We start from the raw sequence: 53,483 nt of genomic DNA, 5'->3' as shown, positions 1-53,483 counted from the left end.
CGCATCCGTCGGACAGTGCCTGAGCGGTGCCAGCTAGGCACGAGAAAGGAAACGGCAAATGACAAAGCAACCTAGCAATTCGTCTGCCGCCAGGAAGAGTGCCGTGGTGGTGCTTCTGTTCCTTGCGGTAGCCGCGATCAATCTGCCTCGGGTCCCTCAACTTACTGACTACGCCGTGGTTGGGTGGGCTGTCGGTGGAGTGCTGCTGCTCGCAGCGCTGATCCTGGCGTTCACCAACTATCGGCACCATCCGAAGGCCAGCACTTCACGACAGTAGGCAATGCCTGCTCTTTCACCGAATGAGCGGAGACGAGCGCGTCCAGATCCGCTGAGCCTAACCCGAAGAGCTCCCCTTGCCGCATCCAGCAGCAGGCGGATCTTTCTCTGTGCCCGGCTTCCTGAAGGCAAGCGCGCGTAGCGCGTGTGGCAGCCGGCCGGGAGGCTAGCGATCTATTTCGTCCTGCTTGCGCGACACCTAGTAGGGGCATTCTTCGTTGTGTTTCCCCAGTTGTAGGCGTGCGGGCCTGCATGGTAGTGGAAGCCGTGTTCGCAACGTATGACGGGCATGCCCCGACGTCCCTCCACTGAAATGTGCACCATAAGTGCACCGCGTCAGTTCTTTAAAAGAAGAAAACCCCTGGTTGACCAGGGGTTTTCATTGGCGGTGACGGTGGGATTTGAACCCACGGTACGGGGTTACCGTACACAACATTTCGAGTGTTGCACCTTCGGCCGCTCGGACACGTCACCAGACCTGATAACTCTATACCGAACCCTGGGGGATTACCAAAACGAAGGGGTCTAAAACCGCCCTCAAGTGGCCCGAAACACAGTGGGGCTATCGTTTGGACCGGAAGAACTCGCGCAGCAGGTCGGCGCATTCGTGCTCTTTGACCCGCGGGTAGACCTCGACCCAATGGTTCAGGCGAGGTTCACGCACAATGTCGAAGACCGAGCCGCACGCGCCTGCCTTCTCATCCCACGCGCCAAAAACCACCCGGGGGATCCGTGAAAGCACAATGGCCCCGGCGCACATGGCGCAGGGTTCTAAGGTGACCACCAGGGTGCAGTCCTCCAGGCGCCATCCGTCGTCTTCACCACGAGCGGCGAGGGTGGTCACCGCATTGCGGATGGCCACCACCTCGGCATGGGCGGTGGGATCCTTAAACGCTTCGCGCTCGTTGCGACCGGTGGAAAGCAGCTCGCCGTCGGGGGAGATGATCACGGCGCCAATGGGAACGTCATCGGTCGCCAGTGCGGCCCTGGCCTCCTGCAGGGCGAGGTCCATCCAGGCTTCGTGTTCACGGTTCATAGTGTTCCAACCATACGTGTTTCGGGGTTTGCAGATGGATTTACTGTTTGCTTGGGCACATAATCTGGATTTCGGGTGGGGAAAAATCCGGTTTTTCTCGATCAGGCAAAGCGCGGGCTGATAGATTTTGATGCATGCGCGTACAGGTAGTCGACCACCCGCTGGTGGCACACAAGGTCTCAGTTCTTCGTGACAAGAACACCCCATCCTCAATTTTCCGTCAGCTGACCGACGAATTGGTCACCCTGCTGGCCTACGAGGCTACGCGTGAGGTGAAAACCGAGCAGGTTGAGGTCGTGACCCCTGTGGCTGTCACTACCGGCACCAGCATTGCCAAGCCGACCCCGCTGGTGGTTCCGATCCTGCGTGCAGGCCTTGGCATGCTCGAGGGCATGACTCGTCTGGTGCCGACCGCTGAGGTGGGCTTCCTGGGGATGGCCCGCAATGAGGAAACCCTGGACATCATTACCTACGCGGACCGTGTGCCCAACGACCTGACCGGTCGCCAGGTTTTTGTTTTGGATCCGATGCTGGCTACCGGCGGCACCTTGGCTGAGGCTATCAAGTTCATTTTCGACCGCGGCGCCGAATCGGTGACCTGCATTTGCCTGATCGCCGCACCGGAAGGTGTTGAACGGTTGAAGTCGATCCATGGAGAGAATGACCGCGTGCACGTGGTGCTTGCCTCGCTGGACGAAAAGCTGAACGAAAAGTCCTACATCATCCCAGGTCTAGGAGACGCTGGTGACCGCCTGTATGGTGTCACCCCGCCGATTGCCTAGGGGTTAATAGCATTCAGGGGTTGCCTGCACCGATGGTGCAGACAACCCCTGAATGCGTTAACTCTCCCGGACTAGCTGTGAGTTATCCGGGCCTTACACCTTTGCCTTTGGCGAGCGGCCGGTGGATCCTGCCGGCTCGCTATCCTGGTCGAGCAGCGGCAATCTGACCTCGAAAACGGTATTGCCGGGGACCGAAGTCACCGAGATGCTGCCGCCATGGGCCTCCACGATGCTCTTGGCGATGGGCAGCCCCAGTCCGGTGGTGCCGTCGGATCCGGAGCGGGCCTTGTCCGCGCGGGTGAATCGTTCGAAGACCTTTGGCAGGAAATCCGCGTCAATGCCCTCGCCGGTGTCATGCACCAGCAGCACCGCTTCATTGGTTTCGGGGTCTTGACGGACCGTTGTGGTCACGGTGTTTCCCGGGCTGGTGTGCTTGCGGGCATTGGCCAGCAGGTTGGTGATCACTCGACGCAACGAGGCCGAATCGGCATTGACGAAGGTTTGCGGGTCTTCGCACTCAAAATCCCAATTGTGGTCATCTGCCGTGACCTTGAAGTCTTCGGTGATATCCGCGGTGAGCAGCGCCAAATCAAGTTTGCTGCGGTTGAACGAATGTGCTTCGTCCAGGCGTGCCAGCAGCAACAGATTCTCCACCAGTGTGCCCATCCGGTTGCTTTGCTGCAGCACGCGTTCAACCGAGCGCTGCCCGTCGGGGGAGAAATGCTCGGTGGCGGCAAGCAGTTCGGTGTATCCGCGGATGGAGGAGAGCGGGGTACGCAGCTCGTGGGACGCATCGGCGACAAACTGGCGCATCTGGGCCTGTGATTTCTCGCGGGCCGTCAGCGCGGTGGAGACATTGTTGATCATGGCGTTCAGGGCGTAACCCACGTTGCCGACTTCAGTGCCCGGGGTGGCATCCTTCTGCGCTACCCGTTGGGTGAGCTCAACCTTTCCGGAGTCCAGATCGGTGTCCGCCACCGAAGCGGCGACCCCCGCCACACGTTTAAGCGGCGCCAACGATCGGCTGATCAACCAGGAGCCGGCCAGACCGGCGCCAACGATGAGGATCATGGCGATGAACAGCGTCAGCCACGCCATTTCGCGCAGGGCCATGTCTACATCGGACAGCGGCAGTCCAACCACCAGCACGGTGTTGGTTCCGGAATCCTTGACGGCTACCAGATAGTAGTCGCCGACGGTCAGGCTGGCGCGGCGCGGATGGAAATCGCCGGGGGTGTGCACATCGCTGACCGGAAGCTGCACCATGGGGATGGCGTCCTGCTGACCGAGCTGCTTGAACTCGCCGGTCTTTTTATCCAGCACCCCGCCTGCGAAGACCAGGCGGTCGAAGCGCGCGGTGAGTGTACCCGCCGACTGTCCGGGAGCCTCGATGCGGCCGTTGCCGGTCTCCTGCGAGTAGTTCAGCGCACGTTCGGTGGTCAGCTTCAGCTGATCACCCAATTGGTCCATGAGCGTCTGGCGCATGCCTGCGTTGTAGAGCAGCCCCAGCAGGACTGAAACTGCGGTGACCGAGGTCAGCAGGATGATCATCAGCTTGCGTTGAAGCGCATGCGGTGAACTCACCTTGGGGGTGGTGGTAAACATGCTCATGCAGCGGGCTTCAAAACGTATCCCACGCCGCGCACGGTGTGAATCATCGGTTCTGCATCGACGTCGATCTTTTTGCGCAGGTAGGAGATGTACAGTTCGACGATATTCGCTTGGCCGTCGAAATCGTAGTGCCAGACGTTGTCCAGGATCTGCGACTTGGACACCACCCGGCGCGCGTTGTTCATCAGGTAGGACAGCAAATCGAATTCGGTGGCGGTCAGCTGAATCTCGCGTCCGGCACGAGAAACATCGTGCGAATCAAGGTTCAGCACCAGGTCCCCGACGACCAGTTCGGAGGTGTCCGCGGTGGTGGCGCCGGAGCGCTCAACCAGGCGGTGCAAGCGGATCAGGACTTCTTCCAGGCTGAAGGGTTTGGCGACGTAGTCATCCGCGCCGGCACCCAGGCCTTCGATGCGGTCTTCAACGGCATCCTTGGCGGTCAGGAAGAGGACCGGGACATCGGGAAGGTGGGTGCGGACCTTGCGCAGCACCTCGGGGCCGTCGAAACCTGGCAGCATCCAGTCCAAAACCAGGACGTCGGGGGTGAAGGAACGGGCGGCGGCAACGGCCTCGGGGCCGTCATGGGCCATGGTTGCCTCCCATCCGAGCATGCGGGTTCCCATCGACACCAGTTCGGCAAGCGATGGCTCGTCGTCAACCACCAAGACCTTGATGGGGGTGCCGTCTGGGTGGGTGAGACGTGGAAGCTGTGCGGGAGAGAATCGGGAATCGTTCATGTTTAAGAGCATCCCCTATTGCCTTGGGCTGACTTTATGTTTTACCTGTGAGGACCCTATGTCCGTATGACGATTTTATGCGAGATTTCCACAATCAGATAGTGGTTAATTTGGTCAAGGGCGCGGAACGGCGAATGTTTGAAGTGTGATCATCGAAAGTCAATGAATGAATATTCAGCCCCCTGCATGGCATGGGCATACTGCGCATTGAATCGAAAATGCCTGAGCATATTGAGTAGTTAAGCGCTTAGATCACCGTAATTTGACTAAAGTGGCACGCGTCACTTTCGGACGCATTTGTCTCACATGTTGGACAGGGGTGCTCATTGTTACTTGCAAGTTGCCAATGTTACGAGGAAACTAGAGGTGTGAGTAAGGCGCAGAGCAGTAAGCGAAGCCCCGGTGAGAGACCGCCGATGGTTAGTAATTGCTGTTGTCGAATGCTCGGCGTCAGCGGTACCGCATCGAATTTCTAGGTCACTAAAGGTTCGATTCACGGGCAGCCGTTGACGGGAAACCCAACTGCTGCTGGTGGACGAAGGCCGCTGGCAGCGCAAGCAAAACCCGAAGCATCAGCGCCAAACCACTTGGCCTTCGCACACATAGAGGAATGCAATATGTCGGCAGGATCCGGATACGTTCACGTTTCAATTCGTAATGCTCAGAACCGAGCAGCGGCCGCGCAACGCGCAGCCACGGGAAGTTATGCCCCGGCAGGTTATCGCCCGCTGCGTGCAGTTTCCAACGTGCATGAAACCCGCGAACCCATGCAGCAGCCGACCGACACTCCGGTTCAGTCGACCGGCACGGCGAGCACCGATACCTCAGCTCGCGGATTCGTCCTGTATGTAGGGCTGGACGAGGCCGCAGCGCAGGCTCAGGGCACATCCTTGGGCAAGCTGGCCACCCAGGTCCGTGCCTTCCTTGCGACTCTCTCCCCGCAGGCGCAGACCCACGCCGCGGTGGCGCTGGCGCCAACCAACGCCCAGGGTGAACCAATTGACGTCGTGCGCCAGGCACTGGGTGATCCAACCCTTTCCCGCCGGCCACGCGCCGAGGCCCGCCCCAGCGCACCGCGTCCGTCCGGCGTGCTGATCGATCTTTCCCGTCGCGAGGTTTACCTGGACGGCGAGACCTTGAACCTGACCTTCAAGGAATTCGAGCTGCTGAACTTCCTGGTGGAGAACGGGACCCGCACCGTGGGCCGTGAAGAGTTGCTGGAAAACCTGTGGCGCAATGCCGACGAGGTGCCTAACGAGCGCACCATCGACGTGCACATCCGCCGCCTGCGCTCAAAGCTTGGCCGTTTGGCCAACACCGTGCGCACCGTCCGCGGCCAGGGGTACCGCTTCTACGAGCACCCAGAGGTTGTTGTGTGGGCAGCTCCGGAGTACTCCATCTAGTTTTATCCCTGGCGACGCCTTCGAGACGCGCCAGTACCACGGCGGGCAAACCATTGGGTTTGCCCGCCGTGTGTGTCTTAAGCTTGGGACTATGAATGCAGCCCAGACCCGCCGCCTGATCCTGATGCGCCATGCCAAGGCGGATTATCCGCTGGGGGTGCCGGACCACGACCGGCCGCTGGCCTCGCGCGGCAACCGCGAAGCCCCCGCCGCCGGCGCCTGGCTGGTAGACAACGATCTGATCCCGGACTACATCATCTGTTCGGATGCGCTGCGCACCCGGTCGACGTGCGCCTGGGTGCTCTCCGAGCTGGGCGAGAAGGGTCCGACCCCCTACATCGATTCGCGGGTCTACAGCGCGTCGGTCGCCGAGCTGTGCTCGATCATCAATGAAGTCCCGCCAACGGTGAGCACGCTGCTGGTCATCGGCCATCAGCCGGTGCTGCAAGACCTGGCGTTGCGACTTGCCTCGGCCGAATCCGACGAAGAATCGGTGTATGAGCTGGCCATGAACTACCCAACCCTGGGCACCACCGTGCTGGAAACCGCGCATCCCTATTCGCACCTGGATGCGCGGGACGCCAAGGTCACCCATTTTGTGGTGCCGCGCCCTTAAAAAATCCAGAGAATTCTGCGCAAAGATACTCATCGGGGCAAGATGAGAAAACCCTCATGGGTTTCTCCTGACCATCTCATCGGATATCCACGTTCGGTTAATCCAGGACGACTTTACTGTAACTAGTCGAGCCGAACGGCCGGCCGCAGGTTGCCAAAACCTGCGGAATCCGAACTGAGGAGAGCCCGCCATGGGTATTGCACCACTGATCGAAGAGCACCTGAGCCTATCCGCCGCCCTGCAGTGTGAAGACCAGCGACTTGATGCCCGCACCGTGGCAGCGCTTAAGGTCGCCTACACCACCCGTTTTGTGGGTGCCGAACTGCAGCGCAACCCCGAGGACTTCCACCTGGTCGGCGGCCCGGCGCTCGTTCCGGCGGCCGGCGACGTGGTGGTGGCGCGGGTGAGGGAGATCGGCAAACACACCGCCGTGCAATCCGCGCAGGGTCGACGCCAAAAACTCTTCGTCGGACAACTGGTGCTGATAGCCTATGGCGACCGCTACGCCCCGGACCAGTTCCTGGCCCACGTGCCGGCGGACCTGGGCCCATGCCAGCTGGTGGCCGGCGGCGGGGTGGCCAGCGCCGTGGAATCGATGCATGCATCCATCGACGCCGCCACCGAACTTGAACCGGTGGGTTTGCTGGCCCGCGGCTCGCAGGTGGTCAACCTCCAGGACTTCGCGCCGCTGCAGGTCCATATTCCATCCCCCGCTGCCAGCGTTCCGCGCGAACGGCACGCGGTGCCGGTGCTCGCGGTGCTGGGCACCTCCATGAATTCCGGCAAATCCACCACCTTGGGATGCCTGGTCAACGGGCTGACCAACGCCGGGCTGCAGGTAGCGGCCGGCAAAGCCACCGGCACCGGGGCGGGCAACGACCCGAACCTCTTCCGCGACGCCGGTGCCTCCGCGGTGGCCGACTTCACCGACTTCGGCTACCCGACCACCTACCGGGTCAGCTACGAGAAGGTCCGCGACCTGCTGGTGGCGATGATTCGCGAGCAGGCGGCCAGCGGCGCCGACGTGGTGATCATCGAGATCGCCGACGGCCTGTTCCAGGGGGAAACCTCCCGGCTGTTGAACGATCCGGTGTTTTCCGAGCACGTGGACAAGGTGCTGTTCAGCGCCCAGGATGCGCTCGGCGCACTGGCCGGAGAACAGATCCTGCGCGCCGCCGGGCTGGATCTCGCGGCGGTTTCCGGGTGCCTGACCTCCTCCCCGCTGGCGACCGCCGAGGCCCGGGCGCACCTGAGTACCCCGGTGATCGATACCTATCAGCTGTGCGACCCGCAGGTTGCCACGGCGCTGCTGCCACGGCGATGAGCCTGGCGCAGCACGGTGAGAGAATGAAGAACCCGGTAGCCAGCGAGCTCGAAGACGAGGGGCAGGGAAGCCTGCCGGCCCTGTGGGGCGCCGGACGCAAGGCACAGCTGCTGTGCCTGCTGGGCCTGGGGCTGTCCATGGGCGCGCTCACCGTCTTGCTGGCCTGGCTCACCGGGCAGCTGACCAGCAGTTTCAGCGTGGCCGGGCTCTGGCTGGTGTTGGGGCTGGCACTGGTGTTTGGGGCGGGGAAGTTCGCCGAACGGGTGGTGGCCGAAAAACTTGGCCAGCACTACGTGGCGCAGCTGCGCGGCGGGCTGCTGCGGCAATCGTTGACCGCCGAACGCGCCCCGGGACTGGGGATTACCGTGGCACGCTCAACCAATGACCTCTCCTCGGTGCGCAACTGGGTGATCCAAGGTTTTGTGCCGCTGCTTTCCGGCATCCCGCTGCTGCTTTTTGCGCTGCTGGGGCTGTACCTCAATTCCCCGCCGTTGGTGCTGGCGCTGCTGATCCCGCTGTCCGTGGAATTGCTGCTGCTTGGATTTTTGGCCCCGGGGGCCTACGGAGCGGCCCGGGTTCTACGCCGGCGCCGCGGGGCGCTGGCCTCCAGGATCGCTGAGACGGTAGGGGCCGCGAGCACGGTGCGCGCCGCCGGAGGGGTGCAACGCGAGGTGGACCGGCTGCAGGACACCGCGTCGCGGATGGCGACTGCGGCGGTGCATCGGGCCCGGTTTGCCGGGGCGCTACGCGCCAGCGCCCTGGCCATCCCGTTGATGGGAAGTGTGCTGCTGGTCGCGGTGGCGTCCAGCACCGGATTGCCGGCCGCCTCGGTGGCCAGCGGCCTGCTGTTGCTGGGAATCAGCAGCGCGGTGCTGGGCGAATTCGGGCGCATGGTTGAATACCGGCAGAACTACAAGGCCGCGGTGCGGATCCTGGCCCCGCTGCTGGCGCAGAACTCCGGCGCCGGCGGGAGCCAAGCGAGCGATTTCGGCTCCAGGCTCCCGGTGGGCGCGGTAGGCAACGCGCCGAATCTGGTGCGCCTGCAGCCGGCCCCGGAATCAAACGGTCAGCACTGGTCCACGCTGCTGGCTCGCCCCGGGGAACGGATCGAGGTTGCCGCTACAGTGGCCGGGCAAAATATGTTGCACCGCCTGGCCACCACCGGCTTGGCCTCCGAACGCCTTCCCTGCGGGGCGTGGGTCGGCGGGCGGAACCTCGGGGCATTGCCCGAGCGGACCCGTCGCAAGCTGATCGGGGCAGTGCTGCCCTCCATGGTGCTCGAGCGCGGAACGCTGGCCCGGGCGCTGCGCTACCGGCGCCCGCAGGCGGACTTGCCCGCGGCGCTGGAACTGGCCAGGGTGTGCGGCCTGGACGTCGAGGACCTGCCAGATGCCCAGGACACCATGCTGCGCCGGGGCGGTGAACCCCTGGATGAGGGGCAACGCGCGGGATTGCTGCTGGCGCGCGCACTGCTGGAAGAGCCGGCGCTGCTGGTCCTCGACGGGCTGCCCGGGGCATTGGACCCGCAGGTTGCCGAGGAGCTTGGACGGCTGCTGCAGAATTATCCCGGGGTGCTGCTCTACCGCGGTGAATTACCCGGCCTGGACCCCACCGGCCGGTGGGAACCGTCCTGAGCCGCGCACGATGCACCTGCGCGGCACGCTAGCTGGACGCGCGGGACATGGCCCGCAATCCGTGCACCGTGGCCAACACCGCCTGCACCGTGGTTTCCAGATCCGGTGCCGGCCCGTTGCCGGCCCGCCCGCGGGCGGTGATCAAGGTGGCGCCGAACATCGCCTGGGCGGAGGAGGCCAGCAGCGGTTCGGGAACCTGCACCGCGCGGCGCAGGGCCGCGGTGATCTTCTCGGTGATCTGCTGCCTGAAGTCGTCTACCTGCGCACCCCACGGGCTTTGCCCGCGCTGCTGCTCGCTGACCCACAGCTGGGCGTAGGAGGGGTAGGCCCGCACAAATTCGAAGGCCGAACGCACCATCGCTTCCAGGGCCGCCATCCCGTCGGCGAGCGCCGCATCCTTGGCCAGCTGCTCGAGCAGTTTCTGCGCGCCGAATTCAAGCAGCGCCCCGATCATCTTCTCCTTGGACCCGAAGTTGTAGTACACGGTGCCCTTGGAGACCCCGGCGGCCTGGGCGATCTGGTCTACCGATACCGCGTTGACCCCGCGCAGCCCCAGCAGCGTCATCGAGGCGGCGAACAGCCGTTCTTGCGAATCTGTGGCGCGCACCCGGTCCCGGGTGCCGAATTCCTGGCTCATTCTCCCAGCTCCGGTTGCAGCGTTTTCAGGTTCCAGGTTTTATGCAGGCGCACCGCCAGCAGGCTCAACCCCAGCCCCAGCAGGGTGTAGGCGATCAGCACCCCGCCGATTGCACTGAGCACTCCCAAGTCCGCCCCGTACATCAGGTGGCGCATGCCCAGCACCACCGAACTCATCGGCAGGATCTGGTGCAGCACGTGCAACGGCGCGGGCAGGGTCTCCCAGGGGAAGGTGCCGCCGGCGGTGACCAGCTGCAAGACCATCAGCACCAGCACCACGAACTTTCCCGCGGTGCCGGCCAGGGCGTAGATCCCCTGGATCAGGGCGCTGAAGCACAAGGCCGCGAGCAGGAACAATCCCCAGGTCAACCACGGGTGGGCGGTGTTCAGGCCCAGCCCGAAGTGCACCACAGCGAACAGCAGGCTGGTTTGCACCAGTGCCAGCCCGGCGAAGGGCAGCCAGCCGCCGATGGCGATTTTCCAGTTCACCCCGTTGGAGGCCAGCGCGCGGGTGGTGATCGGGCGGACCACCTGAGTCAGGATCAGCACCCCGATGAAGGTTGCCAGGGTCATGAAGAACGGGGCCAGCCCCTCGCCGTAGGCGTGCGCCTCGGCCTGCTTGTGCTGGGTGACGGCCACCGGGTCGCCGATCACGGTGGCCAGCTGCTCGCTGGTTTGTTTATCCGGGTCGGGGACCTGCCCCACGCCGTCTTCCAGTCCGCTGGCCAGCTCGCCGGAGCCGTCTTGCAGTTTGCTGGTGCCCTCGGACAGTTCGCCGACGCCGTCGGAGAGCTGCACCAGGCCGGAATTCAGCTGGTCAGAGCCGTCCACCAGGGAGCTCGCCCCGGCATCCAGTTTTTGCGCGCCGGTGGCGGCGCTGCTGGCCCCGTTCAGCGCGTCGTGTGTTCCGCTGGCCAAGGTGCCCGCGCCGGTGGCCAGGGATTTTGCCCCCGCAGCGAGGGTGGCCGACCCGTCGGCAGCCGAAGAAATCCCGTCGGTCAGCGCGGGGACGGCGTTATTGAGCTTGCCGGTGCCCGCAGCCAGGGTTCCCAGACCCTTGGCCAATTCCGCGTTGCCCTGGGCAACCTGAGCCGACCCGTCGGCTAGTTTGTCCAGGCTTGAGTGCAGGGTGCCGAGTTCGGTGTGGATGGCGGCGGCCTGCTCCTTGAGGCCCTGGCTGATCGCGGAGTCATCCACCGCGTGGCTCAGCTCCGTGCGGATCGTTGCGGCCTGCTCTTCGCTCAGCGTCCCGCTGCCCACCAGGGTGTCCAGACGTTGGGACAGGGTGTCTTCCACCTGGGCCGCACGGTCCTGGGCTTCGGTTTCCAGCTGGGTGATGACCTTGCTGGCCTCATCCGCGGTGCTGGAGAGTTTGCTGTTTCCCTCGGCGACCTGCGCCGAGCCGGAGGCTAGTTGATCTGCGGCGTTTTTGGCGCTCACCGCCCCGTCGTTCAGCGCCTTCACCGAATCCGGCAGCGTGGCGGTTTTGGATTCCAGGGTGTCCAGTCCGGCGGCGAGTTTCCCGGCGCCGGTGGAAAGCTGCGTGGCGCCGTCGGCCAGGGTATCGGCGCCGTCGGCCAGCTTGTGCTGCCCGGCCACCAGGGAGTTCAGCCCGGTGCTCAGCGAACTGGTGCCGTTTTTGAGGTTGGCGCTTCCCTCGGCCAACGCCGAGCTGCCGTCCACCAGTTTGGTGGTTCCGTCGGCCAGGGTGATCACGCCGTCGCCCAGGGACAAGGTTCCGTCGTACACCTGTTTGGCCCCGTCGGCCGCCTCTCCCATGGAGCTGTGGATGTCCACAAAGCCGGCGATCATCGCCGAGGCGGTTTCGGTGCCGACCTCGGAGGCCACCGACGAGCGGACCTCGGTGGCGAGGGTTTTGGCAAAGTTGCTGACCATGAAGTTGTTCGCGTCGTTGGTGAGCAGCTCGATGTTCGCCTGCGAGGCGTCCTTGAAGTCGCCCGGGGAGGTGAGGGCCGCGGAGAAGTTCTCGGGCAGGATCAGCGCGAAGGCGTAGGTTCCGTCGGCGACCGCCGCCTCGGCTTCGGCCCGGGTATCGAGGTGGGCCCAGCTGAAGGTGCCGTCCTCATCCAGGCTTTCGAGCACCGTGTCGCCCACCTGCTTGTTTTCGCCCTCGATCGAGGCTCCCTCGTCGAGGTTGACCACCACCGCGGTGACGTTGTCCAGGTTGGACTGGGGGTCCCAGTTGGCGTAGAGGTACAGCGCGCCGTACAGCAGCGGTACACAGGTGATGGCGATCAGGGCGAGCTTGGGCAGGGTGCCGCGGCTCATCCGTTTGAGTTCGGAAAGCGCCAGACGCAGTGTCGTCATGGGTTAGTCCTTTGGTTGGCTGGGGTCGCTGGTTGGCGGGGCGGGCCGCGCTGGCAGGTGCGCGGGATCCTCGGCGTCCGGGATTTCAGCGGTAATGATTGTGTGGGGCTCGGGGGAATCGGGGTCCGGCCCAACGTCGGCAAATGGCGTTTTGCCGGTTGGCTCGGTGGCATCGGCTGGCTCGGTGGGGTCCTGGACTTCGGAGTCGGGCACGGAAAGCTCCGTTGCTGGCGCCGGCTGCTCAGCCTGCTCCGCCTGCTCCTCTTGCTCAACCAGTTCGGCCGGCTCATCCAGCTCATCCGGATCACGCTGCGTTTGCTCGGCAAGGCCCGCCACCGCGATGTCCGGCAGCGGGTTAATGGGTGCTGGCTGTTCGGCGAACCCAAGATAGGCCACCGGTCCATCCCAGCATTCGGGAACCCGCGCCACCGTGGCGATCACCGCAAAGTTGCCGCTGGAGTGGGCGAAACGTTCAAGGCTTTCCAGCCACAGCTCATCCTCGCCCCCATGCCGGTCCGGTGAATCCGCGACCAGCACCCTGGTCTGCGGATTCTCTACGGCCAGCAGGGTGAGCATCTCGGTCAGCCGTTGCGGGTCAACCGCATCAACCCAGTGCCCGGCAATATCCGCGTACCCATGCTGCCTCATCCACTTTTTGGGGTTCGGGGTGCGCCAGGGCGGCGCCGGAATCAGTGAGAGGTCCTCGCTGACGACGTCGCGGATCTTGAGGTGAGCCTCGGGTTCATTAATTTTTGGCGCGTTGATCAGGGCGCTGTGTTTGCGCAGATATACCAACCGGGGGTTGCTGCCCCAGTTCACGGTACCGCCGGTGGGTTTCATCCGGCCCGAAAGCAGCAGGGCCGCGGCGGTCCGCGCCTCCTGGGTCTCGCCGACCATCAGGAGCAGTTCTCCGGGCGCGACGGACAGCGAGGTGGGCGGCACCAGTTCGTGGTGGCGCCCCTGGAATGATATCGAGTCTGCAACAAGCACGTTAACGAGACTAATTGAACTGACCGGTCAGTTCAATTAGTGCGGATATCTTTTCCGTCACCCTAGACGCGGCCCACCCGATGCGTTTGGATGAGTCATAACCTCTCACCGAGTGTGCCCAGGGCGTTCATGGGGAGTTTAGCTTCGTCTGGTTTATTCGATGCAGAGTTCACCGGTGCGCTCACCTGTCCGCGCCGGTCACACCTATGTTGGGAAAAACATGTATCAACACACAAGAAGAGTCATGCTGGCGCTGTCCATGAGCGCCGGCCTCGCGCTTGGCGGGATCGTACCGGCCGTGGCCGAAGAACCTGCGGTTCGCTCGATCGAAGAGGTGCAGGGGTCCACCGACACCTCGCCCTACGCGGGGCAGCAGGTCGCCGTGCGCGGTGTGGTCACCGGGGCCTATGCGGAAGGCGGAATCAGGGGATTTTATCTGCAGAGCGCCGGCAGCGGCGCCCGGTTGTCGCCCGTGGGCAGCTCGGGCATCTTCGTTTATGCCCCGCAACAGGTTTCCCAGGTTGCGGTGGGCGATCACCTGCAGGTCTCCGGTACCGTCTCCGAGTACTACGGGCTCACGCAGATCAGCGCCGCATCCGTGTCGCAGCGCAGTGAACCGGCCGCGGCGGTCAAGCCGCTGGATCTTTCGATCCCGGCCTCGGACGCGCAACGCGAGCGTTTTGAGTCGATGCTGATCGAGCCGCAGGGGCGTTTCACGGTGGCGGACAACTATGCTTTGAATCAATACGGAGAGGTTTCCCTGGCTCAGGGAACCAGCCGCATCCTGCGCGGGGAGAAGACCTTGCGTCAGCCGACCGATGCTTTAGCGCCGGGAAGCGCCAAGGCGCGGCAACTGGCGGAAGAAAATAAGGCCCGTGCCATCGTGCTGGATGATGGAGCCACCCTGAACTTCTCCACCGCGGCCAACACCTCGGTGCCGCTGCCGTACCTGGATGAACAGCGCCGGGTCAGCGTCGGTGCGAATGCCACCTTTACCGCGCCGGTCATCATGGACTACCGCTATGACCTGTGGAGATTGCAGCCGACGGGACAAGTTACCGGCTCCCGGGACGCCGACAGCCCGGTGAAATTTGAGCAGCTCAAGAACTCCCGGCCAGCGGATGTTGGTGGCAATGTGAAGGTGGGAAGCTTCAATGTGCTCAACTACTTCACCACCACCGGCGACAGCCTTCCAGGATGCACCTACTACAACGATCGCGACGGGCAGCCGGTGACGGTCCGCGGCGGTTGCGACGCCCGAGGGGCGGCTACGGCGGCGAGTCTTGAGCGGCAGGAAGAAAAAATTGTCGCGGCGCTGAACAAATTCGATGCCGATGTGGTGGTTCTGGAAGAAATTGAAAATTCAGCCCATTTCGGCCAGCATCGGGATGCCGCGCTGGCGCATTTGGTGAAAGAGCTGAACGCCGCCGCCGGGAGGAAAACCTGGGACTTTGTTCCCAGTCCGCGTGTTGTGCCCGCAGGAGAGGATGTCATTCGCACCGCGATGATTTACCAGCGTGATGCGGTGAAGCCGATTGGAGCCTCGCAGATCCTGGATGACCCGGCTTTTGATAACGCCCGCGACCCGTTGGCGCAGAGTTTCCAACGCTCCGGCGGCAATCAGAAGAGCCGTTTCCTGGTGATCGCGAACCACTTCAAATCCAAGGGATCCGATCCCGCCGACGGGTCGGCGAACGCTGATCAGGGTGATGGGCAAGGAGCCTGGAATGCCTCGCGAGTAGAGCAGGCTACCGCCTTGGTGCGCTTCGCTGATTCGCTGAAAAAATCGGCCAATACCAAACACGTCCTGTTGGCCGGCGACTTCAACTCGTACTCGGCCGAGGAGCCCGTCAAGGTGCTGCAGAAGGCCGGGTATGTCGATCTGGGGGCGAAGGCGGACTCGCGCAGCTACCTGTTTGACGGGTTGACCGGATCTTTGGATCATATTTTTGCATCGAAGCCACTGGCGGCCAAGGTGGCCGGCCAGGATATCTGGAACATCAATGCCACCGAATCCATCGGCTACGAGTACAGCCGGTACAACTACAACGTGACGCAGCTGGTCACCGGCACTCATTATCGTTCCTCGGATCATGATCCGGTCCTGGTCGGATTGCGTCTGGACAAACGCTAGTTGACGTGTAACAAAGCCGAGTTGGCAACTTGACTCGAGTGCTCACTTCGAGCGCTCGGGTCAGGTTGCCGCGGGCCGAGGCCACGATGTTTTTTCAGTTCAGGGGTTGACACTTGGCAATTCACCGGGCAATCTTAGTGGAGATGAATTGTGAGAGCGCTCACAGAATGTTGGGCGGGCGCTGTTGTGACTCATGCTGCACTGGAAGCTCTTCGGAGTTTTATTTTTTTCTTCAAGTTTGAGAGCGCTCTCACAAAAGTGTGAAAGCCTCAAAAATTCACTCGCAAGCTCAGCACTTTGAACGGAGTCACTGTGGACATCTCGCGCACATCCCGCATTGCCAAGGCGACCGCATTGGTAGGAACCTTGGCCCTATTGGCCACCGGTTGCGGCGGCAACATCAACGCCGCCGAAGAAGAACCAGCATCTGCCGACAACCCGATTACCCTCACGGTCACCACCTTTGGAACCATGGGCTTGGACTCCCTGTATGACAAGTACGAAGCCGAAAATCCCGGAGTCAAAATCGAGGCAACCAACATCGACACCGGTGGCAACGCGCTCACCGACTGGAAAACCAAGCAGGCTGCCGGTGCCGGCTTGCCTGACGTGCAGGCGGTCGAAGAGGGCTGGCTGGGGCAGGTCATGGCGGTCTCCGATTCCTTCACCGACCTGCGAGACCATGGTGCCAGCGACATCTCCAGCCAATGGGTGGATTGGAAGGTCCAGCAGGCGACCGATGCCGAGGGCCGGATCATCGGCTACGGTACGGACATCGGCCCGATGGGTCTTTGCTACAACGCCGACCTATTCAAGGAAGCCGGCCTGCCCAGCGACCGCGACGAAGTCGCAGAGCTCTTTGGCGGAGACACCGCCACGTGGGAGAAATTCGTCGACGTGGGCAAGCAGTACGTCGGCGCCTCGGACAAGGCATTTTATGATCAGTCCGGGTTCGTCTGGAACTCCATGGTGAATCAGCTGGACGAGGGCTACTACAAGGCCGACGGTACCCTGAACATCGAGGGAAACACCCAGCTGCGTGAACGCTGGGACCTGCTGGCCGATGCCGCGGCCGGGGGGCTTTCTTCCGGCCAAACCCAGTGGGACTGGGGCAAGGGACAAGCCTTCATCGACGGCTCCTTCGCCACCATGCCGTGCCCAGGCTGGATGCTCGGAGTGGTGAAGGGCCAGATCGAGGGCGCCGGCGGCGACTCGACCAACGGATGGGACTTCGCGGATGTGTTCCCCGGCGGCCCGGCAAACTGGGGTGGAACCTTCCTCACGGTTCCCGAAACCTCAGAGCACCCAGCCGAAGCGGCCAAGCTGGCGCAGTGGCTGACCAGCGCGGATTCTCTTGCGGTGGCCTTCGAAGCAGCCGGCGCCTTCCCAAGCAACCTCGAAGCCCAAGCATCCGAAGCGGTCACCGGAGCCAACGACCTGACCAAGTTCTTCAACGATGCCCCGGTCGGCACGATCTTGGCCAACCGCGCCGAGGGAATTAAGGCACAGTTCAAGGGCCCGAACGACTCGGTGATTCAGGAGCAGGTCTTCGGACCGGCAACTATCGCCCTGGATTCCGGAACCGATGGGGACAGCGCATGGAATGACGCGCTGGCAACCCTGAAGGACCTTGACATCAAGTAGCCACCGACGCAATCGGTACCCGGGCCCTTCGCGGCCCGGGTCCTGCGGAAGAAGAGAACATTTCATGAGCACCATGACCAACAAGGCACCCGGGTCTGGCACCGGGAACGCTCGACGGAAAGTGCGATCCACCACACCGACACCTGAAAAACTTCAGGAGAATCGGGGATCGAAAAAGGAACAACGACGCCACTTTCTGAGCCGCTTAGACTACAAGTACTCACCGTACCTTTATGTCTCTCCCTTTTTTATCCTGTTCGCCCTGGTTGGGCTTTTCCCGCTGGTTTACACCTTCATCGTCTCGATCAACGACTGGGATCTGCTTGGCGGCGCGGGGGACTGGGTGGGACTGGAAAACTACCAGGCTGAACTTTCCTCGCCGTTGTTCTGGAACTCGCTGTTTAATACCTTCAGCATCTTTCTGCTCTCGGCCATTCCCCAGCTGATCGTCGCGACCTTTATCGCCGCGATGCTGGACCAAAACATCCGGGCCAAAACCTTCTGGCGGATGAGCGTCCTAGTTCCCTACGTGGTCACACCGGTCGCCGTGACACTGATCTTCTCAAACGCATTCGACGAGAAATACGGTTTGATCAACAACCTGCTGCAAAGCCTGAACCTGGACCCGGTGGCCTGGAAAACCTCGGTATTCCCATCCCACATGGCCATTGCCACCATGGTGAACTGGCGTTGGACCGGCTACAACGCACTAATCCTGCTGGCCGCCATGCAGGCGGTGCCTCGGGAACTGCACGAATCAGCGGCACTTGACGGTGCCGGAATGGTACGCCGGTTCTTCTCGATCACCTTGCCGAGCATCCGGCCAACGATGATCTTCGTGATCATCACCGCCACCATCGGCGGCCTGCAAATTTTTACCGAACCCAAGCTCTTCAACGCCAGCAGCTCGGTACCAGGCGGACCGGACCGGCAATATCAGACCACCGTGCTCTACCTCTGGGACCTCGCGTTCAACCGCGGAGATTTCGGCAGGGCCTCGGCAGTGGCCTGGATGCTGTTTTTGATCATCATCGTGATCGGCGTGATCAACTTCTTGCTCTCGGGGCGGATCGCGTCCTCGGGAGAAAAACGCAAACGACGCAGGCCCAAACGATCACGCCAACACCACGAAGCCGCCGGTGAACCGATGACGGTGCCGGACACCGAAACTGAGAGGAGGACAGGTCATGGCTAATGCAACGATGGAAACCACAACACCCACACCGCGCCGGGCCCGGAAGCGCAGCTTTTCGTCCGATCGCCGTCCGGGATTTTTGACCTACGGCCTGTTGCTCGCCTTTTTCATCGGCAGCACCTACCCGCTGTGGTACTCATTTGTGATCGGCTCCTCGGACTCCGGGGTGTTCGCCTCGACCTGGCCGCCACTGCTGCCTGGAAGCCAATTCTGGGACAACGTGGCAGAGGTGTTCCACACCATCGATTTCTGGGCGGCCCTGGGCAACAGCCTGGTGGTGTCCTCGGTAATCACCCTCTCCGTGGTGTCCTTCTCCACCTTGGCGGGATATGCCTTTGCGAAATTGCGGTTCAAGGGCCGCGAAGGCCTGCTGGTTTTTGTGATCGCCACCCTGGCCGTTCCCACCCAGCTGGGCATCATCCCGCTGTTCATGATGATGAAAGAATTCGGCTGGACCGGATCCTTGGGGGCCATCATGATTCCCACACTCGTCACCGCATTCGGCGTGTTTTTCATGCGTCAGTACCTGGTGGATAACATCCCCGATGAACTGATCGAAGCAGCCCGTGTGGACGGGGCAACCATGATCGGCACGTTCTGGCATGTCGGGGTTCCCGCAGCCCGACCAGCCATGGCGATCCTCTCGCTGTTCACCTTCATGACCGCCTGGACCGACTACCTGTGGCCCATGCTGGTTGCCCCGCAAAACCCCACCCTGCAGGTGGCCCTGAGCCAACTGCAATCCGCCCGCTACGTCGACTACACCATCGTGATGGCCGGGGCCCTCTTGGCCACCATCCCGCTGTTGCTGCTCTTCGTGGTGGCCGGCAAACAACTTGTCTCCGGAATCATGGCAGGAGCTGTGAAAGGCTAATGACTCAACATCTATCTCAATCATTTATCTGGCCCAAGAACTTCCTCTGGGGTTCGGCCACGGCAGCTGCGCAAATTGAAGGAGCCGGCCATTCCTACGGAAAGGAAGATTCCATCTGGGATGCGTTTGCGCGCACCACCGGCGCCATCGCCGGTGGCGACAACCTGGAGATCGCGGTGGACCATTACCACCGTTACCGCGAAGACGTCGCCTTGATGCGCGAGCTCCATCTGGACTCCTACCGCTTTTCCACCAGTTGGGCCCGTATTGTCCCTGGCGGGCGAACCGTCAACGAGCAGGGGTTGGACTTCTACTCGCGGTTGGTCGATGAGCTGTTGGAAAACGAGATCATGCCGTGGCTGACTTTGTACCACTGGGATCTGCCACAGGCGCTGGAAGAACGTGGCGGGTGGACCAACCGGGAGACCGCCTACCGTTTCGTGGAGTATGCCGAAGCGGTGTATGCGAAGCTGGGGGATCGAGTCACCCACTGGACCACCTTCAATGAACCATTGTGTTCCTCGCTGATCGGGTACGCGGCCGGAGAACATGCTCCGGGGCGTCAGGAACCGGCCGCGGCGATGGCCGCGATGCACCACCAGCATGTGGCCCATGGGTTGGCCACCACCCGGCTTCGCGAACTGGGAGCCGAAAAAATCGGTATCACGCTCAACCTGACCAACGCGGTGCCCAACGATCCAACGGACCCGGTGGATGTGGAAGCCGCGAGGCGGATTGACGCGCTGTGGAACCGGATGTATCTAGATCCGATCCTGCGAGGTGCCTACCCGGAGGACCTGCTTGAAGACGTCGGGGCCTTGGGGCTGAATGAGGTCATCAATCAAGGCGATGCGCAGCTGATTGCGCAGCCCATCGACTTCCTGGGGGTGAACCACTACCATGACGATAATGTGTCCGGACACCCGCTGCCGGCGGATGCCCCGGCGGCCGTAGTGCCCACGGACTCTCCCAAGTCCTCGCCATTTGTGGGAAGCGAGTACGTTACCTTCCCCGCCCGCGACCTGCCGCATACCGCCATGGGGTGGGAGGTGAACCCCCAGGGATTGCGGGTGTTGCTCAACCGGTTGCACCACGATTATCCAAATATCCCACCGCTGTACATCACCGAAAACGGGGCGGCCTATGAAGATTCACTCACCAGCCAGGGCACGGTAGAAGATCCCGAACGGGAAGAATATATCTTCAACCACCTCGACGCGGTGGCCGGGGCAATAGCTGACGGCGTGGATGTCCGCGGCTACTTCCTCTGGTCGCTGCTGGACAACTTCGAGTGGGCCTGGGGCTACAACAAACGCTTTGGCATTATCCACGTGGACTACCAGACACAACAACGCACCATTAAGAATAGCGGCCGAGCCTACGCTGGGCTCATCGCCGCCAACCGTACAATGGCATGATGCCCGGCCGGGGCACGGACTTTGATTCGTGCCCCGGCCAGCGCAACACCTTGGATCGTCGCAAGACACTGGAGTAAAGAGAACGAGCATGTCCGAATCACGCAAGCAGCAACCCACGCTGGAACTCGTTGCAGAACGCGCCGGCGTTTCCCGCGCCACGGTTTCTCGTGTGGTTAACGGATCGGACAAGGTTAAACCCGAGGCCATGCGCGCGGTGGAACAAGCGATTCGCGAGCTGAACTACGTGCCGAACCGGGCTGCGCGGTCGCTGGCCCAGGGGCGGACCAATGCCATTGCCTTGGTTGTTCCGGAAAACACCGCGAAGTTTTTCTCGGATCCCTATTTCGCCAAGGTGGTTCAGGGAGCAGCGCAGTATCTAGCCGATACCGAGTTTATGCTCTCGCTCTTGCTGTCCACCGAATCGGATCCGGGCAAAACCACACGCTACCTTCGCGGCGGCAACGTCGACGGGGCCCTGGTGCTTTCACATCACGCGGCCGACCGCTCCTACGCGGACATTGGTGGACAGCTTCCCCTGGTTTTCGGCGGCCGCACCATGAGCACCGATCAGAATGAAATTTACGTGGTTGATATCGACAATATCGCCGCCGCGAAACAGGCGACCAACGTGATCCTTGAACGGGGACGTCGAAGGATTGCCACCATCGCCGGCCCCCAGGACATGGGCGCCAGCTTGGACCGACTGACCGGTTTCACCCAGGCTCTCGCCGAGGCCGGGCTTGAGCCGGTCTCGGTGCTGGAAGGCGACTTCACCCCGGACAGCGGGCATGCGCTGATGAAGCAGCTCATTGACTCAGGTGAAAAAATCGACGGTCTTTTTGTCGCCAGTGCGCAGATGGCCTTCGGCGCACTGCAAGCCATGGCTGATGCCGGGTTGAAGATTCCGCAGGATGTCTCGGTCACCACGGTTGATGATGACGCGTTCGCGCGGAACGCAACCCCGCCGCTGACGACTATCGCCCAGCATCCCGAACGCCAGGGCGCCATCATGGCTGAAATCCTGATCAAACGGATCAACGGCGAGAGTGTGCCGGAATGGAGCATTATGGACACCGAGCTGATTTCGCGCGCTTCGCATTAGGCCTGTACCCGGGCCCGGGTTTATCAGGGTTAAACAAAAATTCCCACTCTGTTGAGTGGGAATTTTTTTGGTGCGCCCAAAGGGATTCGAACCCCTGACCTTCTGTTCCGTAGACAGACGCTCTATCCAGCTGAGCTATGGGCGCTTATTTATTTTTTTGTCGCCGTGACGACTTGAATAACAATACACGAGATCGGCCGGCGGGAAAAATCGAAAAGGCGAAAAGTGCCCGGTCTCACATCGTCGCGGGTGGCTTCCCTGGGGTGCAGTGCGGCTAGCGGTGAAGTATGCGTTGATAGAGGTTGTGGTCCTGCCAGTGTCCGGCGATCTGTAGGTAGTGCGGCGCCATGCCGATCTGTTCGAATCCGCATTTGTTGAGGACTTTCTGCGAGGCATGATTGTGTCGCAGGGTGCTGGCCTCAATGCGGTGCAGCCCCAATTCCGAGCCCGCGATGTCGCAAATAGCGCGAACCGCTAAGGTGGCTAGACCTTTCCCGGCTACCGACTTGTCGACCCAATAGCCTAGGCTCGCGCTCTGGAAGGGTCCTCGGATAATTCCGGTGAGCGTGAAACGGCCGATGAGGCGATGGCCCTCGAACAAGGCGGCGGGGTAGGTGGTGCCAGCTGCGAGGCCCTCGAGTTGGCCTTGAAGGATCTTGTGTTGCCCGGAGTCGGTGAAAAACTCTTCTGGCCGCTCAGGTTCCCACGGTGCTAGGTGAGTTCGGTTGCGCACGTATGCGGCAGTCAGTTCCTGAAGATCAGGAAGCTGAATTAGGCGCAGGCTCACACCGTCGGTTGAATGCTCTGGAAAATTCACAATGCTCTCCGGGGAAACAAAAATTCCCACTCTTTCGAGTGGGAATTAATTTTGGTGCGCCCAAAGGGATTCGAACCCCTGACCTTCTGTTCCGTAGACAGACGCTCTATCCAGCTGAGCTATGGGCGCATATTCAGTTTTGATTCACCGTGGCGAACCTCGAATAACTATACAGGTGGTTGCGTGTAGTTCCAAATCGAGACCCTGGCGCATCCGGAATATCGAAGGAGGAGAATTGTGAAGACATCAAAAAGGGTACCGGTATACGTGACCTTCATCACATTAACGCGGGGTGTTGAATTGGCAAACCCCCGGATTTCCGGGGATCTTCCCTTTGCAAATCTAGCGCAGTTCGGATCGTGAGGTTTGAGTCACAGGGTTTGGTCAAGAGTCACCCCCTAGCCTTGATTTATCGCTAGATCAGCCCAATGGAGGGAATCGATAATGAGCACGAGCTCGGATCAGAACGTAATCGACGTAGCGCCCACTTCGCATGTGAAGCTGGCAGCTTGGGTCGAGGAAGTTGCCGCACTGACGAAGCCGGATCGTGTTTATTGGGTTGATGGATCAGCTGAAGAAAACGACCGCCTGTGCGCCGAGCTTGTCGACGCCGGCACCCTGGTCAAGCTGACCGACCCGAACTTCCCCAACTCCTACGCCGCATTCTCGGATCCCAAGGATGTTGCCCGAGTTGAAGAGCGCACCTTCATCTGCTCCGAAAAGGAAGAAGATGCGGGCTTCACCAATAACTGGGAAGACCCGAAGGTCATGAAGGAACGCCTGAACGGACTGTTCGACGGTTCCATGCGCGGGCGCACCATGTACGTGATCCCATTTGTCATGGGACCGCTGGACGCCGAGCAGCCGGCATACGGTGTTGAGCTGACCGACTCCGCCTACGTGGTGACCTCGATGCGCATCATGGCCAAGATCGGCAGTGACGTACTGCGCAAGATGGAAGCCGAGGACGCCTTCTTTGTTCCGGCACTGCACTCCATTGGCGCTCCGCTTGAGCCGGGGCAGCAGGATGTTGTGTGGCCTTGCAACGAAGACAAGTGGATCGTTCACTTCCCTGAAGAGCGCGCCATCGTGTCCTACGGCTCCGGCTACGGCGGAAACGCGCTGCTGGGCAAAAAATGCTACTCGCTGCGTATCGCATCCGCGATGGCACGCGACGAGGGCTGGCTTGCCGAGCACATGCTGATCCTGAAGCTGACCAGCCCGCAGAACAAGTCCTACCACATTGCCGCCGCGTTCCCGTCGGCGTGCGGCAAAACCAACCTGGCGTTGCTGGATCCAACCATTGATGGATGGAAGGCAGAGACCCTTGGCGACGACATCAACTGGATGCGTATCGGCAAGGAAGGCGAACTGCGCGGCGTGAACCCGGAATACGGCCTGTTCGGCGTTGCGCCGGGCACCGGCTGGTCCACCAACCCGAACGCCATGCGCGCCATCACCAAGGGCAACTCGATCTTCACCAACGTTGCGCTTACCGACGAAGGCGGCGTGTGGTGGGAAGGCATGACCGATCAGGCGCCAGCGCACCTGACCGACTGGTTGGGCAATGACTGGACTCCTGAATCCGGGACTAACGCCGCACACCCGAACTCGCGCTTCTGCACCCCGATCGACCAGGTCGACATGCTTTCGGAAGATTACTACTCGCCAAACGGCGTGAAGATCGACGCAATCCTGTTTGGCGGCCGCCGCAAGACCACCATCCCGCTGGTTACCGAGGCCCGCAGCTGGACCAACGGCATCTTCATGGGCTCGACGCTGTCCTCGGAGACCACCGCTGCCGCTGCCGGCGCCACCGGACAGGTGCGCCGTGATCCGATGGCGATGCTGCCGTTCATCGGTTACAACGCCGGCGATTACCTGAACCACTGGGATAAGATTTCGGCCAAGCTGAACCCAGCGCAGATGCCAAAGATCTTCCTGGTCAACTGGTTCCGCCGCACCCCGGAGGGTGGCTTCGCATGGCCAGGCTTCGGCGATAACTCGCGCGTGCTGAAGTGGGCCATCGAACGCATCGAAGGCACCGTGGAGGCCAAGGAAACCGCCATCGGCTACGTGCCTACCGGCGAGGCGCTTGACCTGACCGGTCTGGAAGGCTTCACCCCGGCTGACGTGGAGACCGCTGTGGCGGTAGACATCGAGGAATGGAAGGCCGAAGCTCAGAGCATTGAAGAATGGTACGCAAACTTCGGTGATGCGCTGCCGACCTCGCTCCGCGCCGAGCTTGATGGCCTGAAAGCACGCCTGAACGCCTAATTAGTGCCAAAAATCCCCGGGTGCCACCGCCCTCGCCACACGGCGAGCGGTGCGTGCCCGGGGATTTTTTGCTGCCGGGAAACCTATGCCTGAACCGGGCGGTGAAAACGGTCTGCGGTGTAGATCAGGGCGCAGGCCGCGATCGCTGCTGAGACCAGTGCGGTAATGGAGAATGCCACCGCAGAGTCCTCACCGCTGAGCCCCACCAGCGGCGTGGCCACCGCACCGATGAAAAACTGCGCGCAGCCCAGCAGCGCCGAGCCTGAGCCGGAGACTTCACGGACTTCGGCGATGGCAAGGCCGGTGGTGTTGCCCATCGCGAAACCCACCGAGGTCACCATGATAAAAATGAGCACCGCCAGCAGCATGTTGCGCACCCCGAGGTTCACCGCAACGGCCAGCACGGTGCAGGAAAGCAGCAGCACACTCAAGGCAATGGTGATGGTCCGGCGCAGCGGCACCCGGGATGCGAGCCGGGCAGAAACCAAGCCGGCGGTAATCAGCCCGAGCGAATTGATGCCGAAACACAACGCATAACCCTGCGGGCTGAGCCCCATGACGTTTTGGTAGAGGAACGGCGAGGCGGAAACATAGGCCATCATCGCGCCGAAGGCGAAGGCAAACTGCACCATGTAACCCACAAAACGGGGTTTCGACAGGGCGACGCGCAGCGGGGCAATAAAGTTACCGGTTGAACGTTGGGCGACGGGCAGGGTTTCGCGGTAGATGCCGAAGGATCCTGCCGCCATGGCCAGCGCGATCAGGCAGATAAACCACAGGACGGTGCGAAATCCGCCGAATTCTCCAAGGATCGAGCCGAACAACGGAGCAACTGCGGGAGCCACGCCGCCAAAGGTCATCAGCAGCGAGAATATCCGCGCGGTCTGGACCCCTCGGGTGGTGTCCGCAACAATTGCCTTGGAAATGACCAACCCTGCCGCTCCGCCCAACCCCTGCAGGGCGCGGGCAATCGTCAACGTGGTCAACGTCGGGGCCAACGCCGCCACAACGGAGGCCACCACAAACAGTGCGGTGCCCCAGCGCAGCGGTATGGCGCGCCCGAGCCGGTCGGAGAGCGGTCCCCAGAAGATTTGACCGAAGGCTATGCCAATCAAAAATGCAGTCAACGTGAGCTGGATACCCGAGGCTGAGGTGGCGAATTCCTGCGTCATGGCGGGAAACGAGGGCAAATACATGTCGGTGGCTAATGGGCCGGTGGTTCCCAACAAGATCAGCAGGGCAAAAAGCGGGGGAGTCAGTCGTGAGCGTTCCGGGGTGTTGGGCATAAGCCAATTCTAAGGATGGTTCAGGACAGAGCATCAACGATTACCGTGTGATGTGCGGGGCGGGGCTCAAAGTCACAATCCGGGAACAGTTTCCCCACACGCGCACCAGTGGGTGCAAAATCAACTAACTGTGAAAAGATGAAGTTATGGTTTTGGCACGTTTGATTCTCGGGCTGTTGTGCTTGTCGCCGATGACCGGCTACGAGCTCAAGAAGCACTTTGACTCCTCTATTAACCACTTCTGGAATGCAGATAAGGCGCAGATTTACCGCACCTTGGCCCAGCTGGTGGAGCAGGGGTATGCCACGGTGCGCACGGTTCCCCAGACGAATTACCCGGACCGTCAAGAGCACCACATCACCGAGGCCGGGCGTGAGGTTTTGAACCAGTGGCTCTCCAACGGGGCCGCGCGTTCCCCGGAACGAGACCCATTTATGGGGCAGGTCTTTTTTGCCGCAGAGCTGGAACAAGAGGGAATCGAGCAGCTGTTGCTCGAACGCCGCAAGGCGACCCAGGATGTTTTGGACGACTATCTTTCGCAGCGCGAGGGAATTGACATGCGCGCCGCAGCAGACCGCCGGAGCTTTTTGATGGCGGCCACCTTGGACCATGCGATCAGACAACAGGCCGCTGAGCTGGAATGGCTTGACGCAGTATTGGAGCATTTGCCATGACTTCTGCCAACGACCAGGTGAACAACCGCGGTGCCGACCTTGCTCGCGAAGCTCTGGACTATCCCGAGGTGCATCCAGCGCGCCGTAAACCCGCGGACAGCGCCCCGGTGCAAACCCTGGTTTTTCTCCACGGCGGTAACGTGGGGAACTGGAGCTGGGATCCGCAGGTACTGGCCTTTGGCGAGTTTAATATTCTGACCCTGCATCTTCCGGCTTTCGGGGCACGCGCGGAGGAAACCTGGGATGGGTTGGACTCGGCGGCCGACGACGTGGCGGCGCTGATCGCCGATGAAGTCTCTGAAGGCGGGGTCCACCTGGTAGGGATGTCCTTGGGCGGGGTTATTGCGTTGCACGTCGCGGCCCGCCACCCTGAGCTGGTGGAATCGCTGTTCGTGACCGGGGTATCGGTCACTCCGTTGGGAACCGCGGCCAAAGCGGTCCAGCGGATGCAACTGAAGCTGATTGGCAGCGAATGGTATTGGAAGTTCCAGGCCGGCGCCTACGGCATGGTGGATAACGAACGCGAGCTGTTCGCCGAACACGGCGTCAAACTCAAGGCGGAGAACATGCGCGCGGTCATGAGCGATCTGGATACCAGCAGCTTGCCGGCAAACCTTTCATCGTATTCCGGGCCCATTGTGGTGCTGGCCGGCGCCAGCGAGCCGAAGTTCGTGCAACGCTCATTCCCGGCGTTGAAAACAGCGCTTCCGCAGGCCGTTATCCGGGTGGTGCCGGGGATGCACCACCAATGGAACATTGAGAATCCATTGTTGTTTAATTCGGTTTTGCGCCGCTGGATTGATGGTCAGCAACTGCATCAATCCCTGCGTGAGCCCGCCGAGCCCAAACAACGGGCCGCGGCGCCCCAGCACGCGGCCACGAGGGAAGAAATTGATCCCCGCGAAGCTGGTGAGAGTCCGGATTCGGTGAATCACCCAGTTGTGGTAGAGGAAACTACCGGACCGGGCAAGTCCCCGACCGCGCGTTTGACCGACCGCTTGGACCCGCGCAAACGCGAGGTGAAAAAAGGGTTGTCGAAAAAGCCGCCCGTGGCCAAACGACCTACCGATAGCGCTGGACCCAGCGCAGAATAAGCCCTGGATTGCAAGGAGCAGCCCGGACTGGATCCCCATATGTCCAGTCCGGGCTGCTCCGGTTTAAGCGGCTCCCTGCCCTAGGCTGCGAGCCAAACGTCGGGGCCGAAAACTTCGTAGTGAATGTGTTCGGCCGGTATCCCTGCACTCAACGCCTGCGCGCGTACCGCATGCATAAACGGCAGCGGTCCGCAGAGGTAAACATGGCTCTCTGGGCTCAGCGCGTCGGTGAGATCCATGTAGCCGGAGCGGGCATTCAGTCCCTCGGGCAGTTCTCCGCGCTCAAACCAGGTGCCGATGTTCGCCTGCGGCAGCTGTTTGAGGGATTCAAGCATCTGCTCACGCAGTGGCCAGCTCTCGAAGTCCTGATCGGCATGCAATACCGTGAGCTGGCGGGTGGAGCCCGAGGTGGCCAAGGTCTGCAGGGCCGCGGCGCTGGGGGTACAGCCGATGCCGGCGGTCGCGATGACCAGGGGCGCGCCGGCCGGATCGATGACCAGGTCGCCATACGGGTTGGACAGCTCGACAAGGTCTCCGGGCATCAGACGGTGGTGAAGCACCGGGGAGAATTCTCCGTCCACATCCAATTTCACGGTGATGGTGCGGGTGGCGGTTGATTCCACGTCGCTGCTGAGAGTGTACTGGCGAACCTGGCGGATGCCGTCGCTCATCGGCAGGCGCACGGAGACAAATTGGCCCGGTTTCGCGCGGGTGGCCACGGTGTCATCAGCCGGTTCAAAGCTAAAGGTGACCGAGTCGGCACCGCTGGGGGTGCGCTGTGTCAGCTTCCAGCTGCTGTAGATCGTGGCGTTTGCCTGCTGCGCGTAGAGGCCCTTTTCGATTTTGATCAGCGCCTGGGCCATGAGCCAGTAGACCTCGGTCCACGCCTCGGCGATGGCAGGGGTGAGCGCATCTCCCAAGTCCTCGGCAATGGCGGCGAAGAGGTGTTCGTAGACGACCGGGTACTGCTCTTCCTTGACACCCAGTGAGGTGTGTTTGTGGGCAACGCGGGCCAGCATGGTTTCGGGGGTTGTTTCCGGGGTGGAGATCAGGTGGCTGGCGAACACCGCAATGGAGCCGGCCAGTGCCTGCTGCTGGGTTCCATTGTTCTGGTTCGAACGGGAGAACGTGCCGTCCAACAGTTCTGGATGCGCGGTGAAGAGGCGCTGGTAGAACTTCGGGGTGATGTGTGAAATTCGTTCTGCGATGATCGGCAGGGTTGCTTCAATCACCGGGCGGGACTGGCTGGACAGCATGGTTATCTCCTTGGGGAGTGTCTGATTTATCTTGCATTTGAAATGCAAGATTTATGCTTTAAGTTCTACGCTCCGTAGAAGTTAAGTGCAAGTTAGGTTTGCCTGATGTCCGCCATTCCGAAGTTGACTAGTGGATTTGCGAATCGAAAAGGTTAGGCGCCGCGGTGAACCGTGGGGAACGGAAGCAGGGTAATCGCCGGGGACGTTTCGCAGATCTCCTGGACGGTCAGCGGATCCAGGGCGGTGTAGAAGGCCTCGCGGGCCGCGCGCAGGGCTGCCCGCAGGCGGCAGCCGCCGGCCAGCGGGCAGTTGTTTTTCGCATCATGATCGGTGCAATCCACAACGTCCTCGCGTTTGTCCAACGTGCGCAGCAGGACTCCGACAGAGGTCTGCAGGCCGGTGTGGGTGATGCTGGCCCCGCCGTTTCGTCCGCGGGCGACATCCAGCACCCCGAGGGTCCGCAACTCCAGCACGGCCTTGGTGACGTGGTTGTAGGGCACCGACACCAGCTCTGCGATCTCGCGGCTGGTCAGCTGTCCTGCGCCGGGGGCGCCGAGGACCATCACGGTCCGCAGGCAGACATCGGCAAAGGCGCTGAGTTTCATAACCTTCAGTTTACGACGACGCCCCGCGACCGGTCAGCGGTGTAGCTCACTGCTGGATGGTTGCGGGGCGGTTTGCGGTCGAGGTCGACCAGGCTTAGCGGGCGTTGGCCCAGATCGCCTCGGCAGACTCGGCTGCCGGGTCCTCGAAGGTCCACTCGCCGCCGGGCTCGGCCGGCATCGTGTAGGGCTGCACGATGGCCAGGGCCGCGCCAATCTTGTGCTCGGCCACAACGTGGATGGCATCCTGGTCGTTTTCTTCAAGCAAGACGTCGGAAGCGATGGCGATGGCCTCGAAGTGGGTGCCCTGCTGGTTCAGCACCTGCACCAGGTCGGCGGCCATGGCCTCGGTGTCGATGTCGGCATCCGGGTCTTCCGGGTCATCCGTGGGCGGAACCGCGATCAGGCGCAGTTCACCTTCGCCGGAATCGTCCCCGGGTTCCAGGCCGATGGCGAAAGGCAGGAAGACACCCTGTTCTTCCAGCTGCTCGCGGGCCACACCCAGCGCAGTGCTCAGCACCTTGTTCAGGGCGTCCTTGACGCCTTCATCCAGTGTCTCGAAGTTCATGTCTTTCCCTTAGGTAGTTGGCTGTTCTTGACGCACGATCGCCAGTACGGCGTCGCGGATTGGATTGATGATCTGCGCGGTGGCACCCTCGCCGTTGAACCGCAGGAACGGTTCGGTGTTCGAGGGGCGCAGGTTGATCCACCAGCTGCCGTCGGCGGCTGCAATGGTGGTGCCGTCCATGGTGAAGATCTGAACCGGCTGGCCTTCGAAGTGCTCAACCACCCGGGCGGTGGCACCGGCCTTGTCTTCCACCTCGGAATTGATTTCCCCGGTTGCGACATACGGTTCGTATTCGGCGCCCAGCTGGGACAGCGGCAGCTCCTGTTCGCCCAGTGCGGCCAGCACGTGCATGGCCGCGAGCATCCCGGTGTCCGCATTGTAGAAATCACGGAAGTAGTAGTGCGCGGAGTGCTCGCCGCCGAAAACAGCGCCCTGGGTGGCCATCTCCGCCTTGATGAATGAGTGCCCTACGCGGGTCATCACCGGGGTGCCCCCGGCACGCGTCACGAATTCGGGCACGGCCTTGGATGTGATCAGGTTGTGGATGATCACCGGGTTTGCCTCGCCGGCGGCCTGGACCCGGGCGATCTCCCGCACCGCGACCAGCGCGGTGATGGCGGACGGGGAGAGCGGCAGGCCGCGTTCGTCGATGACGAAGCAACGGTCCGCATCGCCGTCGAAGGCCAGGCCCAGGTCGGCGCCGTGCTCCAGCACCGCTGCCTGCAGGTCCTTGAGGTTCTCCGGCTCCAACGGGTTGGCCGGGTGATTGGGGAAGGTGCCGTCCAGCTCGAAGTACAGCGGCACGATCTCCAACGGCAGGCCAGCGAGCACCGCATCGCCCAGTACCGCGGGGGTGGTCAGCCCGCCCATGCCGTTTCCGGCATCCACCACGATCTTCAACGGGCGGATAGCGGACAAGTCAACCAGGCTGCGCAGGTAGGCGGAGTATTCGGTGAGCACGTCGCGATGGGTCACCGAGCCCTGCGGGGCATCGCCGGAGACCGGCAAACCTTCGGCCAGGTACTGCTGGGCGAGGTCGCGGATGTCGTAGAGTCCGGTGGCCGAGGAAATTGGCAGGGCGCCGGCCTTGGACATCTTGATGCCGTTGTACTGGGCGGGGTTGTGGCTTGCGGTGAAAACCACGCCGGCGGCATTCAGCTGGCCGGAGGCGAAGTAGAGCTCGTCGGTGGAGATCTGCCCTAGCATCACCACATTGGCACCGCGGTAGGTGGCACCGCTGGCGAATGCCTGGGAAAACTGCGCCGAGGAGGGACGCATGTCGCCACCCACCAGTACGGTGTCCCCGGACAGGCCCAGGATGTCGACGAAGGCCGCGCCGATGGCCTCCACTGCTTCAGCGTTCAGCGACTGTCCGACGATGCCGCGCACGTCGTAAGCCTTGAAGCTCTGGCTCAGATCAATTTCTTCACTCACATCTTTCAGCCTACCGGCTGGATCGGCGCATTAACCGGTGACTTGCACCGCGAAGCATGGGAATTGCCTTACATTTCGGGGCGTTGGAGTATCGATGATCCCCACGGTGCGGGCGGTTCAGGTATTTCGTGGGTGGGAACTGAAATACTGGGACCATGGATGCCTCACTGCACTCGGACCTGCGTTCCTCCGCCACGGCCAAGCTGCGCGCCCTGGTGCGCAACCCTGACGCCCAGTTCCACGACGGCCAGTTCGAAGCGATCAGCGCTCTGGTCGCCCAGCGCCGCCGTGCGCTGGTGGTGCAGCGCACCGGCTGGGGTAAATCCGCGGTGTACTTTATCGCGTCGTTGCTGCTGCGCGAACAGGGGTACGGGCCGACGTTGATTGTTTCACCGCTGTTGGCGCTGATGCGTGATCAGGTCGCCGCCGCCGAGCGCGCTGGGGTGCGCGCAGCGGCGATTAACTCCGCCAACGTGCTTGAATGGCGCGAGATCCTGGATAAGCTGCAGCGTGATGAGATCGACGTGCTGCTGGTCTCCCCGGAACGGTTGAACAATCCATCCTTCCGGGAACAGCAGCTGCCGATGCTGATGGGCAGGCTGGGCCTGCTGGTGATCGATGAAGCGCACTGCATTTCCGACTGGGGACACGACTTCCGCCCGGACTACCGACGCATTCGCGACCTGATCAATCAGTTGCCCGCCGGGTTGCCGGTGTTGGCGACCACCGCAACGGCCAACTCCCGGGTGGTGCAGGACGTGGCCGAACAATTGGCCGGCGGCTCGGCGGACGTGTTCACCTTGCGCGGCACCCTGGCCCGCGACTCGCTGCGCCTGGGAGTTTTGCGACTGCCGTCCCCGCGGATGCAGCTGGCGTGGCTGCTGAGCCACATTGAGGATTTCACCGGTTCGGGAATCATTTACACCCTGACGGTTTCCGCCGCGGAAGACATTGCGCGGATGCTGCGCGAGGCCGGGCACCAGGTCGCCGCCTATACCGGGCGCACGGATCTGGAAGAACGCGAACGCCTGGAACAGGCATTAAAAAACAACCAGGTGAAGGCGTTGATTGCCACCAGCGCCCTGGGAATGGGTTTCGACAAACCGGATTTGGGTTTTGTGATCCACATTGGCGCCCCGAGCTCCCCGGTAGCCTACTATCAGCAGGTTGGCCGTGCCGGCCGCGGAAGTATCAACGCGGATGTTTTGTTGCTGCCCGGTGCGGATGATGCAGAGATCTGGGAGTACTTCGCCACCAGCTCCATGCCTGATCAGGTACGCGCCACCGCAGTGTTGGAGGCGTTGGGGCAAACCGACGGCGCGATGAGTGTCCCTGCCTTGGAGAGCGCGGTGAACCTGCGCCGTTCGCCGCTTGAGCTGTTGCTCAAGGTCCTGGCGGTTGACGGGGCGGTTGAACGGGTAGCCGGCGGCTGGATGCGCACCGACCTGCCGTGGGCCTATGACGCGGAACGGTACAAGCGGGTGGCGCAAAGCCGGATTCACGAACAGCGGCTCATGATCGATTATGAGAACACCCGGGGTTGCCGGATGGAGTACCTCACCAAGGCGCTGGATGATCCGCAGTCATCCCCGTGCGGACGCTGTGACAACTGCGCCGGGGCCTGGGTGGATGACCATATTCCCGAGGCTTCCAAGGACAATGCGCAGGCGGCCTTGGGACGTGTCGGAGTGAGTATCGAACCGCGCAAGCTCTACCCCTCGGGGCTGAATCGGCTGGGTCATACCCTCAAAGGCAAAATTCCCGAGGACGAACAGGTGTCCATTGGCCGCGCCCTGGCCCGATTGACGGACCTGGGCTGGGGGAATCGGCTGCGCCAGCTTTTTGCCGACCCCGGTGACCGCCCGATCGATCAGGCCATGTTCGATGCCTGCGTGAAGGTGCTCGCGGAATGGAACTGGGAACAACGCCCGGTGGGAGTGGTCGCCATGCCGTCCTCAACCCGCCCGCAACTGGTGACCTCGCTGGCGCAGCAGCTGGCTGCGGTCGGCCGGCTGAAATACCTGGGCCAGCTGGAATACCGCGGAACCCCGCCGCAGAACGGTCCGGGTGGTAATTCGGCATTCCGGGTCGCGGCGGTAGCTGATGCATTTGAGATTCCGCAGCCGTTGGAATCCATGTTGTCCAACGCCCCCGGTCCGGTGATGCTGGTTGACGACCTGACCGATTCACGGTGGTCGTTGGCGATGGCCGGTCGGGCGTTGCGGATTGCCGGGGCTCCCGGTGTTTTGCCTTTCACTTTGGGAATCGCTGGGTAAATGTTCAGTTAAACGAAGTACGCTGGATGTATGGATTTTCTCATCTGGCTCATCGTCATCATCGCCGTGATTGGCCTGGGCTACCTCGGGTTGCAGTCGCTTCGTAAGAAGAATTCCGCAGAGGTCGCCCAGGCGGTGACGCGTGAGGCCGCTCAAGCGGCCAACGCGAAGCTGGACGATGCCTCGCGGAACGCCATTTACCGCAATCTGGCCAAGGGCGACGTCATGGGTGCGGTGCAGAACTACCGTGCAGTCACCGGGGATACGGTGAAAAACTGCGTTATTGCGGTCCGCAGCCTGGATAAGTACCCGCAGACCGCACCGGTCAAGGAACTGCCCGTCAGCGAAGCAGACGTTCAGGCGCTGCGTGACAAGCTGGAAGCCCAGAGCGCCATTGATGAGCCGAGTTCAGCGGCTGAATCCAAGGAAACCGACCTGACGATGCCAAGCGTTGCCACACCTGGTGAGGATTCATGGGTTATCCCGCAGGAATGGCATGAGCAGTTTGGCACCGACTCCGAACCGAGCGCTACGCACTTCAAGATGGCGTTTGAAATTGACGGGGAACAGCGGGAGTTCTCCAGCGAACAGTTGCCGCCGAATGAATACGACCAGCTGTTCTCGATGCTTCGTGATTCCAATTTCTCCGGCGCCGCAAGCGTGCTGCACAGCTACACCGGTCTTCCGCTGGAGGATCTGGAACGGATGATCGCTTCCTCTCCGATGTCCGGCGCCAACGCCAATGGCAACGTGGCAGATTTTCGCTTCGAGGGACAGGGACCTGACGGGCCGGTGCATTTTGATGCGGCGGAGCTTCCCGAAGCCGAGCGAGACGAGCTTTTTGACGCGATTGCGAACCATGATCTAGAGGCCATGACCAGCATCATTGCCCGCCATACATCATTGCCGGAAGATATCGTGCAGAACATGTTGCGCACCTTCGTCAAGAGGCAGGACTAGCCAGCGCTTTCGGCAGGCTGGGAGAACCATGGGTGTGCGCGCCCTGGCGTTGTTACCGTGGCGCTGAGTGCATAGTGTGGCTTCCACGAACCGAGTGACTTCGTTGTGGAAGGGGCTGGAAAATGTCGGAAGAGAAACCCGGTAATGCTCAATCAACCGAGCCAACGGGGGATGACGAACTTGGCAATGAACTGCTTAATGCTGAGGCTGCTAAAAAACTGAAACAGGCGGAGGACCAGATCAAGGAAACCGCGCACGACATTGAGCGCAACCTCAAGTAGGCGATGATGCATGAACCCCGGGAAATTCTTCCCGGGGTTTTTGTGTTTGGGCAGACGCCGGGAGGGCTTGTGCTAGTGAGCGGCGAATGCGAAACAAGCGGTAGCTTGTATTCCACTTAAAGATTTTTTCAAATAAACAACGTTTAATCACTCCAACCCACTGCCCGACATCCTGAGCTACCTAGTTTCAACCTGGAAGGTACCTAGTTTTCCGGATCGGGCTGGTTTTCCTTGCGTCGGAATCAAATGAACGGTAATCTCTAAATTGCGTTAAGCGGTTGACTGGGCATTATGGGGATGCTTCAAGTTGCTGGAGCACTTGGTTGGGGGATCGGGTGTTCACCGTATAGGCCCCGAGGTATTCATTTTGAATGCTTCGGGGCTTGACCATTTAACGGGTGAGCTCTGTTTGAGGGGCGACCGTTGTGCCGGTTTCGAAAAGTGTGGGCGTCGAAGGATTCGGTGAAGAACTGACGTGATCGACCGTCAGTCTGGAAGTCGGGACACCCCAGTGATGAAAAACCCGGCCAAGTTCTTCTCTGGTTCATGTTTGTGGTCTCACCCGCCGCGGGGATTTCGGGTGGCAAAATGGGGGAAGCCCGGAAACTCTGTTGAGTTTCCGGGCTTCTCTCGGCGGACACGGGGGGATTTGAACCGCATTGTTATCCCGCGAATTACCGCAAGTTACCCTAAATTACCATGCGCAAAAGACGCAATACGCGGTAACTAAAGGTAACTGTCGTAAGTCCAAAGGTCACCATGACACATCGGTCGAAATGGTCACCCCGCGCTCCCGCAGTAAACTGACCTCCAACGGGCTCAATGCGTGAAGCCTATCCTCAAGCACCTGCTGAGTCACATTCAGCTCTTCAGCCAAACTCGGCAGATCGGCGTGCTCAAACATTGCCAAGCTTGGCCAAGGCACCAGCAAGTGCGCCGCTTCCCGACGCACCTTCCGCTCAATCTTTATCGGCTGACATTCACAATGACCATACTGCAGGTGCACCAGCTCGTGAGTCAGCACGCACCGGCGTTCGCGCGCGGTGAGTCGCTTGTCCAGCCAAATCACCTGCTTACCATCCGTCGCGCCAGGCTTGCCCTCAGGCATGCGAACGTGATGAATCTGAATCCACGTATTCGCGCTAATGATCGTCCAAGGGTCAAACATGGGCACAGCCTATCGTGCGTCTCCGACGCTTAGTCCTGAGGGTCTTCACCCAGACCGTCATATTGTGAAGATTCCAGTTTCAAGGGTGGGTGCGCAGCGTGTGGCATGGACTCGTTGAACTCCACTGGTCGCAGCGGAGTTACGTTGCTTTGCGTGTCCCGCAGTTGGCGAAGCTCGAAGTTTCGCTGCTGAAACCGGAAGGTAAGCTCGGCCAGCAATTCTTCATCCGACAGATCCGAGGCATTGCGGACAGGGTTCTTCTCCCATGGTGATCCGGCGAGGTCCTGCAGGGTCACTTCTGCTGGCGGTCGGTCTGAATTTAGTAGGCGCTCGATCTTTTCGTATTCCCAGCCGAGCGCGTTTGAGATAGCGGCGAGGCGGGTTGCCTGGGGCCACGTGTCCGCGTTTTCGAATGAGTAGATGGTTTTGACCGCGACGCCTGCACTTTTGGATAGGTCCGGGCGGGATAGTCCGGCTATCTCACGGGCTTCTTTGGCGAGTGCGCTGATGCGCTTCTTCATCATTTGTTCGTTGTAGCTCATGACACTCATCTTGGGGTGGTAGGTAAAGGTAGGTAAACGCGTACTTTCACCATTGTAGGGATGGTTTCGAGGTATGAACGAGTAGGAATCAAAAAACTTTTTTAAGCTCTGACTTGGCAAAACGCCATGATTTACCTTTTCCTACCGTTTCCTACCTTGACGCAATCTAATTACCTACATAAGCTGAATGCATGAACAAGGTAGGACGAGGTAAGCCGGTGAAACCCCGGGTAGTTGAAAATTCGGATCAGCGCATCGGGCTCACGCTCCGTACTCTGCGCTTAGACCGTGGCATCACCGGAACCGAAATGGCAGACGGTATGCAAATCAGTGCAGGCATGTACGACCACTACGAGGCCGGAAGACGCCGGATCACGTGGGAGCGGCTGCAGCAGGCGACATGGTTCTTGAACTATCGCGGTTCGAATTCAGTCAGTGTCCAGCCCGAAGCAATCGCGCTCCCATCGGAGTGCGCGGGTGGAGGACTCACCGTCATTGAGGGGGAAGCAGCATGAGCGTCGAACTGATTCCAGTGCGCGAGCACAACAGCAAGACCGCAGTAAGCCTCCGGGACCTGCATGGGTTCCTGGAAGTGAAGAAGGACTTCACCGACTGGGCCAAGCAGATGTTCGACTACGGATTCATTGAGGGCCAAGACTACGTCGAGTTATTCCCCAAAAAAGGGGCAAACCCTGTAGGTGGTCGCCCGGCCCGCAATTGGGCCATCAGCTTGGACATGGCCAAGGAACTCTCCATGATCCAGCGGACCGACCGCGGCAAGCAGGCCAGACAGTACTTCATCGACGTTGAGAAGCGTGCGCAGGTCGCCAAGCCTAAGAGCATCGAGGAAATGACCCTTGAAGTTATTGGCGCGTTGCAGTCCGCGGTAGAAGCGGCGAAAGAACAGGTCGCAGTTCTTGCCCCTAAGGCTGACGCGTTCGACGCTTTGCTCTCCACGGCGGGGGATTACAGCGTCAACGAGGCGGCGAAGGTACTGACCCGTGACCACAGCATCCAGATGGGTGAAGGTCGGCTGCGGAAGAAGTTAGAGGAATGGGGCTGGATTTACCGGAGCTCCGGTAAGCCTCGGGCTAAGCAATACCAAGTCGATCTTGGGCGGATGGCTGAGAAAGCTCAGTGGCATTACCACCCGGTGACGGCGGAGAAGGTTCTTGATACTCCGCAGGTCCGGATCACGGCCAAGGGCATCGATGCGATTCGTCAGCGGATCTTGGCGCCGATGGAGGTGGCTGCGTGAGCGAAGAAGAAGCCAAGTACTTGACGATCGCTCAGCTGGCCGACAAGCTGCAGTGCTCGGTTCGTACTGTGCAGGGCAACGTGAGTCGGGGTGTTTGGCCGTATAAGAAGTTTGGTCCCAGGATCATCCGGTTTGCTCCGGAGCATGTGGCCCAGATTTTGGACGCTGCCGAGGTGCCTGTGTCGGATAAAAAAGAAAAGCCGCGAAAGATCAGTGATCTTGTTTCGCGACTTCAGTAAAACGCTTTGCTACTTGGCGGTTCCAAAGCATTTGTTATTAGGAGTCTACATGAAGAAGTTCATGAAGCAATTTGAGGGGTTGCAGTTGACCTCTCGGGGGCAGTGGGTGTCCGTGATTCTGGTTGGTCTGGTGTTCTGGGGTTCGCTCTGGGGTGCTTATGAGGTTGGAGGCGTGGCGTGAGCGAGGAAGTCAACGAGCGTCATGCACAGCTGGCGAAGCTTCGGGAGCAGTTCGAGCCTGGGGCGATTGGAAAGCTACCGAAACCTTATCGGCGCGATTCTCAGAAGGGCAACTGTCAGGAGTGCGGTGGCTACCACGGTATGCCGGCCATGCATTTGGACTACGTTGGCCATGCTGCGCTCACGGATCGTCTGCTCAAGGTAGACCCTGAGTGGACGTGGGAGCCAATGACCACGGACCAGAATGGTCTGCCACTGTTCGACGGATGGGGCGGCCTGTGGATCAAGCTCACCATCTGCGGGGTGACTCGTCTCGGGTACGGGGACTCGCAGGGCAAGACCGGCGCGAACGCTGTAAAGGAAGCGATCGGCGACGCGCTCAGGAACGCTGGCATGCGGTTCGGTGCGGCGCTGGATCTTTGGCACAAGGGCGACCTGTGGGAGGCCCAAGAGCAGCGCGGCGAGTTTGCGGCGCCAACCACCCCGCCGGCAAATTCTCCGGCCGCGGCCCAGTCTGCCGACCCGGTCCCGGCTCAGGGGCAGTCCAAGCAGGAGATTTTCGACAAGCAGTTGGAGCAGGCCCGAGGCAACCTGGATCAGCTCAACGCCCTTGGCAAGTGGGCGCACAACAGCGGTGCGCCGGAATCAATCATCAATCGGATCAAGGCCGCTATCAGCGAGCTGGATCAAGCAGCATAGGGAGTCATTGTGGACAACATTCAGAAGTTCATGGCAGCGGACATGCTGTCAAAGAAGGTTAGTGCTTTGCAGAAGTCTTTGAAGGTTGAAGCTGAGGGTGAGTTGGAGCCAGGCGACCGCAAGTCTGTTGCGTTTGATTTGGACGGGGAGAAGATCGTGCTCGGTGCGATTACCCGGACGAAGCCGCGTGAGGCTTGGAAGGTCACGGATGAGGCGAGTCTGACGAAGTGGATCGAGGAGAACCACCCGGACAAGATCCAGATGATCCCGGTTCCGAAGGAGTGGTTCGTGAAGTCGTTGTTGGCGCAGGCCGCGGCGATTGATGCTGCGGTGACTGATGCGGGGGAGTTGGTGCCTGGAATTGCGAAGGTTTCTGGCGTTTCGTATGCGTCGGCTAAGCCTGAGAAGGATGCGGATGCGAAGTTGGCCCGGCTGGTGGCCGGCGGCGTGATCCAGACTTCGGAGTTGCTGGCGATCGAAGGTGATGCAGCGTGAACCGGCTCAAGGCGATCAACGGTGAGTCCACGCTCGCACTGGCCGAGTACGCCTACGGAGAGCTTCACCAGCTCGTTGAGCAGCTGGACAACGGGGCCATCGACATTTCCGTTTACCTGAGTGACAAGTTCTTCCAGCGCAATAACAAGGAATTTTCGATCTCGGTCAATGTCTACGAACATCGGGTGGTTGGTGATCATGGAACAAATGTTGTCTTAGGGGTCCTGATGAAAAGTGCTGACGAAGTTGACGGCCTGGTCGAAAAGGTTCGCCGGTACATTCGCGAGCAGAAGCTGGTGGCATGACTGCCGATGTTCTCAATCCTGTCAACGTAGAGTCGCGTATCCGGGACATTAGCGCCCGGATCGCGAACTCCGCGAAGGTCTGCAATGACCGGTACGTGATCATGTCGAATGCTGACCGAGCCTATGATCAGGCTTTCGCTCGGGCGTACATGAACCATTCTGGTCCGCAAGCCGAGAAGAAGTATGCGGCTGAACTTGCCACAGAGCATGAGCGGGAAGTCAAAGACACCGCGGACGCGGCCTACAGGTACGCTGACCGGCTGGCGAAGGCTTTGGAGCTGGAATTGCGTGCGTATCAGTCCATCAACGCGTCCGTCCGGGCGACGTATCAAGTCGCTGGGATTGGGGAACGGTAATGGGAATGACGAAGCGACAGTTCGCGAAGTACCTGGCCAGGGACATGCATTGCCCGTGCGGGTGTCTTGGCCGTGAGGATACGTACGTTCCTCAGCACCGTATCAATCGTGGCATTGGTGGTTCGAAGGTTTTGGACCGGCCGGCAAACATCATCGTGTTGTGTTCGGCGGTGAACGGGCTGATTGAGTCGAACGCTGATATTGCGCAGCAGGCCCGGGTTTATGGGTGGAAGCTGCAGCGGTGGCAGGTGCCGGAGGAAGTTCCGGTGTTCGACCGGGTCACTGGGGAGTGGCACATTTTGGACAACGATTTTCATCGAGTTATTCAAGAACGAAAGGCGGCCTAACCATGGCACAGGACAAGACCATCGAAGACAGCTTAGAAGTGTCCTTCAACATCAGCTTGGATACTGTCATTGGCACCCAAGTCGAGTACGACGAGGACGGCGACCGCTGTGGATCATCTGACATCACCATCGCTCACCGAGTCGCAGAGATCGTGGGTCAGCGGGTAGCAGCAAAGATCGATAGCGAACTGCGCAGCACATGGAACTTCAACGCCGTTGAGATTGCGGAGAAGGCACTGGATGAGCGAGTGACCAAGTTGCTAGATGAAGCGCTGGACAAGATCGTTACTCCGACCGATCAGTTCGGCACCCCGAAGGGTGAACCTCGCAGTATCGCCCAGTTGATGCACGACCGCATCACTGCCTGGTTCAATTCCCCCGCAGACAAGCGCGACTCCTACAACCGAAAAACGAACCTGCAGGCCTACATGGATTCAGCAGTGGACCATCGTATGAAGTCGGAGATGGACAAGGCCGTCAACGAGGCGAAGAAATCAATCGTCGCGAAGATGCAGGAACATGCTCAAGCGCTGATGGCTGATGCTGTCGTCAAGATCACCGGAGGGAAGTAACCATGGCGGGCGAGACAGTTATTACGGTGATTGGCAATCTCACGGCGGATCCGGAGTTGCGTTTCACGCCGTCGGGTTCGGCGGTTGCGAACTTCACGATTGCTTCGACTCCGCGGACTTTTGACCGGCAGTCGAATGAGTGGAAGGACGGGGAAGCGTTGTTTCTTCGGGCGAGCGTGTGGCGGGAAGCCGCGGAGAACGTTGCTGAGACGCTGACGAAGGGCATGCGTGTCATCGTCCAGGGTCGTTTGCGGTCGCGTTCGTATGACTCGAAGGAAGGCGAACGTCGGACGGTCATGGAGTTGGAAGTGGACGAGATTGGCCCGTCGCTCAAGTTCGCTTCGGCGAAGGTGACCCGCACCCAGCGCGGAGGCGGTGGGAACTTCCAACCGCAGCAGAACCAGCCTCAGCAGGGTGGCGGTTGGAACCCACCAGCTGCCGACCAATGGAGCACCGGGGGTAGCCAGGAAGGGCAGTGGGGTGACAGCAGTGAACCACCGTTCTGATCCGTGGGGTGACCTTCAAGAGAAGCCAGCACCGGTGCCGGCCGCGGCCAGTGTGACTGTGCCGGGGTTCGGCAACAAGCAGTCCTTCCACTTGCATGATGTGGCCTATGGGCGGGTGCAGGGTATCCGGGACGCAGTGCAGGGTATCCGGATCGGTGCTGGCAAGACTGTTGTGACGTTAGACCCGGGCAAGGTTGAGGGTCTGACGGCTTTGGAGAAGCTGGTGCTGGCTGATGGTCAGCCTTCGCCTTTCGGCGGTGTGGTGGCTGGGAACCTGGTCACTATTTACCGCGACTAATTAGATACCGCACGGAGAGGGCAGCCCTAATGCTTGGGGGCTTATGGCTGTCCTTTTGTGCACCCAAAATCAGGAGAAAGACGATGGTAAAGGTTTACACGAAGCCGTCTTGCGTGCAGTGCAACGCGACCTATAAGGCCTTGGATAAGGCTGGTGTGGAGTACGAAAAGGTGGACATTTCGCAGGATGAAGAGGCCTTGGAGTTTGTTCGTGGGCTTGGCTACTTGCAGGCGCCGGTGGTTGTTACTGCAGAAGAGCATTGGGGCGGGTTCCGGCCGGACAAGATCGCTTTGTTGGCGGTGGCAGCATGAGCGTCTTTCAAGCCATGTGGCCAGTGCTAGACAAAACGTTGAGTTACGAGGATTTGAAGGCGGAAGCGATCCAAGACTTGCCACATGTGGCGCGCAGGCATGGAGTGATCACTGTTGGTGAAGCCAAGGCATTTGTTCGGTTGGGCAAGGATGTTCCTGGATCAGGTCAAGCTGAACTTGTCATCGTTGTTGAGTCTGAAACTGCAACATTCGGTCCACAGCCGGTATTCGAGAAACCCTCTGATGTGCAGGCTTGTGCTCGGTGTGGGATTGATCGGAAGGTGTCGAGGGCGACGGAGTTTTGCGTTGCGTGCCGGCGGTTTGCTCGTGCTGACGGTTGGATCGAGGCAGCGTCATGAACTGCAGGAAGTCATGCTGCTGGACCCCATTTCAGGTGTGTGCCACGAGGAAAGAGTGCGGTTGCCATAAGAGTGACCAGCCAATTGACCGGCGACTGACCCAATCCGAAATCGATCGAGCCAACTCTTTACTACAGCTGAAAGGACAACGGCTATGACTGAAACCGAAGAGCTGAACGATTACTTGTCCGAGACTGTCACGTTGTTCGAGGTGGAGCAATGAGCAAGCCAGATAACCGGCCAACATTAGGAACGATTATTGATGGCCGTGACAGTCACGCCTACCGGGTCTTGGAGTACCGGGAGCCATTGGACGGGTCCTACTTGCACGAGATGATCGTGGAGCGTCTAACCGGACAGGACAAGGGGGAGCACTACGGTATCAAGTTGAAATCGGTTTATACCTATTTCCGGGTATTGGACGAGCATTACGCGGTGTGCAACCAGTGCGGGGAGCTACCACCATGCAGCGGGGAGAAAGCACAGCGTGCGGTAGAGCGGTCGGTGGAAGCCATGAAGCTGCCGGACGGGTATTGCCCAGCGTGCAAGGAGCCGATCACGCACCGGCAGAAGAAGCATCTTTTTCCCGGCCCTAACCTGCTCAAACCCGTTCGGCAAGGACGGCGTGCAGTTCCATCAGCGGAACCAGTGCAGTCGGGCTGCAGCCGAGTACGAAGAGCAGTGGGTAGCCGCGGACCCTACGCGGGAGCGGTCACTACTCACCTTGCGGTGCAGCGGAACCGTTACCGTGCACCAGGACGGGACCGGTGAATGCCATCGCAGGAACGACGGCGCCGAGTGTCCGCATATTCTGGCCCAACACCGAGGCCAATATGCCTGCTACACCATGAATCACGGATGCGGTCATGGTTGCACTATGCAGGGGCATCGCGGGATTTGGTTGCACCCTGGGTTGAACGCTGATGGGACTTTGACAGGAGTGACATTGCTGTGACGCTGCTTCCTCGGTGTGCGTGCGGGAAAGTGTGGGCGCCGACCCGACAACAGGCCGTTGCGATGCGAATGTTCATCGCGAAAGGCCAACCTGACAGCTATCACGTCAACTACTACATGTGCGAGTACAAAGCCTGGCACTGGACAAGACAGCAGATATGGAGGGACTACAGTGGCCTGGTTCAACGCTGATGACCGGATGCACTCGCACCCGAAGGTGAGAGCGGCAGGGTTGGAAGCGATCGGTTTGTGGCTCGTTTCGGGTACGTATTGCACCGACTATTTGACTGATGGTGAGGTGCCGGAATGGTTCGTTGTTTCGTGGCCCAAGGGTAAGAGTTTGGCAGGGAAACTCGTCACTGCTGGCCTATGGGAGCCGGTACCGGATGGATGGCAGTTCTTGTCGTGGACGGAGTACCAGCGCACGAAAGAGCAGGTCATCGAGGAGAAACGGAAAGCAGCGGAGAGGATGCGAAAAGCCCGGGAGAACAAGAACCCGGGGTGAGTGTTCGGTGAATGTTCGGGCGAACGAAAGGCGAACGTTCGGCGTTCGTTCGGGTCGTGTTCAACCGCCCAAGACCAAGACCAAGACCAAGTACTTAACTCACCTCAGTCTTATGGGTTTGGTTCTTAAAAATCCGGGGCTAGAAATCATCATGTCGTTACGTTCGTAACGCGGGAAGGCAGGAGACGGATGATGAATGAGATAAATCCAAAACAGATAACCCAAGAGCAGGCCCAGCATCTCTCTGGGTTCATCAATTCGCTTCGGCCTGATTGGCAGCCGGCTGGGATCATGAAGGCTTTGGAGATGGCTCGTGGTCGTGGGCCTGTGGATGCTTTGGCTGTGGCGGTGGTTCGTGCGGCGATGAATCCGGCGAATCGGACTCCGGCGGTGATTGGGATGTCGGGGCCTCATTGGGCTGGTGCGTTTGTTGAGCGCCAAGGGCCGGTGCGGGAGTTGGTGTGTGTGGAGCATGGTGTGGTGGAGTCTCGGTGTCGTGGGCGTCATCGTCGGGTGGGTCCTCCGGATTGGTGGGAGGACTTCCGTAGGGGCCGTGTTGCACCGCCTGGTGCGGTAGGGGAAGGTAAGTAGGGTGAGTGGTTATCCATGATTGTTTTAGGCGCTTAGAGCCAATTCTGAGCGGTTTGAGGAAGGGAAAAGTGTGGGACGGAATTTGAAGTCAGCGAAAGCGGCCGGGAGCCGCATGGAGCGGGTCACTGCGGATTATCTGGCGAGAGCGCTGGATGACGACGGAATCGACCGTCAGGTTCGCACTGGTGCTCTGGATTTGGGTGACGTGCGCGGCGTGAAGATCTGGGGCCAGCCTGTGGCGATTGAGTGTAAGGACGTGGCGACGATGGCTCTACCTGCGTGGTTGCGTGAGGCTGAGCGGGAGCGCGGAAACCTTGATGCTTTGGCGGGGGTTGTCGTGCATAAACGTCGAGGGAGTGCGATTCCTGGTGAGCAGTTGGTGACGATGACGCTGCGGGATTTTGGGGCGTTGCTGTCGGGTGCGCGACCGGATGAACCGTAAATTTTTGCCTAAAAACTTTCTACCGCGTTCTACTCGATTAAGTCGGTGGGACGCGGTAGAGTAAATCTTGCTAACGAGGACGCCGGATCTACCGGCAGGAGAGGAATTTATGTCTTTTTGTATCAATGCTCAGCGTGAGGATCGGATCTACCCGACTACCTCGGTCGCTGAAATCGCAGACCACTACACCGAAGATTCGGACTGGTGTACCCCGTTTTCGGGGGACATGCTGCGTTATTACCGGCACGAATACCCCAGCTATGACAGTTTCCCTGTCGGCATCTACCTGGTCTAAAGGGGGCGCATCGTGACTAACGAATCCAAGAAAACCCCTGTCTCATCCAATCTTCCTGCTGATCAGCTCCGAACACCGTCGGGGTCCGTATCAGCTGCAGGCCGCATGGGGGTGCCAGCAGCTGATACAGGACACACCCCACAAGACCTGGACCAGCTCCGCAAGATCGCGGAGCAAGCAACCCCAGGACCGTGGGAAGCCCGCCAGTCAGGGAACTTTCCCGGCAAGTACGTTGTCGGTCCACGGCACCGCCCGGGCGACATTGGCCGTGGTCCAATCGTGCTGATGCAACCGATTTTTTGGGATGAGGGAAGCGTGGCCAACGCTGAGTTCATCGCCGCGTTCGACCCTGAGACCGTGCTCGCGTTGATCACCCGCACCGAACAGGCTGAACAGGATCGGGATGCCGCTCTCGATGCAAACAAGCGTTGGGCGCACCGTAGCTCGCGTGAAACTTCGGCTCTGCGCAAGGCTCATGCGTCCATTGATCGGGTTAGAGCGCTTCGGAATACGTGGTGTGAGGCCTCTTATGAACCGATGAATGCCGGGTTGAGCATCGCTGGCGCAGTAAACGCCATCGACCGCGCCTTGGACGGTGATGGGCGTGGGTGAGTATTGCAATCCCGGAGGTGTCTCATTCCCCGGCGCTGCTGGTTGTTCACGGTGCGACGATGACCGGCGGACAAAGCTAGTCGAAGAAACCGGCGACTGGACGCAGGGCTTCGGCGGGATGATCGTCTGCGCAACCTGCGGGAACAAGCGCTGCCCGAAAGCAACATTCCACGGCAACGAATGCACTGGCTCGAACGAACCGAATCAGCCAGGAAGCCGATACCAAATCCAACTACAGGACGGTGATGGGCTTGAGTAAGTGCATCAGTGCTCACGGCGAGTATTCGGAGCACACGTTCACGCATGACCCGGAATGCGACTACTGCGGAGAACCGCTGCCTAACCGAGTCGAGACCATGCGCACCGCTCTTGTAGCGATCCAAGAACTGCATAAGCCGTTTCCCGTTTATTCGGACGAATGCCCGGACTTCGACTGCGAACTTGAGCACGTAGAGATTGACCAGACGTTCTATCACGACGTTGTTGACTATTGGGCTTGTGGAGGGTGCTGCAAACCTGAGGGCGACGCAGACGAGTACGTCAATCACCCATGCCGGACCCGCCAGCTCGCTGACAAAGGATTGGAGGGCGACCGTGGCTAATCGTTTGCATCATCGCATAAAGCGGACCTACGCGGACGCTCAGCAGTGCAAGGACTGTAGAGGTGAGGGAGCGCTGCCTGATCCTAAACGCCCACCGCGCTCCATGTCCTGCGCCACCTGCCGCGGCATGGGCTTTATTCCGCACCGCGCACCGTACCGTCTCGCTGACGGCAGCTGGTCAGACGGCGTGGACCGGAGTAAGCGGATCATGTCAACGTACTTCGCCATGACGAACCCGGGGCGCTGGCACGTCTACAAGGGATTCAAGCACATCTTTACGGGCGACGAGTGGCGCGTCTACTCCGACCGCGGATTCCTCAGGTACTTCAAAACTCAAGAGCAGGCGATTGCCTACGCGGACAATGCTGCCCGCACCACCAAGAACGGAGACAACAATGACTAGCAAGACATTCAAGAGCGTTGAAGAAACTCGGGAATTGCACGTGAAGGAATTAGGCAAGCACTTCACCTTGGTTATCAATTACAAGGATGCAGGTCGGAGCGGCATCACGCTCGCCCCGTCTGATGCGCCTGCGTTGGCCCTGGCAATCCTCGAAGCGGCGGGCTGGCCTAACGAGTATTTGGCATCCAACGAGATTCTGCGGAGGCTAAGCGATTTCGATAAGCACCTGAAGGAAATGGAAGCCGAAGCCAAGCAGCAGGCGGAGTTGGAAGCCGAAGCGCTGGAATACTACAAAAAATTTACAGGCTACACCCACACGACCCTTGACTCAGCTTGCTCGCCCGACAAATGGCTCGCTGTTGCCCGTAAAGCCCGTGAACTGGCAGACAAGAGGGCCGAGCGGTGATCGAGTCACGACTGTTCTACTGGCTTACTTGCGACGATTGCGGACGCGATTTGTCGGACGAAACCGAGCAGGTTTACCGGGATGCATCGGAAGCTATGCACTGTGCAACAGACGCTGACTGGATATGCCCAGGCGACAAGCACTACTGCGAAGGGTGCCGGGGCAAGTACGAATGCCCCGACTGCTGGAAAATCAAAACCGAATGCACATGTAAGGAAGGAACAAAAAATGACTGAGAAAACACGCACCAAACGCCGGTACGCACACGAACTTTACCCACACAATCCAGAGCCTTACGATGCCCGGCCGCTGGCCGTCGAGGTTCCATACCTGTATTCACGCGCTATCGGTCTTGAAGTCTGGGGAACTAGCTGGTCAGGAGTGGAGCCCCGTATGTCCGTGAACCGCACAGAAGCGTTAGTGACCGCACGAAATCTTGCATTCTTAGCTGATGCCATGCTGCAAGGGCTCACGGGACAGGAAGCCTGGGACTGGGCCGACATGCGCGCCGGAGACGAAACCGGAGAATTGGCGCACGAACGCGCTGTGCACTACGGATTGAACCCGCAAGCAATCAAGCCCTACCCGTGCGGCCCTGAACCGACCACACACGGGCACCTGAGCGAGCCAGACGTGCGCGGCTGGCAGAACGTTACCACCGTGCAGGGCAAAGAATCCGAATGCCCAGAATGCACTGAGCCAGTAGAGGAACGCAATGCCTGATACCCCGCTAAACCTGGACGGAATCGAAATGGCCACGCGTATTTTGGTGCGCGACAAGGTGCACCACGATGGCAAGACCAACAGCTATGCGATCACTGAGCAGATGGTTTCCGCTTATCTCGCTGCCGCTTTGCCGGAAGTGACCAGCGTCGAAGAAGCGGACGGCTTGTCGGTTGGAAGCGTGGTCATCCTGCGCGATGGCACCGCTAGGCTACGCACCGATTGGAGTTCTGGCTGGGCATCCGCCAAAGCAGGCGACGACTACCCAACCGATGACACGGGATGCTTCCCCGCCCGCGTGCTGCACATGCCGGAGGTGCCCGGTGCCTAACATGCTCTACCCGTGGTGCCTCGCGCTGGGCCATCACTGGGACTTTATCCGTAGGAGCAAGCTATTCCTGCACTACGAATGCCGGATGTGTGGACGCAGAAGCAAGGAGGAACGCTGATGGGCGCGAATAAGAAGCACGAAGCGACGTACGGCGGAAGGTTTACGCCGACGACAGATGGCATACGCGACATATGGGTGGATCGAAAGTTATACCATTTGCCGAAATCCACGGGCATTGCGCTGGTGCCGACTGTTCAAGCCGAGTTCGACCGGTGGTTAGAGCAGGTACGCGCCGAAGCGAAACGAGAGGCGTTGGAAGAAGCGGCTGAGAACTTGCAGAACCATCCTCGTTTACGCAAAACCCAGTTTGCTTGGGCGCTGTACCCAGAGCATATGGCGGACAAGGAAAAGACGTTTAACGAATGCGCAGACATACTCCGCAACCGCGCCGAGCAGATCCGGGGCATCCAGTGATCGGTTCTTGGTTTTGGGAGTTCATCATGACCGCCTACACACACTGGATGCACTCATGGCTATAGCAACCATGGGCGACAACAAGGAGGAAACGTTGTTTACCGGAAAACAAGGTTCCGCATGAAAACCTCAAGAGAAGCTCAACACCTCAACGGCGCAGACCGCGGCAAGCACATCCGATTCGAAGCATCATTCAACCGGACACTCGCTGGAAAACTAATCCAGGTGAAGCACCTCGGAGACGGCAACACCACCATCGTGATCCAAACCGATGACGGCCGGCTCGAATGGGATCATGTGAAACCAGAAACCGAAGTTACAATCACCGGAAGGCAACCATGCGCGAATCTATACACCGCCTCACTCGCGAACACTTTCGCGATGGACGCATGCGCCCCAGCCTCCTCGATCAGATCCAAGGCGCAGCGCAACCAGACCGCACCGGTGGTGCCGCGCACTCAAGTACTGAGTTGAAGATCCCCGTTGATGTCGGAGCGATCAGCCTCTACCAGGACATCGACCGGGAGGCCCGGGATGAACACTGGCAACTATTCAAAGCCGACCAGACCACCTTGCCCGAAGTAATCCAGGCGTTCGATGACGTGATCACCACTGACGAACTACCCAAATGGCCTGAACACCTGAGCCGCATTACCGATGCGTGGGCCAAACAGATCCACGACTACCTCAACCCGACCAAACCGCCACGGAAAATCAACAGGCCTTGCCCTTCCTGCGGTGAGCACCATTACGGTGAGTCGCGAGAAATCGCGTTGGTGCTGTACTGCTACGACGATGAGGGTGTCATGTTGAGGTGGGGGCAGTGGTCTGCTGAGTGCCGGGCGTGTGCTGCTCGTTGGGAGTCTGATCAGTTGGACTGGTTGTCTAAAGTGCTGTCTGAATAATTTCTACCGCGTAATACCTTGATGTGGTGTGTAATCGGGTAACTATTCGGGTATAGTTGGTGGTGGTTAGGCACACGTGTCTCCAAAACCGGGTTGGCCTTGTTAGCGCATCTCCCATCCCGGGGAACCCCATGTTGAGTTCGCTCCATGGGGTTTCGTCATAACTGAATAGCCCCCAGGTACACGAGACCCGGGGGAGCGAATGTAGCTCAGCTGGTAGAGCCGTGGCGCGCAGGTTCGAGTCCTGCCATTCGCACGCCAGGTCGGAGGACCGGGAGTTCGCGTACTAGAGGTCGCGACAGGATGACTGCCTCCAATGGCCTAATCCCATAGCCGACGGGGAGATAGTCGGCCAAGGCAGTAGAAGAGTCAAGGTGACAGGGCTGGCTGTAAACCGGTCCACGGTAGGTTCGATTCCTACTGCTGCCACGGATTGTCCTAATGGGGCAACCCTTACCCTCGACAGGGGACGTTAGCTCAGCGACGCGTCGTCTGCGGGGTTTGCAAGGATAGTGAAGCCGAAGCGGTTCGGCACCGGATTCGAAACCCGGGGGCGCTCTAACAGGCGCAGGCGTTCGACTCGTCCTCTATCCGCCGAGGCACGGAGACCCCAGCGGTCAGCCATACACAGCGGTAACGTCCGTGCCAGGGTTCCTTGACCGAACGGCAAGGTGCTGGCCTGCAAAGCCATGCTTACCGGGTTCGACTCCCGGAGGAACCTCCAAGCCTGTCTAGCCCAACGGCAGAGGCAACCGGCTCAAACCCGGTACAGGTCCGTGTTCGAATCACGGGACAGGCACTTGTGGAGTCAACGTCAACCCTCCCAGTTCATATAACTGGCGCAGGGAACGAAGGACGCTCATCACCCGAAGCTCACTGAGTTCGAACGGGTAGGCGCACCTGCTCCACACATTCTTGACGGCGCGACCCCTAACCAAACATAGATGCGCGTAGGCAAGCCGCCGTCACACACATTATGGAAGGAGGGCTGAGAATGTGGCAAAACGAAGCTACACCGAAGAGCAACGCGCCGAAGCCCTCAAGCTCTACGAAACAGACGGCCCAAGCGAAGTAAAGAAGCAGCTCGGAATACCCAAAGGGACGGTCACCGGTTGGGCCAAAGCAGCTGACATTCGAACGGTTCGAACCGAACGCACCGCGCACGCGGTAGAAGCAGTCATTGTTGACAATAAGCTTCGCAGGCAGAACATCGCGGCCCGACTCTACGGGCAGGCTGAAACTGCGTTGGATGTGCTTGAAGCTCCGTCGTTCCAGACGTTGAAGCGTGGCGAGGGTGGTGCTGAGTATCCGGCCACGTTAGATTTCATTCCGTCTGCTGAGCGTCGCACCCTTGTTCAGACTGTTCAGGTTGCTTTGAAAACTACGCATGAGCTTGACGCGCGCGACGATGATAACGGTGCTGGTGCTGGTCGGTCGATGTTGGAGAAGCTTGCTGAGCAGTTGGGGGCGATGCCTGTTGTCGATCCTGACGGCTCCGGCGGAGGCAGTGAGTCCCCGCCAGTTGAACTTCCTGCAGACCAGTAGTCACCGTGTGAACATCCTTGAGGGTGCGATTCGTTCGGGTAAGACGATCATCGCGTTGTTGCGGTGGTTCTTATTCTTGGCGAATGCGCCGCGTGGTGGGGAACTGCTCATGATCGGGCGTACCCGTGATTCGGTGTGGCGTAACATGGTCGCGCCGATGCAGAACCCGGACTTGTTCGGCCGGTTGTCTGATCAGGTTGTGGGGAACTACGGTGCGCCGACAGTGAAGATCCTCGGCCGTACCGTGCATATCATGGGTGCTTCTGACGCTAAGGCGGAGAAGGTTCTCCGCGGCATGACCGTTGCGGGTTGTATCTGTGATGAGGTTACGACGTTGCCTGAGGAGTTCTTCACTCAGCTGCTCGGTCGCATGTCCGTGAAGGGTGCCCAACTGTTCGGTACCACTAACCCGGACAGCCCCGCGCACTGGTTGAAACGCAAATTCCTAGACCGCATCAGCACCGGGCTCACCGGGTGGGGTCGCTGGTCGTTCACCATTGACGACAACCCATCACTTGAGCCTGACTATGTGCAGTCGATCAAGTCCGAGTTCACAGGCCTCTGGTACCGGCGTTTCATCCTGGGCGAATGGGTTGCCGCTGAAGGTGCTGTCTACGACATGTGGGACCCGAAGCAACACGTCATCAGTTGGGACGCACTCCCACCGATGACGCGCACGCTTGCTGTCGGTATCGACTACGGAACAACCAACGCCACGTCGGCTGTCATGCTCGGCCTCGGCGTAGACAACCGCCTCTACTTCATGGACGAATGGCGGTACGACGCGAAACAATCCCAACGCCGCCTCACCGACTCGGAAATCTCCGGGCGTATGCGCGCCTGGATGACAGACCAACACCACCCGCTCGGCACACCACAACCTGAGTGGATGATCGTTGACCCGGCCGCTGCATCGTTCAAAGTTCAGTTAGCGAACGACGGTGTTGGCAACCTGATCGACGCGGACAACAACGTCCTGTACGGGATTAGAACTTTCGCTTCTGCACTGTCAGCGAACAAACTACTGATCGCTGACCGTTGCACCGGTCTGATTGAGGAAGCGCCTTCGTATTCGTGGGACCCGAAGCAGACGGAGAAGGGCGAGGATAGGCCGTTGAAGGTTGCTGACCATAGTTTGGATGCTGGTCGGTATGCGTTGACTACGACGGAGACGAACTGGCGACCGTATGTCGCCTTAGCAGCATAGGAGCTGAAATGAACCAGTATGAAGCACGAGCCAAGGCCTTAGAGCTTATCTTGGCGAACATGAACGGTGGATTGAAATGGGAAACCATCATCAAACAGGCCGATAAGTTCGCTCAGTTCATCCTCAGTGGTGAAGTTCCTGAGCCTGGTGAGGTTGAGAAGCAATGACTCAGCAACCGACCGTCGGCCGCATCGTCCACTACCAATCGTTCTACCAAACCGAACCGCTCGCAGCAGTCATCGCAGCAGTAGACGGCAACGTAGCAACCCTCACCGTGTTTCAACCCGACGGAACCACCAAACCAATCCGAAACACACCACACGCCGACACCTTGACTGAAGGTCACTGGTCTTGGCCAGCACGCTAACCTAGGAGGCCACCTTGCCGCTCCCCGCGAACAACACCCCGTGGCCACCAACCCAACTCGAAGCAATCACACCGAAACTCAACGAATGGGCTGCCTGGTACGAGTCCAACATCGACTCACTGGCCAACGTGTATTCGAAACCCGCGGGTAAGCCGAAGCGTGGTGTGGTTGGGAACCTTCGCCGCTGGTTCTGGGGCGAGTCCCGCATGGACCTAACTAAG

General features: G+C 60.2%; 64 protein-coding genes and 8 tRNA genes (2 of these 72 cut by a window edge). 54 read left to right on the top strand and 18 right to left on the bottom strand.

The features are described 5' to 3' along the window. Together ACIOWL_RS10645 and ACIOWL_RS10640 are read left to right on the top strand one after the other, a co-directional pair. On the top strand, positions 1 to 37 hold the end of the coding sequence (locus ACIOWL_RS10645; RefSeq protein WP_400384566.1) for a hypothetical protein. 188 nt of this gene lie to the left of the window's left edge; only the last 37 of its 225 coding nucleotides appear in the window; the start codon falls outside the window, past its left edge; the stop codon is at positions 35 to 37. 21 nt (positions 38 to 58) lie between these two features. Continuing rightward, entirely contained in the window at positions 59 to 277 is a 219-nt protein-coding gene (locus tag ACIOWL_RS10640) for a hypothetical protein (protein ID WP_400384564.1), read from the top strand. A gap of 382 nt (positions 278 to 659) precedes the next feature. Here ACIOWL_RS10640 and ACIOWL_RS10635 read toward each other — a convergent pair. Next, positions 660 to 750: transfer RNA gene (locus tag ACIOWL_RS10635), tRNA-Ser, on the bottom strand. Between the two features lie 88 nt (positions 751 to 838). Then, a complete protein-coding gene (gene tadA / locus ACIOWL_RS10630; RefSeq protein ID WP_400384563.1) occupies positions 839 to 1,312 on the bottom strand; it encodes a tRNA adenosine(34) deaminase TadA in 474 nt (157 codons plus the stop codon). A gap of 134 nt (positions 1,313 to 1,446) precedes the next feature. Between tadA and upp the strand changes: the two genes are divergently transcribed. After that, a complete protein-coding gene (gene upp, locus ACIOWL_RS10625; protein ID WP_400384562.1) occupies positions 1,447 to 2,094 on the top strand; it encodes a uracil phosphoribosyltransferase in 648 nt (215 codons plus the stop codon). Positions 2,095 to 2,187: 93 nt separating this feature from the next. Here upp and ACIOWL_RS10620 read toward each other — a convergent pair whose 3' ends face one another. Beyond that, a complete protein-coding gene (locus ACIOWL_RS10620; RefSeq protein WP_400384560.1) occupies positions 2,188 to 3,705 on the bottom strand; it encodes a sensor histidine kinase in 1,518 nt (505 codons plus the stop codon). Continuing rightward, positions 3,702 to 4,442 carry a response regulator transcription factor gene (locus tag ACIOWL_RS10615; protein WP_400384559.1) on the bottom strand — a complete coding sequence of 247 codons (741 nt, stop codon included), beginning with the start codon at positions 4,440 to 4,442 and terminating at the stop codon, positions 3,702 to 3,704. Before ACIOWL_RS10615 ends, ACIOWL_RS10620 begins: the two co-directional genes overlap by 4 nt. Positions 4,443 to 5,059: 617 nt before the next feature. Between ACIOWL_RS10615 and ACIOWL_RS10610 the strand changes: the two genes are divergently transcribed. The 4 genes from ACIOWL_RS10610 (at position 5,060) to ACIOWL_RS10595 (ending at position 9,419) form a co-directional block, all read left to right on the top strand. Then, positions 5,060 to 5,845, top strand: a complete 786-nt coding sequence (locus tag ACIOWL_RS10610) for a winged helix-turn-helix domain-containing protein (protein ID WP_400384557.1) — start codon at positions 5,060 to 5,062, stop codon at positions 5,843 to 5,845. Positions 5,846 to 5,936: 91 nt separating this feature from the next. After that, complete coding sequence (locus ACIOWL_RS10605; protein WP_400384555.1) at positions 5,937 to 6,461, top strand: SixA phosphatase family protein; 525 nt, start codon at positions 5,937 to 5,939, stop codon at positions 6,459 to 6,461. Between the two features lie 190 nt (positions 6,462 to 6,651). Beyond that, complete coding sequence (locus ACIOWL_RS10600; protein WP_400384553.1) at positions 6,652 to 7,785, top strand: DUF1611 domain-containing protein; 1,134 nt, start codon at positions 6,652 to 6,654, stop codon at positions 7,783 to 7,785. A 23-nt stretch (positions 7,786 to 7,808) separates the two neighbouring features. Further along, entirely contained in the window at positions 7,809 to 9,419 is a 1,611-nt protein-coding gene (locus tag ACIOWL_RS10595; RefSeq protein WP_400384551.1) for an ABC transporter transmembrane domain-containing protein, read from the top strand. 28 nt (positions 9,420 to 9,447) lie between these two features. On the opposite strand, the gene ACIOWL_RS10590 is transcribed toward ACIOWL_RS10595, so the two are convergent. Genes ACIOWL_RS10590 through ACIOWL_RS10580 form a run of 3 tightly spaced genes read right to left on the bottom strand, consistent with a single transcriptional unit; the run spans position 9,448 to position 13,373 of the window. After that, complete coding sequence (locus tag ACIOWL_RS10590; RefSeq protein ID WP_400384549.1) at positions 9,448 to 10,056, bottom strand: TetR/AcrR family transcriptional regulator; 609 nt, start codon at positions 10,054 to 10,056, stop codon at positions 9,448 to 9,450. Continuing rightward, complete coding sequence (locus ACIOWL_RS10585; protein ID WP_400384547.1) at positions 10,053 to 12,383, bottom strand: YhgE/Pip family protein; 2,331 nt, start codon at positions 12,381 to 12,383, stop codon at positions 10,053 to 10,055. Before ACIOWL_RS10585 ends, ACIOWL_RS10590 begins: the two co-directional genes overlap by 4 nt. A 3-nt stretch (positions 12,384 to 12,386) precedes the next feature. Further along, positions 12,387 to 13,373 (bottom strand): ABC transporter ATP-binding protein, encoded by a 987-nt coding sequence (locus tag ACIOWL_RS10580; protein ID WP_400384546.1) that lies wholly within the window; start codon positions 13,371 to 13,373, stop codon positions 12,387 to 12,389. 220 nt (positions 13,374 to 13,593) lie between these two features. Between ACIOWL_RS10580 and ACIOWL_RS10575 the strand changes: the two genes are divergently transcribed. The 6 genes from ACIOWL_RS10575 to ACIOWL_RS10550 all read left to right on the top strand — a co-directional run bounded on the left by ACIOWL_RS10575 (position 13,594) and on the right by ACIOWL_RS10550 (position 21,740). Further along, entirely contained in the window at positions 13,594 to 15,507 is a 1,914-nt protein-coding gene (locus tag ACIOWL_RS10575) for an ExeM/NucH family extracellular endonuclease (RefSeq protein ID WP_400384544.1), read from the top strand. Positions 15,508 to 15,819: 312 nt separating this feature from the next. Next, the gene (locus ACIOWL_RS10570) at positions 15,820 to 17,151 is read left to right on the top strand and encodes an ABC transporter substrate-binding protein (protein ID WP_400384542.1); all 1,332 of its coding nucleotides are present in this window, start codon (positions 15,820 to 15,822) and stop codon (positions 17,149 to 17,151) included. A gap of 73 nt (positions 17,152 to 17,224) precedes the next feature. Further along, positions 17,225 to 18,346, top strand: coding sequence for a carbohydrate ABC transporter permease (locus ACIOWL_RS10565; protein WP_400385105.1), 1,122 nt, complete (start codon positions 17,225 to 17,227; stop codon positions 18,344 to 18,346). Positions 18,347 to 18,353: 7 nt separating this feature from the next. Next, complete coding sequence (locus ACIOWL_RS10560; protein WP_400385102.1) at positions 18,354 to 19,220, top strand: carbohydrate ABC transporter permease; 867 nt, start codon at positions 18,354 to 18,356, stop codon at positions 19,218 to 19,220. Beyond that, positions 19,220 to 20,638, top strand: a complete 1,419-nt coding sequence (locus ACIOWL_RS10555) for a GH1 family beta-glucosidase (RefSeq protein ID WP_400384540.1) — start codon at positions 19,220 to 19,222, stop codon at positions 20,636 to 20,638. Before ACIOWL_RS10560 ends, ACIOWL_RS10555 begins: the two co-directional genes overlap by 1 nt. Before the next feature lie 88 nt (positions 20,639 to 20,726). After that, the gene (locus ACIOWL_RS10550; RefSeq protein WP_400384538.1) at positions 20,727 to 21,740 is read left to right on the top strand and encodes a LacI family DNA-binding transcriptional regulator; all 1,014 of its coding nucleotides are present in this window, start codon (positions 20,727 to 20,729) and stop codon (positions 21,738 to 21,740) included. A 68-nt stretch (positions 21,741 to 21,808) separates the two neighbouring features. Here ACIOWL_RS10550 and ACIOWL_RS10545 read toward each other — a convergent pair. The 3 genes from ACIOWL_RS10545 to ACIOWL_RS10535 form a co-directional block, all read right to left on the bottom strand. Then, positions 21,809 to 21,885 (bottom strand) — tRNA-Arg (locus ACIOWL_RS10545). A 129-nt stretch (positions 21,886 to 22,014) separates the two neighbouring features. Continuing rightward, on the bottom strand, positions 22,015 to 22,581 hold the full coding sequence (locus ACIOWL_RS10540) for a GNAT family N-acetyltransferase (RefSeq protein ID WP_400385099.1): 567 nt from the start codon (positions 22,579 to 22,581) through the stop codon (positions 22,015 to 22,017). A 28-nt stretch (positions 22,582 to 22,609) separates the two neighbouring features. Then, a tRNA-Arg gene (locus tag ACIOWL_RS10535) sits at positions 22,610 to 22,686 on the bottom strand. Positions 22,687 to 23,001: 315 nt separating this feature from the next. Between ACIOWL_RS10535 and ACIOWL_RS10530 the strand changes: the two genes are divergently transcribed. Then, positions 23,002 to 24,834, top strand: a complete 1,833-nt coding sequence (locus ACIOWL_RS10530) for a phosphoenolpyruvate carboxykinase (GTP) (protein ID WP_400384536.1) — start codon at positions 23,002 to 23,004, stop codon at positions 24,832 to 24,834. An 83-nt stretch (positions 24,835 to 24,917) separates the two neighbouring features. Here ACIOWL_RS10530 and ACIOWL_RS10525 read toward each other — a convergent pair whose 3' ends face one another. Further along, the gene (locus tag ACIOWL_RS10525; protein ID WP_400384534.1) at positions 24,918 to 26,120 is read right to left on the bottom strand and encodes a multidrug effflux MFS transporter; all 1,203 of its coding nucleotides are present in this window, start codon (positions 26,118 to 26,120) and stop codon (positions 24,918 to 24,920) included. A gap of 146 nt (positions 26,121 to 26,266) precedes the next feature. Here ACIOWL_RS10525 and ACIOWL_RS10520 point away from each other — a divergent pair, with 146 nt between their 5' ends. Both ACIOWL_RS10520 and ACIOWL_RS10515 read left to right on the top strand, forming a co-directional pair. Continuing rightward, the gene (locus tag ACIOWL_RS10520; protein WP_400384532.1) at positions 26,267 to 26,794 is read left to right on the top strand and encodes a PadR family transcriptional regulator; all 528 of its coding nucleotides are present in this window, start codon (positions 26,267 to 26,269) and stop codon (positions 26,792 to 26,794) included. Then, on the top strand, positions 26,791 to 27,888 hold the full coding sequence (locus ACIOWL_RS10515; protein WP_400384530.1) for an alpha/beta fold hydrolase: 1,098 nt from the start codon (positions 26,791 to 26,793) through the stop codon (positions 27,886 to 27,888). The genes ACIOWL_RS10520 and ACIOWL_RS10515 overlap by 4 nt, the downstream gene beginning before the upstream one ends. A gap of 80 nt (positions 27,889 to 27,968) precedes the next feature. On the opposite strand, the gene ACIOWL_RS10510 is transcribed toward ACIOWL_RS10515, so the two are convergent. The 4 genes from ACIOWL_RS10510 to ACIOWL_RS10495 all read right to left on the bottom strand — a co-directional run bounded on the left by ACIOWL_RS10510 (position 27,969) and on the right by ACIOWL_RS10495 (position 31,757). Continuing rightward, positions 27,969 to 29,144, bottom strand: a complete 1,176-nt coding sequence (locus ACIOWL_RS10510; protein WP_400384528.1) for a globin domain-containing protein — start codon at positions 29,142 to 29,144, stop codon at positions 27,969 to 27,971. Between the two features lie 152 nt (positions 29,145 to 29,296). After that, positions 29,297 to 29,749, bottom strand: a complete 453-nt coding sequence (locus ACIOWL_RS10505; protein WP_400384526.1) for an RrF2 family transcriptional regulator — start codon at positions 29,747 to 29,749, stop codon at positions 29,297 to 29,299. 94 nt (positions 29,750 to 29,843) lie between these two features. Then, on the bottom strand, positions 29,844 to 30,314 hold the full coding sequence (locus tag ACIOWL_RS10500) for a hypothetical protein (RefSeq protein WP_400384524.1): 471 nt from the start codon (positions 30,312 to 30,314) through the stop codon (positions 29,844 to 29,846). Between the two features lie 9 nt (positions 30,315 to 30,323). Further along, a complete protein-coding gene (locus ACIOWL_RS10495) occupies positions 30,324 to 31,757 on the bottom strand; it encodes a phosphomannomutase/phosphoglucomutase (protein ID WP_400385096.1) in 1,434 nt (477 codons plus the stop codon). 146 nt (positions 31,758 to 31,903) lie between these two features. Between ACIOWL_RS10495 and ACIOWL_RS10490 the strand changes: the two genes are divergently transcribed. The 3 genes from ACIOWL_RS10490 to ACIOWL_RS10480 all read left to right on the top strand — a co-directional run bounded on the left by ACIOWL_RS10490 (position 31,904) and on the right by ACIOWL_RS10480 (position 35,265). Continuing rightward, entirely contained in the window at positions 31,904 to 34,024 is a 2,121-nt protein-coding gene (locus ACIOWL_RS10490) for a RecQ family ATP-dependent DNA helicase (RefSeq protein ID WP_400384522.1), read from the top strand. Positions 34,025 to 34,054: 30 nt separating this feature from the next. Then, entirely contained in the window at positions 34,055 to 34,984 is a 930-nt protein-coding gene (locus tag ACIOWL_RS10485; protein ID WP_400384520.1) for a hypothetical protein, read from the top strand. Between the two features lie 122 nt (positions 34,985 to 35,106). Then, entirely contained in the window at positions 35,107 to 35,265 is a 159-nt protein-coding gene (locus ACIOWL_RS10480) for a hypothetical protein (protein WP_400384518.1), read from the top strand. A gap of 754 nt (positions 35,266 to 36,019) precedes the next feature. Here ACIOWL_RS10480 and ACIOWL_RS10475 read toward each other — a convergent pair. Both ACIOWL_RS10475 and ACIOWL_RS10470 read right to left on the bottom strand, forming a co-directional pair. Then, the gene (locus ACIOWL_RS10475) at positions 36,020 to 36,433 is read right to left on the bottom strand and encodes an ImmA/IrrE family metallo-endopeptidase (RefSeq protein ID WP_400384516.1); all 414 of its coding nucleotides are present in this window, start codon (positions 36,431 to 36,433) and stop codon (positions 36,020 to 36,022) included. Positions 36,434 to 36,462: 29 nt separating this feature from the next. Further along, complete coding sequence (locus ACIOWL_RS10470; RefSeq protein ID WP_400384514.1) at positions 36,463 to 36,975, bottom strand: helix-turn-helix transcriptional regulator; 513 nt, start codon at positions 36,973 to 36,975, stop codon at positions 36,463 to 36,465. Positions 36,976 to 37,166: 191 nt separating this feature from the next. On the opposite strand from ACIOWL_RS10470, the gene ACIOWL_RS10465 reads away from it, so the two are divergent. The 13 genes from ACIOWL_RS10465 to nrdH all read left to right on the top strand — a co-directional run bounded on the left by ACIOWL_RS10465 (position 37,167) and on the right by nrdH (position 42,541). Then, positions 37,167 to 37,490, top strand: a complete 324-nt coding sequence (locus tag ACIOWL_RS10465; RefSeq protein WP_400384512.1) for a helix-turn-helix domain-containing protein — start codon at positions 37,167 to 37,169, stop codon at positions 37,488 to 37,490. Then, complete coding sequence (locus ACIOWL_RS10460; RefSeq protein WP_400384510.1) at positions 37,487 to 38,233, top strand: antA/AntB antirepressor family protein; 747 nt, start codon at positions 37,487 to 37,489, stop codon at positions 38,231 to 38,233. The genes ACIOWL_RS10465 and ACIOWL_RS10460 overlap by 4 nt, the downstream gene beginning before the upstream one ends. Then, positions 38,230 to 38,472 (top strand): hypothetical protein, encoded by a 243-nt coding sequence (locus tag ACIOWL_RS10455; protein ID WP_400384508.1) that lies wholly within the window; start codon positions 38,230 to 38,232, stop codon positions 38,470 to 38,472. Before ACIOWL_RS10460 ends, ACIOWL_RS10455 begins: the two co-directional genes overlap by 4 nt. Positions 38,473 to 38,521: 49 nt before the next feature. After that, a complete protein-coding gene (locus ACIOWL_RS10450) occupies positions 38,522 to 38,653 on the top strand; it encodes a hypothetical protein (protein WP_400384506.1) in 132 nt (43 codons plus the stop codon). After that, positions 38,650 to 39,351 (top strand): hypothetical protein, encoded by a 702-nt coding sequence (locus ACIOWL_RS10445; RefSeq protein WP_400384504.1) that lies wholly within the window; start codon positions 38,650 to 38,652, stop codon positions 39,349 to 39,351. Before ACIOWL_RS10450 ends, ACIOWL_RS10445 begins: the two co-directional genes overlap by 4 nt. 9 nt (positions 39,352 to 39,360) lie before the next feature. Continuing rightward, positions 39,361 to 39,846 (top strand): hypothetical protein, encoded by a 486-nt coding sequence (locus tag ACIOWL_RS10440; RefSeq protein ID WP_400384502.1) that lies wholly within the window; start codon positions 39,361 to 39,363, stop codon positions 39,844 to 39,846. Beyond that, positions 39,843 to 40,151 (top strand): hypothetical protein, encoded by a 309-nt coding sequence (locus tag ACIOWL_RS10435; protein ID WP_400384500.1) that lies wholly within the window; start codon positions 39,843 to 39,845, stop codon positions 40,149 to 40,151. Before ACIOWL_RS10440 ends, ACIOWL_RS10435 begins: the two co-directional genes overlap by 4 nt. Then, positions 40,148 to 40,507 (top strand): hypothetical protein, encoded by a 360-nt coding sequence (locus tag ACIOWL_RS10430; protein ID WP_400384498.1) that lies wholly within the window; start codon positions 40,148 to 40,150, stop codon positions 40,505 to 40,507. The genes ACIOWL_RS10435 and ACIOWL_RS10430 overlap by 4 nt, the downstream gene beginning before the upstream one ends. A gap of 5 nt (positions 40,508 to 40,512) precedes the next feature. Further along, positions 40,513 to 40,854, top strand: coding sequence for a hypothetical protein (locus tag ACIOWL_RS10425; protein ID WP_400384496.1), 342 nt, complete (start codon positions 40,513 to 40,515; stop codon positions 40,852 to 40,854). Between the two features lie 2 nt (positions 40,855 to 40,856). Then, the gene (locus ACIOWL_RS10420) at positions 40,857 to 41,426 is read left to right on the top strand and encodes a hypothetical protein (RefSeq protein ID WP_400384493.1); all 570 of its coding nucleotides are present in this window, start codon (positions 40,857 to 40,859) and stop codon (positions 41,424 to 41,426) included. 2 nt (positions 41,427 to 41,428) lie between these two features. Continuing rightward, positions 41,429 to 41,932, top strand: a complete 504-nt coding sequence (locus ACIOWL_RS10415) for a single-stranded DNA-binding protein (protein ID WP_400384490.1) — start codon at positions 41,429 to 41,431, stop codon at positions 41,930 to 41,932. Continuing rightward, entirely contained in the window at positions 41,916 to 42,230 is a 315-nt protein-coding gene (locus tag ACIOWL_RS10410) for a hypothetical protein (RefSeq protein ID WP_400384487.1), read from the top strand. Before ACIOWL_RS10415 ends, ACIOWL_RS10410 begins: the two co-directional genes overlap by 17 nt. Before the next feature lie 83 nt (positions 42,231 to 42,313). Continuing rightward, positions 42,314 to 42,541, top strand: coding sequence for a glutaredoxin-like protein NrdH (gene nrdH / locus ACIOWL_RS10405; RefSeq protein WP_400384484.1), 228 nt, complete (start codon positions 42,314 to 42,316; stop codon positions 42,539 to 42,541). 1,074 nt (positions 42,542 to 43,615) lie between these two features. Here nrdH and ACIOWL_RS10400 read toward each other — a convergent pair. Continuing rightward, positions 43,616 to 43,768 (bottom strand): hypothetical protein, encoded by a 153-nt coding sequence (locus ACIOWL_RS10400; protein ID WP_400384481.1) that lies wholly within the window; start codon positions 43,766 to 43,768, stop codon positions 43,616 to 43,618. A 258-nt stretch (positions 43,769 to 44,026) separates the two neighbouring features. On the opposite strand from ACIOWL_RS10400, the gene ACIOWL_RS10395 reads away from it, so the two are divergent. From ACIOWL_RS10395 to ACIOWL_RS10290, 22 genes are all read left to right on the top strand, one after another. Beyond that, positions 44,027 to 44,359: a hypothetical protein gene (locus ACIOWL_RS10395; protein ID WP_400384480.1), complete on the top strand. Its 333-nt coding sequence runs from the start codon at positions 44,027 to 44,029 to the stop codon at positions 44,357 to 44,359. Positions 44,360 to 45,062: 703 nt separating this feature from the next. Further along, positions 45,063 to 45,392 (top strand): hypothetical protein, encoded by a 330-nt coding sequence (locus ACIOWL_RS10390; protein WP_400384477.1) that lies wholly within the window; start codon positions 45,063 to 45,065, stop codon positions 45,390 to 45,392. A gap of 109 nt (positions 45,393 to 45,501) precedes the next feature. Further along, positions 45,502 to 45,687, top strand: a complete 186-nt coding sequence (locus ACIOWL_RS10385; protein WP_400384474.1) for a hypothetical protein — start codon at positions 45,502 to 45,504, stop codon at positions 45,685 to 45,687. A gap of 12 nt (positions 45,688 to 45,699) precedes the next feature. Then, complete coding sequence (locus tag ACIOWL_RS10380; protein ID WP_400384471.1) at positions 45,700 to 46,299, top strand: ead/Ea22-like family protein; 600 nt, start codon at positions 45,700 to 45,702, stop codon at positions 46,297 to 46,299. A gap of 251 nt (positions 46,300 to 46,550) precedes the next feature. Beyond that, positions 46,551 to 46,901: a hypothetical protein gene (locus ACIOWL_RS10375; RefSeq protein WP_400384468.1), complete on the top strand. Its 351-nt coding sequence runs from the start codon at positions 46,551 to 46,553 to the stop codon at positions 46,899 to 46,901. A gap of 208 nt (positions 46,902 to 47,109) precedes the next feature. Then, on the top strand, positions 47,110 to 47,304 hold the full coding sequence (locus ACIOWL_RS10370) for a hypothetical protein (protein WP_400384465.1): 195 nt from the start codon (positions 47,110 to 47,112) through the stop codon (positions 47,302 to 47,304). Then, positions 47,297 to 47,710, top strand: coding sequence for a hypothetical protein (locus tag ACIOWL_RS10365; protein WP_400384462.1), 414 nt, complete (start codon positions 47,297 to 47,299; stop codon positions 47,708 to 47,710). Before ACIOWL_RS10370 ends, ACIOWL_RS10365 begins: the two co-directional genes overlap by 8 nt. A 228-nt stretch (positions 47,711 to 47,938) precedes the next feature. Next, on the top strand, positions 47,939 to 48,433 hold the full coding sequence (locus tag ACIOWL_RS10360; RefSeq protein WP_400384460.1) for a hypothetical protein: 495 nt from the start codon (positions 47,939 to 47,941) through the stop codon (positions 48,431 to 48,433). Beyond that, a complete protein-coding gene (locus tag ACIOWL_RS10355; RefSeq protein ID WP_400384457.1) occupies positions 48,426 to 48,764 on the top strand; it encodes a hypothetical protein in 339 nt (112 codons plus the stop codon). Before ACIOWL_RS10360 ends, ACIOWL_RS10355 begins: the two co-directional genes overlap by 8 nt. Positions 48,765 to 48,881: 117 nt before the next feature. Continuing rightward, the gene (locus ACIOWL_RS10350; protein WP_400384454.1) at positions 48,882 to 49,238 is read left to right on the top strand and encodes a hypothetical protein; all 357 of its coding nucleotides are present in this window, start codon (positions 48,882 to 48,884) and stop codon (positions 49,236 to 49,238) included. Between the two features lie 120 nt (positions 49,239 to 49,358). Further along, complete coding sequence (locus tag ACIOWL_RS10345; protein ID WP_400384451.1) at positions 49,359 to 49,712, top strand: hypothetical protein; 354 nt, start codon at positions 49,359 to 49,361, stop codon at positions 49,710 to 49,712. Next, the gene (locus ACIOWL_RS10340; RefSeq protein WP_400384448.1) at positions 49,709 to 50,143 is read left to right on the top strand and encodes a hypothetical protein; all 435 of its coding nucleotides are present in this window, start codon (positions 49,709 to 49,711) and stop codon (positions 50,141 to 50,143) included. Before ACIOWL_RS10345 ends, ACIOWL_RS10340 begins: the two co-directional genes overlap by 4 nt. A gap of 198 nt (positions 50,144 to 50,341) precedes the next feature. Next, positions 50,342 to 50,399: transfer RNA gene (locus ACIOWL_RS10335), tRNA-OTHER, on the top strand. A gap of 100 nt (positions 50,400 to 50,499) precedes the next feature. Then, positions 50,500 to 50,572: transfer RNA gene (locus tag ACIOWL_RS10330), tRNA-OTHER, on the top strand. A gap of 78 nt (positions 50,573 to 50,650) precedes the next feature. Further along, positions 50,651 to 50,737, top strand: a tRNA-Ser gene (locus ACIOWL_RS10325). A gap of 55 nt (positions 50,738 to 50,792) precedes the next feature. Next, positions 50,793 to 50,867: transfer RNA gene (locus ACIOWL_RS10320), tRNA-Cys, on the top strand. 1 nt (position 50,868) lies between these two features. Continuing rightward, positions 50,869 to 50,942, top strand: a tRNA-Leu gene (locus tag ACIOWL_RS10315). A 197-nt stretch (positions 50,943 to 51,139) separates the two neighbouring features. Continuing rightward, entirely contained in the window at positions 51,140 to 51,688 is a 549-nt protein-coding gene (locus tag ACIOWL_RS10310; protein ID WP_400384446.1) for a hypothetical protein, read from the top strand. Next, entirely contained in the window at positions 51,651 to 52,895 is a 1,245-nt protein-coding gene (locus ACIOWL_RS10305) for a PBSX family phage terminase large subunit (protein ID WP_400385093.1), read from the top strand. Before ACIOWL_RS10310 ends, ACIOWL_RS10305 begins: the two co-directional genes overlap by 38 nt. Positions 52,896 to 52,903: 8 nt before the next feature. Beyond that, entirely contained in the window at positions 52,904 to 53,062 is a 159-nt protein-coding gene (locus tag ACIOWL_RS10300) for a hypothetical protein (protein ID WP_400384443.1), read from the top strand. Then, on the top strand, positions 53,059 to 53,262 hold the full coding sequence (locus ACIOWL_RS10295) for a hypothetical protein (RefSeq protein ID WP_400384440.1): 204 nt from the start codon (positions 53,059 to 53,061) through the stop codon (positions 53,260 to 53,262). Before ACIOWL_RS10300 ends, ACIOWL_RS10295 begins: the two co-directional genes overlap by 4 nt. A 14-nt stretch (positions 53,263 to 53,276) precedes the next feature. Further along, positions 53,277 to 53,483: the 5' portion of a hypothetical protein gene (locus tag ACIOWL_RS10290; RefSeq protein WP_400384437.1), read on the top strand. It continues 1,356 nt past the right edge of the window; 207 of the gene's 1,563 nt are visible here — the first part of the coding sequence; it begins with the start codon at positions 53,277 to 53,279; the stop codon falls past the right edge of the window.

The organism is Glutamicibacter sp. NPDC087344, assembly GCF_044744225.1.
In the GTDB taxonomy this organism is placed as follows: Bacteria; Actinomycetota; Actinomycetes; order Actinomycetales; family Micrococcaceae; genus Glutamicibacter.
Note: the sequence above shows the minus strand (reverse complement) of the source record. Positions and strands in the feature narration are given on the sequence as shown.

Excerpts from the sequence above, each read along its gene's own strand:
- ACIOWL_RS10640 (WP_400384564.1), top strand. The coding sequence starts at position 59 with ATGACAAAGCAACCTAGCAATTCGTCTGCCGCCAGGAAGAGTGCCGTG.
- tadA (WP_400384563.1), bottom strand. The coding sequence starts at position 1,312 with ATGAACCGTGAACACGAAGCCTGGATGGACCTCGCCCTGCAGGAGGCC.
- upp (WP_400384562.1), top strand. The coding sequence starts at position 1,447 with ATGCGCGTACAGGTAGTCGACCACCCGCTGGTGGCACACAAGGTCTCA.
- ACIOWL_RS10620 (WP_400384560.1), bottom strand. The coding sequence starts at position 3,705 with ATGAGCATGTTTACCACCACCCCCAAGGTGAGTTCACCGCATGCGCTT.
- ACIOWL_RS10615 (WP_400384559.1), bottom strand. The coding sequence starts at position 4,442 with ATGAACGATTCCCGATTCTCTCCCGCACAGCTTCCACGTCTCACCCAC.
- ACIOWL_RS10610 (WP_400384557.1), top strand. The coding sequence starts at position 5,060 with ATGTCGGCAGGATCCGGATACGTTCACGTTTCAATTCGTAATGCTCAG.
- ACIOWL_RS10605 (WP_400384555.1), top strand. The coding sequence starts at position 5,937 with ATGAATGCAGCCCAGACCCGCCGCCTGATCCTGATGCGCCATGCCAAG.
- ACIOWL_RS10600 (WP_400384553.1), top strand. The coding sequence starts at position 6,652 with ATGGGTATTGCACCACTGATCGAAGAGCACCTGAGCCTATCCGCCGCC.
- ACIOWL_RS10595 (WP_400384551.1), top strand. The coding sequence starts at position 7,809 with ATGAAGAACCCGGTAGCCAGCGAGCTCGAAGACGAGGGGCAGGGAAGC.
- ACIOWL_RS10590 (WP_400384549.1), bottom strand. The coding sequence starts at position 10,056 with ATGAGCCAGGAATTCGGCACCCGGGACCGGGTGCGCGCCACAGATTCG.
- ACIOWL_RS10585 (WP_400384547.1), bottom strand. The coding sequence starts at position 12,383 with ATGACGACACTGCGTCTGGCGCTTTCCGAACTCAAACGGATGAGCCGC.
- ACIOWL_RS10575 (WP_400384544.1), top strand. The coding sequence starts at position 13,594 with ATGTATCAACACACAAGAAGAGTCATGCTGGCGCTGTCCATGAGCGCC.
- ACIOWL_RS10565 (WP_400385105.1), top strand. The coding sequence starts at position 17,225 with ATGACCAACAAGGCACCCGGGTCTGGCACCGGGAACGCTCGACGGAAA.
- ACIOWL_RS10560 (WP_400385102.1), top strand. The coding sequence starts at position 18,354 with ATGGAAACCACAACACCCACACCGCGCCGGGCCCGGAAGCGCAGCTTT.
- ACIOWL_RS10555 (WP_400384540.1), top strand. The coding sequence starts at position 19,220 with ATGACTCAACATCTATCTCAATCATTTATCTGGCCCAAGAACTTCCTC.
- ACIOWL_RS10550 (WP_400384538.1), top strand. The coding sequence starts at position 20,727 with ATGTCCGAATCACGCAAGCAGCAACCCACGCTGGAACTCGTTGCAGAA.
- ACIOWL_RS10530 (WP_400384536.1), top strand. The coding sequence starts at position 23,002 with ATGAGCACGAGCTCGGATCAGAACGTAATCGACGTAGCGCCCACTTCG.
- ACIOWL_RS10525 (WP_400384534.1), bottom strand. The coding sequence starts at position 26,120 with ATGCCCAACACCCCGGAACGCTCACGACTGACTCCCCCGCTTTTTGCC.
- ACIOWL_RS10520 (WP_400384532.1), top strand. The coding sequence starts at position 26,267 with ATGGTTTTGGCACGTTTGATTCTCGGGCTGTTGTGCTTGTCGCCGATG.
- ACIOWL_RS10515 (WP_400384530.1), top strand. The coding sequence starts at position 26,791 with ATGACTTCTGCCAACGACCAGGTGAACAACCGCGGTGCCGACCTTGCT.
- ACIOWL_RS10510 (WP_400384528.1), bottom strand. The coding sequence starts at position 29,144 with ATGCTGTCCAGCCAGTCCCGCCCGGTGATTGAAGCAACCCTGCCGATC.
- ACIOWL_RS10505 (WP_400384526.1), bottom strand. The coding sequence starts at position 29,749 with ATGAAACTCAGCGCCTTTGCCGATGTCTGCCTGCGGACCGTGATGGTC.
- ACIOWL_RS10500 (WP_400384524.1), bottom strand. The coding sequence starts at position 30,314 with ATGAACTTCGAGACACTGGATGAAGGCGTCAAGGACGCCCTGAACAAG.
- ACIOWL_RS10490 (WP_400384522.1), top strand. The coding sequence starts at position 31,904 with ATGGATGCCTCACTGCACTCGGACCTGCGTTCCTCCGCCACGGCCAAG.
- ACIOWL_RS10485 (WP_400384520.1), top strand. The coding sequence starts at position 34,055 with ATGGATTTTCTCATCTGGCTCATCGTCATCATCGCCGTGATTGGCCTG.
- ACIOWL_RS10480 (WP_400384518.1), top strand. The coding sequence starts at position 35,107 with ATGTCGGAAGAGAAACCCGGTAATGCTCAATCAACCGAGCCAACGGGG.
- ACIOWL_RS10475 (WP_400384516.1), bottom strand. The coding sequence starts at position 36,433 with ATGTTTGACCCTTGGACGATCATTAGCGCGAATACGTGGATTCAGATT.
- ACIOWL_RS10470 (WP_400384514.1), bottom strand. The coding sequence starts at position 36,975 with ATGAGCTACAACGAACAAATGATGAAGAAGCGCATCAGCGCACTCGCC.
- ACIOWL_RS10465 (WP_400384512.1), top strand. The coding sequence starts at position 37,167 with ATGAACAAGGTAGGACGAGGTAAGCCGGTGAAACCCCGGGTAGTTGAA.
- ACIOWL_RS10460 (WP_400384510.1), top strand. The coding sequence starts at position 37,487 with ATGAGCGTCGAACTGATTCCAGTGCGCGAGCACAACAGCAAGACCGCA.
- ACIOWL_RS10450 (WP_400384506.1), top strand. The coding sequence starts at position 38,522 with ATGAAGAAGTTCATGAAGCAATTTGAGGGGTTGCAGTTGACCTCTCGG.
- ACIOWL_RS10430 (WP_400384498.1), top strand. The coding sequence starts at position 40,148 with ATGACTGCCGATGTTCTCAATCCTGTCAACGTAGAGTCGCGTATCCGG.
- ACIOWL_RS10425 (WP_400384496.1), top strand. The coding sequence starts at position 40,513 with ATGACGAAGCGACAGTTCGCGAAGTACCTGGCCAGGGACATGCATTGC.
- ACIOWL_RS10420 (WP_400384493.1), top strand. The coding sequence starts at position 40,857 with ATGGCACAGGACAAGACCATCGAAGACAGCTTAGAAGTGTCCTTCAAC.
- ACIOWL_RS10415 (WP_400384490.1), top strand. The coding sequence starts at position 41,429 with ATGGCGGGCGAGACAGTTATTACGGTGATTGGCAATCTCACGGCGGAT.
- nrdH (WP_400384484.1), top strand. The coding sequence starts at position 42,314 with ATGGTAAAGGTTTACACGAAGCCGTCTTGCGTGCAGTGCAACGCGACC.
- ACIOWL_RS10400 (WP_400384481.1), bottom strand. The coding sequence starts at position 43,768 with ATGACCGCATCCGTGATTCATGGTGTAGCAGGCATATTGGCCTCGGTG.
- ACIOWL_RS10390 (WP_400384477.1), top strand. The coding sequence starts at position 45,063 with ATGGAGCGGGTCACTGCGGATTATCTGGCGAGAGCGCTGGATGACGAC.
- ACIOWL_RS10385 (WP_400384474.1), top strand. The coding sequence starts at position 45,502 with ATGTCTTTTTGTATCAATGCTCAGCGTGAGGATCGGATCTACCCGACT.
- ACIOWL_RS10370 (WP_400384465.1), top strand. The coding sequence starts at position 47,110 with ATGTCAACGTACTTCGCCATGACGAACCCGGGGCGCTGGCACGTCTAC.
- ACIOWL_RS10365 (WP_400384462.1), top strand. The coding sequence starts at position 47,297 with ATGACTAGCAAGACATTCAAGAGCGTTGAAGAAACTCGGGAATTGCAC.
- ACIOWL_RS10360 (WP_400384460.1), top strand. The coding sequence starts at position 47,939 with ATGACTGAGAAAACACGCACCAAACGCCGGTACGCACACGAACTTTAC.
- ACIOWL_RS10355 (WP_400384457.1), top strand. The coding sequence starts at position 48,426 with ATGCCTGATACCCCGCTAAACCTGGACGGAATCGAAATGGCCACGCGT.
- ACIOWL_RS10350 (WP_400384454.1), top strand. The coding sequence starts at position 48,882 with ATGGGCGCGAATAAGAAGCACGAAGCGACGTACGGCGGAAGGTTTACG.
- ACIOWL_RS10345 (WP_400384451.1), top strand. The coding sequence starts at position 49,359 with ATGAAAACCTCAAGAGAAGCTCAACACCTCAACGGCGCAGACCGCGGC.
- ACIOWL_RS10300 (WP_400384443.1), top strand. The coding sequence starts at position 52,904 with ATGAACCAGTATGAAGCACGAGCCAAGGCCTTAGAGCTTATCTTGGCG.
- ACIOWL_RS10295 (WP_400384440.1), top strand. The coding sequence starts at position 53,059 with ATGACTCAGCAACCGACCGTCGGCCGCATCGTCCACTACCAATCGTTC.